Here is a 43,286-nt window from a genome sequence, read left to right on the forward strand (position 1 = left end):
GGAGGCGAGCGCGCCGACGGCGCCGGCCCCGGCGGGGATCGCCGCGGACAGGACGGGGCCCGCCCGCGGCGCCAGTCCTCGCACGGTCAGCAGCAGAGACATCGCCCCCGCCCCGGCCCCGAATCCGGCCAGCACCCAGCCCATCCCCGAGGCGCCCCAGCCGCGTTCGTCCGCGAGCAGGGTCAGCCCGACGTTCATCGGGCCCACGAAGCCCAGGTCGCTCAGCGCGATGACCAGCACGAGACGGGCGAGGACGGGGTTGCGCCGGATGTGGTCCAACCCGTCACGCAGCTCCCGCACCGCCGGCCGGGCGGGCAACTCCTGTCCGACCGGCAGCTCCTGGGGTCGCCGCCGCATCCGTACGGCCGTCAGCAGCGGCAGCGCGACCGCGAACAGCAGCGCCGCCGCGCCGAAGGCCACCGCCGCCCCGCCGAGGGCCACGCCGAGACCGCCGAGCGGGGCGCCCACGACGTTGGCGAGACGGCTCGCCATGCCGCGCATGCCGTGCACCCGGGCGAGCTGGCCGCGAGCGGTGATACGGGCAGGCAGCGCCCCGAGCGCGGGCATGAGCACGGCGTCGACCACACCGAAGACCAGGGCGAGCAGGCCGAGCAGCCACAGCCCGGGGCTGCTGACCGCCAGCAGCAGGGCGACGGCCACCACCGCCGCGCACCGCACACCGTTGCTGACGATCAGTACGCGGCGCGGGCCGAAACGGTCGGCGATCACTCCCCCGCCCAGCATGAGCAGGGCACGCGGCGCCGCGCTCACGGCCATCACGAGCCCGGCCTGTGACGGCGAACCGGACTGCACGGCCGCCCAGGACAGCGCCACGTAGTAGACGTTGTCGCCCGTCGCCGAGGCGACGTACGCGCCGAGCCAGCGCAGGACGTTGGGGTCGCGGTGGGCGGGGCGCTCCCCGGTCAGCGGTTCGGACGTCGCGGGCATGGCGGTCACGGCGATGGCCTCTCTCGGGCGCGCGGACTCGGGCCCGCGAACTCTCAGGTGCGGAACGGGAAGCCGTACACGTGCAGCGCGACGTTCTCGCGTTCCCCGGTGTCGCCGGCCGCCTCGGCGGCGCGTCCCTTCTCGTCGTACTTCCGGGCGAGGGCGAGCAACTCCTCGCTGAGTTCGGCCAGTTCGGCGGCGGTCAGCCGCAGCAGCGACTCGTTGTCCGGCGCGGCGGAGTTCCACTCGGAGCCCCAGGCGAGGCGTTCGTCGAGGTAGCGGCGGTACATGTCGGCGCGTTGCTCGTGGAAGAGCCTGGTGGCTGCCAGATGCGCAGCCGCCCTCTCGGGTGCGTCCCGGAAATCCCTGTCCCGGATGCTCACGCCCTGTGACGAGGGCTGCCACCAGCGCTCGCGGGCGTCACCGCTCTGGGGCTCGGCCGCCTCGATCAGCCCGTGCTCGGCGAGCTTGCGCAGGTGGTAACTGACCAGCGAGACCGCTTCGTCGACCTGCTCGGCGAGCTGGGACGCGGTGGCGGTGCGGGTCACGCACAGCCCTCGGTACAGCTGCATGCGCAGAGGATGGGCCAGGGCCTTCAGGGTGCCCAGGTCCTTGATGGGGAGGTTCTGGTTCTCCGTGCCGCTCATGACGCCACCGTAGGTACACAGGAAAAGTTGCGCAATATAAATTGCGCAACTTTTATTTCTCATCTGCCCGCAGCCGAACGGAACGGAACAAGCCGGAGGAACGACCTGCGGTCGGACGGCAGAGAGCCCCGGCCGTCACGCGGCCAGGGCTCTCTCCGGTACAGCTCAGCGGGACGTCACCGCACGGGGTGGCCCGTTTCTCGGAGTGTTTGTTTCACCTGGCCGATGCGCAGGTCTCCGAAGTGGAAGACCGACGCGGCCAGGACCGCGTCCGCGCCCGCGGCGACCGCCGGGGGGAAGTCGGCCAGTCGGCCGGCGCCGCCGGAGGCGATGACCGGGACCGAGACGTGCTTCCGTACGGCCTCGATCATCTCGATGTCGTAGCCGTCCTTGGTGCCGTCGGCGTCCATCGAGTTGAGCAGGATCTCACCCGCGCCCAGTTCGGCGGCCCGGTGCGCCCACTCGACGGCGTCGGTGCCGGTGCCCTTGCGGCCGCCGTGGGTGGTCACCTCGAAGGTCCCGGCGGCCGTCCTGCGCGCGTCCACCGACAGGACCAGCACCTGCCGGCCGAACCGCTCCGCGATCTCGCGGATCAGGTCGGGGCGGGCGATGGCGGCGGTGTTCACGCCGACCTTGTCCGCGCCGGCCCGCAGCAGCTTGTCGACGTCCTCGGCGGTGCGCACGCCGCCGCCCACCGTGAGCGGGATGAACACCTGCTCGGCGGTGCGGCGTACCACGTCGTAGGTGGTCTCGCGGTTGCCGGAGGACGCGGTGATGTCCAGGAAGGTCAACTCGTCGGCGCCCTCGGCGTCGTACACCTTGGCCATCTCGACGGGGTCGCCCGCGTCGCGCAGGTTCTGGAAGTTGACGCCCTTGACGACCCGGCCGTTGTCGACGTCCAGGCAGGGGATGACGCGTACGGCCAGGGTCATGAGGCGGACTCCTCCCCGGATGGTGCCTCTCGGTACGCCTCCACCTCGACCTCGACCACCAGACCGGGGTCCACGAAACCGGAGACGATGATCATTGATGCCGCGGGCCTGACCGCGTCGAACAGCTCCTTGTGGGCGCGCCCGATGTCCTCCACGTCGCGGGCGTGCGTGAGGTACATGCGGGTGCGGACGACGTGCTCGCGGGTGAGGCCCAGCTGTTCCAGGGCCGCGAACGCGACGTTGAACGCGTTGACCGCCTGCTCGTACGGGCCGCCCCCGACGATCTGGCCATCCACCACGGAGGTGCAGCCGGCGACCAGCACCGTGCCGTTCGGCAGCTCCACCGCGCGGGAGTAGCCGAAGGCCTCCTCCCAGGGCGCGCCGGTCGTGACGCGTCGTACGGCGCTCACGCGGACACCGCCGCCAGGGCCTCTTCCAGCGTGAACGCCTTGGCGTACAGGGCCTTTCCGACGATCGAGCCCTCGACGCCGAGGGGCACGAGGTCGGCGATGGCGCGGAGGTCGTCGAGCGAGGAGACGCCGCCGGAGGCGACCACGGGGCGGCTCGTCGCCTCGCAGACGTTCTTCAGGAGCTCCAGGTTCGGGCCCTGGAGGGTGCCGTCCTTGGCGATGTCCGTGACGACGTACCGCGCGCAGCCCTCCTTGTCGAGGCGTTCCAGCGTCTCGTAGAGGTCGCCGCCGTCCCGGGTCCAGCCCCGGCCCCGCAGGGTGGTGCCGCGTACGTCGAGACCGACCGCGATCTTGTCGCCATGCCGGGAGATGACCTCGGCGACCCACTCGGGGGTCTCAAGGGCCGCCGTGCCGAGGTTGACGCGGGTGCAGCCGGTGGCGAGGGCCGCGGCGAGCGTGTCGTCGTCGCGGATGCCGCCGGACAGCTCCACCTTGATGTGCAGTTCCGTCATGCGTTCGGCGACCTCGGCGATCAGCGCACGGTTGTCGCCCGTGCCGAACGCGGCGTCCAGGTCCACCAGGTGCAGCCACTCGGCACCCGACCGCTGCCAGGCGAGGGCCGCCTCCAGGGGGGAGCCGTACGAGGTCTCCGTACCGGACTCGCCGTGCACGAGCCGGACGGCCTGGCCGTCACGGACGTCGACGGCGGGGAGGAGTTCGAGCTTCGCCATGGTCTACAGGGTTCCGATCCAGTTGGTGAGCAGCTGCGCTCCGGCGTCGCCGGACTTCTCGGGGTGGAACTGGGTGGCCCACAGGGCGCCGTTCTCGACGGCCGACACGAAGGGCTTGCCGTGCGTGGACCAGGTGACGAGCGGTGCGCGCAGCGCCGGGTTCCCGGTCTCCAGGGACCAGTCGTGGACGGCGTACGAGTGCACGAAGTAATACCGCGCGTCCTCGTCCAGGCCGGCGAAGAGCTTCGTGCCGGCCGGGGCCTCGACGGTGTTCCAGCCCATGTGGGGCACGATGTCGGCCTGCAGCGGCTCGACCGATCCCGGCCACTCGTCGAGGCCCTCGGTCTCGACGCCGTGCTCGATGCCGCGCGCGAAGAGGATCTGCATGCCGACGCAGATGCCCATCACCGGACGGCCGCCGGCGAGGCGGCGGCCGACGATCCAGTCACCGCGCGCCTCCTTCAGCCCGCGCATGCAGGCGGCGAAGGCGCCGACGCCCGGCACCAGCAGCCCGTCCGCGTTCATGGCCTTGTCGAAGTCGCGGGTGATCTCGACCTCGGCTCCCGCGCGCGCGAGTGCGCGTTCGGCGGACCTGACGTTCCCGAAGCCGTAGTCAAAGACGACCACTCGTTTTGAAGAGGTTCGTTTTGAAGGCGTTCGGTTCGAGGGGGTGCTCAATTCCATACCTCCAGCCGGACGACACCTGCCACGAGGCACATCCCTGCGCCGATCGACAGCAGCACGATGAGGCTCCTGGGCATCTGCTGCTTGACGAAGGAGTAGATGCCGCCGAGCAGGAAGAGCCCGACGACGATCAGTACGGTGGAGAGGCCGCTCATGGCTTTACAGCGCACCCTTCGTGGAGGGAAGGATGCCCGCCGCGCGCGGGTCGCGCTCGGAGGCGTACCGCAGGGCCCGCGCGAGCGCCTTGAACTGGCACTCCACGATGTGGTGCGCGTTGCGCCCGTACGGCACGTGCACGTGCAGGGCGATCTGGGCCTGCGCGACGAAGGACTCCAGGATGTGCCGGGTCATCGTCGTGTCGTACTCGCCGATCATCGGCGCCATCTTCTCGGGCTCGGTGTGCACGAGATAGGGGCGCCCGGAGAGGTCGACGGTCACCTGGGCGAGCGACTCGTCCAGCGGGACGGTGCAGTTGCCGAAGCGGTAGATGCCCACCTTGTCGCCGAGCGCCTGCTTGAAGGCGCCGCCCAGCGCGAGGGCGGTGTCCTCGATGGTGTGGTGCGAGTCGATGTGCAGGTCGCCCTCGGTCTTGACGGTCAGGTCGAACAGACCGTGCCGGCCCAGCTGGTCGAGCATGTGGTCGTAGAAGCCGACGCCTGTCGACACATCGACCTTTCCGCTGCCGTCGAGATCGATCTCGACGACGACGGAGGTCTCCTTGGTGTTCCGTTCGACACGGCCTACGCGGCTCATGCGTTCTGCTCCTTCGGGGGTGCGGGGGTGGCCCTCGCGGATGTCGGCAACTCACGGGCCGCGTCGAGGAACGCGTCGTTCTCGGCCGGGGTGCCCGCGGTGACCCGCAGCCATCCCGGTACTCCGTTGTCCCGGACCAGGACGCCCCGGTCGAGGATCTGCCGCCAGGCCTCGTGCGAGCCCGACGCGCCGTCGAACCGTCCGAACTGGACGAAGTTGGCGTCCGACTCGGTCACCTCGAAGCCGAGCGCGCGCAGTTCGGCGACCAGCCGGTCCCGCTCGGTCTTCAGCTGCTCGACGTAGCCGAGCAGCGTGTCGGTGTGCTCCAGGGCGGCCAGCGCGGTCGCCTGGGTGACGGCCGACAGGTGGTACGGCAGCCGTACGAGCTGGACGGCGTCCACGACCGCCGGGTGCGCGGCGAGATAGCCGAGGCGCAGCCCGGCCGCGCCGAACGCCTTCGACATGGTGCGCGAGACGACGAGATTCGGCCGTCCTTCGAGCAGCGGCAGCAGCGAGTCGCCGTGGCTGAACTCGACGTACGCCTCGTCGACGACGACCATCGCCCCGCCGGTCGCGGCCCTGGCCGTCTGCGCCGCCTCGTACAGCGCGAGGACCGTCGCGGGCGGAACCGCGTTGCCCGTGGGGTTGTTGGGGGTGGTGATGAACACGACGTCGGGCCGGTGCTCGGCGATCGCCTTCTCGGCGGCGGCGGTGTCGATCGTGAAGTCGTCGTTGCGGGGGCCGGAGAGCCAGCCCGTCCCGGTGCCGCGCGAGATCAGGGCGTGCATCGAGTAGGAGGGCTCGAAGCCGATCGCGGTGCGGCCGGGCCCGCCGAAGGTCTGCAGCAGCTGCTGGATGACTTCGTTCGAGCCGTTGGCCGCCCAGACGTTCTCGGCGTCGACGACGTACTTGCCGGTCTTCGTCAGATACGCGGCCAGCTCGGTGCGCAGCTCCACCGCGTCACGGTCGGGGTAGCGGTTGAGGTGGCGCGCGGCGTCGCGCACCCGCTCGGTGATCCGCTCGACGAGCGCTTCGGGCAACGGGTACGGATTCTCGTTGGTGTTGAGCCGTACAGGCACGTCGAGTTGGGGCGCGCCGTACGGGGACTTCCCGCGCAGTTCGTCGCGGACGGGCAGGTCGTCGATGCCGAAGTCATCAGCGAAGGAGCTCACTTGCCGGGCACCTTCCAGCCGAACCGGGCCTTGACGGCGGCGCCGTGGGCCGGCAGGTCCTCCGCCTCCGCCAGCGTCACCACGTGGTGGGCGACCTCGGCCAGCGCGTCGCGCGTGTAGTCGACGATGTGGATGCCGCGCAGGAAGGACTGGACCGACAGACCCGAGGAGTGGCAGGCGCAGCCGCCGGTCGGCAGCACGTGGTTGGAGCCTGCCGCGTAGTCGCCGAGCGACACGGGCGACCAGGGGCCGACGAAGACCGCGCCGGCGTTCCTGACCCGTCCGGCGACCGCGGGCGCGTCGGCCGTCTGGATCTCCAGGTGCTCGGCGCCGTACGCGTTGACGACCCGCAGGCCCTCCTCCACGCCGTCGACCAGCACGATCGCGGACTGCCTGCCGCCGAGCGCCGGGACGATCCGGTCCTCGACGTGCTTGGTGGCGGCGACCTGCGGCTCCAGTTCCTTGGCGACCGCGTCGGCCAGCGTGGGCGAGTCGGTGACGAGGACGGCCGCCGCGAGCGGGTCGTGCTCGGCCTGGCTGATGAGGTCGGAGGCGACGTGCACCGGGTCGGCGGTCTCGTCCGCGAGGATCGCGATCTCGGTCGGCCCTGCCTCGGCGTCGATGCCGATCCGGCCCGCGAAGTAGCGCTTGGCGGCGGCGACCCAGATGTTGCCAGGGCCGGTGACCATGGGGGCGGACGCGCAGGACTCGGTGCCGTAGGCGAACATCGCCACGGCGGTCGCGCCGCCGGCCGCGTACACCTCGTCGATGCCGAGCAGCGCGCAGGCGGCCAGGATCGTCGGGTGCGGCAGGCCGCCGAAGTCGGACTGGGCGGGCGAGGCGAGCGCGATCGACTCGACGCCGGCCTCCTGTGCCGGAACCACGTTCATGATCACGGACGAGGGGTAGACGGACCGGCCGCCGGGTGCGTAAAGGCCGACGCGCTCGACGGGCACCCACTTCTCGGTGACCGTGCCGCCGGGGACGACCTGGGTGGTGTGCGTGGTGCGGCGCTGCGCGCGGTGGACGACGCGGGCGCGGCGGATTGACTCCTCCAGGGCCGCGCGGACGGCCGGGTCCAGCTGGTCGAGCGCGTCCGTGAGGGCCTCCGCGGGGACCCGTACGGACTCCAGGCGTACGCCGTCGAACTTCTCCGCGTAGTCGATCAGCGCCGCGTCTCCCCGATGATGCACGGCCTCGCAGATCGGACGCACCTTCTCCAGGGCGGCCGAGACGTCGAAGTCGGCTCGGGGCAGCAGGTCGCGCAGGGCGGGGCCCTCGGGGAGGGCGTCGCCGCGCAGATCGATTCGAGAGATCACATGGCCAATTCTCTCAGACGGCCGCCGGGCGCCGGACGGCCGTATCACTCGCTGATATGCGGGCCGACATCCGCGCTGATACGTGGCCGGTACGTGCCCTGCCGCGTGCGCCGTCACGTGCGCCGATCCGCGCCGAGGAGCGACGGCCTGCGCGTGGCTGGAATTCGCACCCGGCGACACTACTGTGAGTAACACTCTTCACGCTGAGTGTTCGACCGTTCGTTCGGCGGGCATCACAGGGACGGCTGACCGCTGTTCAAATCCGGCTGACCGGCTGTCCGGCTGTTCGAAACCGCGACTACGCGACTACGTGACTAGCAGAGGAGAGAGAGACCATCGTGACCGACGGGGCCGGCCTGCGCGCCGGAGATCTGCCCGATGACCTGAGCGACGCCGAGGCCGGCATGTGGGAGGCGTTCCGCGACGGCAGCGTGTACGACCTGCGGGCCGGGGACTCCGTCGTCGACGATCCGCACGGCGGCCGTCCATGGGGGCCGGAGCGCACCGTGCGGGCCCGGATCGTGTGCCGGCTGCTCCTTGACGGGCCGCCCGCGCTCGACGGACGCGTGTCCTCCCTCAAGCTGACCGGGGTGCGGATCGTCGACGCGCTCGACCTCGCGGGCGGCGGCGTCGAGCCGTACGTCGAGATGAAGGGCTGCCGTTTCGAGCAGGAGATCCTGCTGCCGGAGTCCCGGTTCACGACGCTGCGGCTGGTGGACTGCGCGATACCGCGGCTGGAGGCGGCCCGGCTGCACACCGAGGGCGATCTGCACCTGCCGCGCTGCCGCTTCCACCGCGGTGTCCGCCTCACCGACGCACAGATCGGCACGGACCTGCTGCTCAACCAGGCGGTGATCCACCGGGACCGCCGCGACATCGCCCTCAGCGGCGACGGGATGACCATAGGGCAGGACCTCCAGGCCGAGATGCTGGAGTCGCACGGCGAACTGAGCCTGCGCGGCGCCAAGGTGGGCGTCTCGCTCAGCCTGCGCGGCAGCCGGCTGGCCAATCCGTACGGGCGCCGGGCGCTGAACGCCCCGCAGCTGACCGTCGAGCGCACCCTGTACCTGACGCCCGCGGGCATCGGCGACCCCGTGCTGACCAGCGGCCGTACCCCCGCGCGCGGCACCCGCGTGCAGCGGTTCGAGTGCGAGGGCGGCATCCGCCTCGACGACGGCAGGTTCGGGGACGCGGTGGACTTCGAGCAGGCCGGCCTCACCCTGCGCGACAACCAGGAGGTCTCGCTGCGCCGCGTCCAGGTGCCCGAGCTGCGGTTCCTCGGCCGGCGGCCGCGGCGCGGACGGATCGTGCTGAACGGAGCGCGGGTGGTCACCCTCATCGACCAGGCGACCAGCTGGCCGGGCGCGGGCCAGCTGCAGATGGCCGGCTTCCAGTACGAGTACCTGGTGCCGCGCGGCCCCTTCCCACTGGCCCGGCGCCTGCAGTGGGTGGCCGCGGCCACTCCGGAGTACAACCCGGAACCGTACGAGCGGCTGGCCACGGTGCTGCGCAACAGCGGCGAGGACGAGGACGCGCGCGAGGTGCTGCTCGCCAAGCAGCGCCAGCGCCGCGAGAGCCTGCCGCTCGCGGCCAAGCTGTGGGGGTACGCACAGGACTGGACGGTCGCCTACGGGTACCGGCCGGGGCGTGCGGCCGTGTGGATGGCCGTGCTGTGGGCGGCGACCTCGATCGCGTTCGCGCACGCCGATCATCCGCCGCTCAAGCGCGGTGAACATCCGCCGTGGAACCCGTCGCTGTTCGCCCTGGACCTGCTGCTGCCGGTCATCGACCTGGGCCAGGCCGGCTTCTGGCAGCTGCGCGGCGGCTGGCAGTGGCTGTCCGCGGTGGTGATCCTGCTGGGCTGGGTGCTGGCGACGACGGTGGCGGCGGGCGCGACACGCACGCTCCGCAGGGGCTGAACTCCACTTGGGGAATACGCACCTTTTACCCGCCCTTGACCAATCGCATGCAACCAAACCAGGGTTACGAAAGTGTCACCGTGCACCCTCTGGTACCCGCCCGACCTGCGGCTTTCAATGGGCACCACCATGGCACTGCTGCGAGCGCTCCTCCGTACGGTCCGGATGGCGCGGAACACTTCGAGTCTCGCCGCCGGTCTGCCCGACGACGACGAGGTACTCCTCGACGTCCCGGACGAGCGGCTCGGTCCGGCCCTGGTCGCGGCGGGCCGCGGCGAGTACGGCACCGCGGGCAAACTGCTCGCCACCACCCGCGAGGCCGCCGAGTGGGAGAACCGGGACCGGTACACGACCCGGCTCGCCGCCTTCGCCCTCTCCCGCGGCGAGTGGTTCGACGACTGGCGCTCCGCCGCACCGCGCGACCCGGACGCGGCTCTGGTCAAGGCCGAACTCGCGGTCTGCCGGAGCTGGCGTTCACCGGCCCGCGCCGAGTTGCTGCGCCAGGTCGCACCGCTGATCTCCGCCGCCGCCGAGGGCGACCCGCGCGACCCGGTGCCGTGGCGCGTCGCGCTGGACCACGCCCGGGGCACGAACGCGTCGCACACCGAGTTCGAGCAGCTGTGGGCGCAGGCCGTGCGCCGCTCCCCGCACCACTACGGCTGCCACGTGGCCGCCCTGCAGTACCTGTCGGCCGCCTGGTACGGCTCGCACCGCGAGTGCTTCGACTTCGCCGAGCGGGCCGCGCACGACGCGCTGCCCGGTTCCCTGGTCCAGGCGCTGCCCGTACGTGCGGCCTTCGCCTATCTGACCGAGGGCGGCGGGGCCGCCGTGAGCCGCCACCGCCTCGACTCGGCGGCCGACCTGGCGATCGCCCTCTCCGCGCAGTACGCGGACGCCGACCCGTGGCCCGCGGAGGTCCGCAACCTGCTCACGTACGTACTGGTCCGGCTCGAACGCTGGGAGGACGCGCTGGAACAGCTGCGCCGGATCGGCCCGCACGCCACCTCGTTCCCCTGGGACCGCGTCTCGGACGATCCGCTCGGCCAGTTCCTCGAACTGCGGGACGGAATCCGGCTCCAGGTGGCCTCGGACAGGCCTCTGAGAGCAGGCAGGACAGCACCCGGGACAGCACGCAACAGGGACCTTCCGTATCCACAGAGTGAGCGCGGCCGACGTGCCCGCTCCGGTGACCATTAGGCTTTTGCGTCGTGACCACCGTCCGGCTCCCCCTCTTCCCGCTGAACTCGGTGCTGTTTCCCGGGCTCGTCCTGCCCCTGAACATCTTCGAGGAGCGCTATCGCGCGATGATGCGCGATCTTTTGAAGACCCCCGAGGACGAACCGCGCCGGTTCGCCGTCGTCGCCATCCGCGACGGCCACGAGGTCGCGACCACCTCGCCGGGCATGCCGGACCAGACGGCCGTACTGCGGCGCGGGCCCTCGGCCGGCTTCGGCGACGACCCGGTGAAGGCCTTCCACGAGGTGGGGTGCGTCGCCGACGCCGCGACCGTCCGGGAGCGGGCCGACGGCAGCTTCGAGGTACTGGCCACCGGGACGACCCGGGTGCGGCTGGTCTCCGTGGACACCTCCGGCGCCTATCTGACAGCCGAGCTTGAGGAACTCCCGGAGGAGCCCGGTGAGGAGGCGGGGGCGCTGGCCGAGGGGGTGCTGCGCGCCTTCCGGCAGTACCAGAAGAGGCTGGCGGGCGCGCGGGAACGGTCCCTGGCGACCGGAGCCGATCTGCCGGACGAGCCGGCCGTCGTGTCGTACCTGGTCGCGGCGGCGGTCATGCTCGACGTCCCGGCGAGGCAGCGGCTGCTCCAGGCCCCGGACACGGCGTCCCGGCTGCGCGAGGAGCTGACACTGCTGCGAGCCGAGACCGCGATCATCCGCCATCTGCCGTCGCTGCCCGCGTCGGAACTGACCCGCGGACCGACGAGCCTCAACTGACGACGGTCTCAACGAAGATCTCAACGACGGTCTCAACGGACCTGGGGGAACGCTCTCTTGGCGAAGAAGTCGAAAAACCAGCAGGCGGGCGGGACACCGGCGACCGTGACGCTCGCCGCGGCGGGCGTCGAGTTCACCGTGCACGCCTACGCCCACGACCCGGCACATCCCTCGTACGGGGAAGAGGCCGCCGAGGCGATGGGCGTGTCGCCGGACCGGGTCTTCAAGACGCTGGTCGCGGACGTCGACGGAGAGCTGACGGTCGCCGTCGTGCCCGTGGCGGGCTCCCTCGACCTGAAGGCGCTGGCGGCTGCGGTGGGCGGCAAGCGGGCCGCGATGGCCGACCCGGCCGCCGCGGAGCGCACCACGGGGTACGTCCGCGGGGGCATCTCGCCACTCGGACAGCGCAAGAAGCTCCGTACGGTGCTGGACGCGTCCGCGAGCGGCCACGCCACGATCTGTGTGTCGGCGGGGCGGCGGGGGCTTGAGGTCGAGCTGGCCCCGGACGACCTCGCGAAGCTCACGGACGCGGTGGTGGCGGCTGTCGGGCGTGCGTGAGCCCTGCCGGGCGGGTGAGCCCCGTCAAGTGTGCGTGAGCCCTCGACGGGGGCGGGGTTCTCGGTTAAGTACCGAGGACATGTCGAAGAAGACGCGCAAACGGAAGTGGCGGATCCGAAAAGGCCGGGCGAACCATGGCCGCAGGCCTTCGTGAGTGCGATGTGTTGTCTGCGGGTGCGGTGTGGCTGGGCGCGCAGTTCCTCGCGCCCCTTTCAGGGGCGCCGCCGGTTTTCAGCTCTGGGGGCCCGGTGGGGGGTAGTACGGGGGTTCGAAGGGGGGCTCGGGATCCCTCGGGCCGAAGAGGGCCGTCAGGCCCAGGTGGAACAGCAGGGCCGAGAAGGACCAGGCGAGCAGCGCACCCTTCGCGCCGAGTTCCAGAGGCGCGTCGAAGGTGACGCCCTTGCCCGCCTCCTTGGCGTGCCCGACCACGTCCTGGGTGGGTCCGAGCCAGATGCCGAGGCGCCAGGCGAGCAGGGAGCCGAGGATGCCGCCGACGGTGAGCGCGACGACGAGCGTGATGCCGCCCCGCCGCCGGACGAGGAACACGGCCAGCGCGCTGACCAGGCCGAAGGCGAGCGCCAGTAGGGTGAACGTGCCGTCCACACCGATGGCCTGCTCCCCCTCGCTGTCCTTGAGGAAGACCGTGGTGCTGTCGGAGATGAGTGGCACGTGCGGCGCCAGCCACCACCACAGGGCTCCGAGCAGCGCCCCGGGGACCGCCATGGCGACCGCGATGACCGCGGCCTCGCGCAGCTCTGTCTTCATCCCGGGACCGTCCTCCTCATGACCGAGCCCGTACCCGGCGGGCGGCGCCTGCCAGGCGTCGTGCGGCGGCTGGTGGTTCGGTGGCGGAGGCGGAGTCAGCGGTGCGGTCACACGGACATCGTGCCAGGCCCGGCCGTCGGCCGCGTCACCGGACGGCCGCCCGGCGGTAGGCCCAGGTCGCGACGGCCAGCGAGGCGACGCCGACACCCGCGCACACTCCGAGGTCGAGCAGGACGGCAGCCCAGTCCGGGTCAGGACCGAAGGTCCGCGCGAAAGCCTCGACCCCGTACGTGGAGGGCATCAGGTCACGCGCGTACTGGACGAACGTCGGCAACCGGCCAGGTGGCAGCACGCCCAGCAGCAGCGCGGCGGACATGCCCAACTGGCCGAGCAGCGTGGCCAGTTCGGGGCGGGGTGCGAGCAGTCCCAGCGCCGCTCCGAGCCCGGCGAGCGCCGCGCCCGCGAGCGGGACGACGGCGACCAGGATCCACAGGTGCGTCAGCGGCAGCTGGAAGAGCACGCTGCCCACGACGGCGGTCACGAACGTCCCGGGCACGGTGAAGGAGGCGTACGCGGCGGCCGCGCCGAGCACCACGGCAGCGGGCGGCACGGGCAGCGTCGCGTAGTGGTCGAGGCCGCCGCTGGCGCGCAGCTGGCCGAAGTACTGGGCGAGCAGGTTGAGCGCGACGAACGCGACCACGAGGACCGACGAACCGGCGACCACGGCCCGCGCCTCGCCGCCGCCGTCCACGACCCCGCGCATCAGGACCATGATCCCGACGGACTGGAAGGTCGCCACGAACAGCAGCGGAATCCGCGCCACTCTGGCCCGGGAGAGCTGCGCCCGGTAGACGGCGGCCAGCGCCGGCCACAGCCGCGCGCGCGGCCCGAGCACGGCCACGGCACGGCCGCCGTCCTCGGTGTCCGGGCCGTGATCGGCCCGGTTCCCGTCCGCGCGGGCTGCGCCGGGCAGGACCTCGGCGGGTACGACACTCACGTCGAGCGGCTCCTGTTCGCTTCGGCTGCCGTTGAACCTGTCCCTGTTCCTGCTTTCGAACCGGTTCCCGTTTTTGAACCTGGACCCGTTCCTGCTTCTGTACCTGTCCGTACGGCTGCGGGGGCCCGCGTGCTCATGTCTTGACCAACCCCCGTACGCTTCCGGCGCTGCCGCCCAGTGCCAGATACACGTCCTCCAGGCTCGGCGTCGCGAGCGTGAAGTCGTCCAGGGCCGCGAAGGCGGCGCCGCCGGTGACCGCCGCGACGGCCGCGCGGGCCTCCTCGGGGGCGAGCCGCAGCGACCAGCGCCGACCCGACTCTACGGCGCGGTCGCGCAGGGCCGCGACCTCCGGCACGTCGAGCGGGGCGCGTTCACGCCAGACCAGTTCGAGGCGCACCTCACCGGCGACCTGCTCCTTCAGCCCGGAGGGGGTGTCGCAGGCGATGACGCGGCCCCGGTCGAGCACGGCGACCCGGTCGAGGACGGTTTCCGCCTCGATGACGTTGTGGGTGACCAGGAGGACCGTCGTGGCGTGCTCGGCCCGGCGCCGGTCGACGGCGCCCCAGACGGCGCGGCGGGCGACGGGGTCCATGCCGGTGGTCGGCTCGTCGAGGACGAGGAACGGGCGCGCGCCGACGAGGGCGGTGGCGAAGCAGGCGAGCCGGCGCTGCCCGCCGGAGAGCTTCTTGAGGGGCCGCGAGGCGAGAGCGCTCAGCCCCAGCTCCTCAAGGACCGCGTCCCGCTCGGCACGGGCGCTGCGCACGTCGAGCCCGCGCAGCCGTCCGGTGGTCTCCACGGCGAGCGACACGGTCAGCTCGTCGAGCGCGGTGGACTCCTGCCCGAGGTACGCGAGGATCCGCGCCGCCCGCTCGGGGTGGCGCACGATGTCGTGCCCGAGGATCTCGACACTGCCGCGGTCGGGGCGCATCAGCCCGGTGAGCTGGCGTACGAGGGTGGTCTTGCCGGCGCCGTTCGGCCCGAGCAGCCCGAAGATCTCGCCGCGCCTGATGTCGATCCGTACCCCGTCGGTGGCCCGCACCTCGGGTGTCCCGGGTGTCCCGCGCCGTCCGCGCACCGCCGGATAGGTCTTCGTGAGATCCCGCACCGCGCACACGACATCCCCACCGTGCCCGTCCCGGACTGCCTGTGCGGTGCGCGTACTCACGAGACCCGAGAGTACGGGGTCCCACCCCCCGAACAACGCCCGGGGCGGGCATACCCCCAATATCGACCCCGCAGGGCCCCGTAAGGGCTCCCCGAAGGGGCCCGTCAGGGGCGCGGGGAACTGCGCGCCAAGCCCCCACGGCGCAGCAGCGAACAAACGGCCCTCTCCGGCGGAGGCCGCCCTCCTCAATCCCCTGCGGGAGCAGCCTCCGTACCGGTGCGCGCCTCGATCTCCCGCCAGAACCCCGCCCGGATCGCATACCGATCGTGCTCGTCGATCTGGTCGTCCTTGTGCGCGAGCAGCCCGAACCGCGCCGCGTACCGCAGCAACTCCCCGTCGATCCGGTGCGGCACCCGCGGATACATCGTGGACAGCTTGGGCAACTGCGCCTGGTCGGACAGCCGCTCCATCCACCGCCGCGCGAACACCTGCCCGACCTCGAACGGATCACCGCCCACCGTCGTGATGTCCTCCTCACGGTCGGCCCACCGCTGCTCGGCGGAGGTGAGCTGCGCGAGCGTCGGCAGCAGCGCGGCCTCCGCGTTCTCGGTGGCGGTGCTGGGGCGGTCGACCCATCCCTTGTCGGAGGACCAGCGCAGCGTCGCGTTCGGAGGGTGCGAGGGCTGGGGCGATTGAGCGCCGGGGGCGCGCAGCGCGGCCAGATCCTTCGGCGTCGGCACGCCCTTGGCGGCCGGCACCCGCACCTCCGTGCCGTTCTCGCTCGGGGCGGCGGCCTGCGCGTGCTCGGTCTCCCGCCCGGGCCGCTCGCCCGAGGAGCTCAGCGCGGACTCGGGCAGCGGCGCGGAGAGGATCGCGGCGATCTCGGGCCGTGGCACGGGCGGTGGTGCGCAGATGCCGCCGACTTCCTTGGCCCGGACGGCCTTGGTGATCCAGATCCGGTCGAGCACCCGCCGCTCGTCGGCCTCGGCGACCAGGTCCTCCGACTGGTTGTAGTCGCCGTCCGCGGCCTGTACGGCCCACAGGTGCACGGCGACCCCGTGCTCCTTGGCGGCCATCATGCCGGGCAGCAGGTCCCCGTCGCCGGTGACGAGCACGACGTCGGAGCAGGCGCGGTTGCGCGCCAGCTCGGTCAGTTCGGCGTGCATGGCGGCGTCCACGCCCTTCTGCGCCCAGCGCCCGTCGCTGCGGGTCAGCGCGCCCAGGCGCACCGTGACCCGGGGCATCACGCGCAGCCTGCGGTGCTCCGGCTGCGGTACGCGGTCGGGGGCGCCGTCGAACCAGTAGATGCGCAGCAGGGGCCGTTCCGTCTCGGACTCGGCGCGCTCGCGCAGCCCCTGGATGAGGGCGGCGTGGTCAACGGTGATCCGGGATCGCGAGGGTTCACCGGCGAGGAGACTGGCGGCGGCCCCGAGCAGGTAACCGGCGTCCACCAGGACAATGCAGCGGTCCACGCGATCCACCCTCTTTCCGGGAGGTTTGCTTCGGGCTTCCTTCGAGTCTGCCCGACCACGCGGAGGTTAACGGCCGGAACTCGATCTTCGGCGTGGCGGATCGGAGTATCACTCACCGACAGGCCTTATTACGCACGGTAATTCTCCGAAATGCGCGACTTCTCAGCCTATGTGAGTCTGGTCCCGGCCCTGGCCCCTAGATCCCCCGCAGGAGGCAGATCACCATGGCCAAGAACAAGAACCGTAAGCAGGGCGGCGAACGGGACCGCTCCACGCAGGCCGAGCGTGCGCAGGAGCAGGCACAGCGGTCCGCGGCGGAGGCGCAGCGGTCGCCGATGTCGCAGGCGCAGGGCAGCCCCGCCGATGTCGCCCGCAAGCACCAGAAGCGCTTCGGCCACAACTGAGGCAGGCGCGCGGGCCGTTGAGACCCGGGCGCTGTCACACGTCGAGGGGTGTACCCAGGTACCGGGTACACCCCTCGCGGCGATCCGCGGGACAGTCGGAATCAGGACAGTCGGAAGCCGTCAGCCCGTCGCCAGGCAGGCCGGGCCCAGCAGCACTTTCAGGTCACCGAAGAGCGCGGGGTCGGGCTTCACCCGGTGCCGGTCGAGCCGCAGCACGGTGGTCTTGCTCGGGCCCTGGAGCCTGATGCGCACCTCGCTCTCGCCCCGGTGATGGCTGAGGATCTCGCCGAGCCTGCTGACCATCGGCGGGGTGATCTTCAGGGCCGGGATGGTGAGGATCACGGGCGCGTTGGTGCCCGCGTTCGACACGTCCGGGACCTGCAGCTCCATCGCGACCAGGCGGGGGATGTCCTCGCGCTTGTCGAGGCGGCCCTTGACGAACACCACGGTGTCCTCGACGAGTTGCGTCGACACCAGCTGGTAGGTCGCGGGGAAGAACATGCACTCGATGGAGCCGGCGAGGTCCTCGACGGTGGCGATGGCCCAGGCGTTGCCCTGTTTGGTCATCTTGCGCTGGAGGCCGGAGATGATGCCGCCGATGGTGACGATCGCACCGTCCCCGTGCTCACCGCCGGTGAGTTGGGCGATGCCCGCGTCGGCCTTGTCGGACAGCACGTGCTCCAGGCCGAAGAGCGGGTGGTCGGAGACGTACAGGCCGAGCATCTCCCGTTCCTGGGCGAGCAGGTAGGCCTTGTCCCACTCGTCGTCGGTGAACTCCACGTCCAGGCCGAAGCCGGGCTCGGTGTTGTCCTCCTCGCCCATGCCGCCGAAGAGGTCGAACTGGCCCTCGGCCTCTTTGCGCTTGACCGCGACCACGTTGTCGATCATCGGCTCGAAGTGCGCGGTGAGGCCCTTGCGGGTGTGCCCCATCGTGTCGAAGGCGCCGGCCTTGATGAGTGATTCCGTGGTGCGCTTGTTGCAGGCGACCGCCTCGACCTTGTCGAGGTAGTCGGGGAACGAGCCGTACTTCCCCTTGGCCTTGCGGCTGCGGATGATCGACTCGACGACGTTCGTCCCGACGTTGCGGACGGCCGAGAGGCCGAAGAGGATCACGTCGTCGCCCTGCGCGGCGAAGTTCTGCTCGGACTCGTTGACGTTCGGCGGCAGGACCTTGATCTTCATACGCCGGCACTCGTTGAGGTAGACCGCCGACTTGTCCTTGTCGTCCTTGACCGAGGTGAGCAGCGCGGCCATGTACTCGGCCGGGTAGTTCGCCTTCAGATAGCCGGTCCAGTACGACACCAGTCCGTACGCGGCGGAGTGGGCCTTGTTGAACGCGTATCCGGCGAACGGGACCAGCACGTCCCACAGGGCCTGGATCGCCTCGTCGCTGTAGCCGTTCTTCCGGGCGCCCGCCTGGTAGAGGACGAAGTTCTTCGCCAGTTCCTCGGGCTTCTTCTTGCCCATCACGCGACGGAGGATGTCGGCCTCGCCGAGCGAGTAGCCGGCGATGATCTGGGCGGCCTTCTGGACCTGCTCCTGGTAGACGATCAGGCCGTAGGTGACCGCCAGGACCTCTTCGAGCGGCTCCTCCAGCTCCTTGTGGATCGGGGTGATCTCCTGGCGCTTGTTCTTGCGCTCCGCGTAGTTGATGTGCGAGTTCATGCCCATCGGGCCCGGCCGGTAGAGGGCCGAGACGGCGGAGATGTCCTCGAAGTTGTCGGGCTGCATCTGGCGGAGCAGGGAGCGCATCGGGCCGCCGTCGAACTGGAAGACGCCGAGGGTGTCACCGCGGCAGAGCAGTTCGAAGGTCTTGGGGTCGTCCAGCGGGAGGGCGAGCATCTCCAGGTCGATGCCCTTGTTGGCCTTCACCATCTTGATGGCGTCGTCCATGATCGTGAGGTTGCGCAGGCCCAGGAAGTCCATCTTGAGCAGGCCGAGCGACTCGCACTGCGGGTAGTCCCACTGGGTGATCGTGACGCCGTCGGTGTGGCGCGTCCAGAGCGGGGCGTGGTCGACGATGGGCTCGCTGGACATGATCACGCCGGCCGCGTGCACACCCATCTGCCGGACCAGGCCCTCGACGCCCTTGGCGGTGTCGATGACCTTCTTGACGTCCGGCTCGTTCTCGTACATCCCGCGGATCTCGCCGGCCTCGCCGTAGCGCGGGTGCTTGGGGTCGGTGATGCCGTTCAGGTCGATGCCCTTGCCGAGGACGTCGGCGGGCATGGCCTTGGTGAGCCGGTCGCCCATCGCGTACGGGTAGCCCAGCACGCGCGCGGAGTCCTTGATGGCGTTCTTCGCCTTGATCTTGCCGTAGGTGCCGATCATGGCGACCTTGTCGGCGCCGTACTTCTCCGTCACGTACCTGATCACCTCGACGCGCCTGCGCTCGTCGAAGTCGATGTCGACGTCGGGCATGGAGACACGCTCGGGGTTCAGGAACCGCTCGAAGATCAGACCGTGCGGGATCGGGTCGAGGTCGGTGATGCCCATGGCGTACGACACGATCGAACCGGCCGCGGAGCCACGGCCCGGACCGACCGCGATGCCCTGCTTCTTGGCCCACATGATGAAGTCGGCGACGACGAGGAAGTACCCCGGGAACCCCATCTGGATGATGACGTCCATCTCGTACTCGGCCTGCTTCTGGCGGTCGTCGGGGATGCCGCCGGGGAAGCGGCGCTCCATGCCGCGGCGCACCTCCTCCTGGAACCAGGTGACCTCGGTGAAGCCGTCCGGGATGTCGAACTTCGGCATGAGGTTCCTCGCCTCGAACATGCCGGAGGTGTCGATCTGTTCGGCCACCAGGAGGGTGTTCGCGCATCCCTCCTGCCAGGCGTCCGAGGAGTCGACGGCGTACATCTCGTCCGTCGACTTCAGGTAGTACCCGGTGCCGTCGAAGCGGAAGCGGTCCGGGTCGGAGAGGTTCTTGCCGGTCTGGATGCACAGCAGCGCGTCGTGGGCGGTCGCCTCGTGCGCGTACGTGTAGTGCGAGTCGTTCGTCACCAGCGGCGGGATGCCCAGCTTCTTGCCGACCCGCAGCAGGTCCTCGCGGACCCGGCTCTCGATCTCGATGCCGTGGTCCATCAGCTCCAGGAAGTACCGGTCCTTGCCGAAGATGTCCTGGTACTCCGAGGCCGCCTTCACCGCCTCGTCGAACTGGCCCAGGCGCAACCGGGTCTGCAGCTCACCGGAGGGGCACCCGGTGGAGGCGATCAGACCCTCGGACCACTGGGAGATGGTCTCCTTGTCCATGCGGGGCCACTTCTGCAGCCAGCCCTCGGCGTACGCGTCCGAGGAGAGCTTGAAGAGGTTGTGCAGCCCCGTGCTGTTCGCCGCCCAGATCGTTTTGTGCGTGTAACCACCCGAACCGGACACGTCGTCGCGCTTCTGGTGCGGCTGGCCCCACTTGATCTTGCGCTTGTTGCGCCGCGACTCGGGGGCGACGTACGCCTCGATGCCGATGATCGGCGTGACGCCCGCCTTCTTGGCCGAATGAAAGAAGTCGTACGCCCCGTGGAGGTTGCCGTGGTCGGACATCGCGATGTGGGACATGCCCATCTCGTTGCACGCGTCGAACATGTCCTTCAGCCGCGCGGCACCGTCCAGCAGCGAGTACTGGGTGTGGACGTGCAGGTGCGTGAACGGCGGCTTTGTCACGGCTTCGGCCTCCAAGAAGAACTGGCGTCGACAGAGTCCCTACGGGCTGCGGACAGTCTGGGGGACAGCGACGAAGTCTATGCCTGAGCACTGACACCCGGAGCGTCCTCCCCCGTACCTTCGTGGGTAGCTGCGCCCGTACCTTCGTCCGGGGGAAGCGGGCACTCCCGCGTTCCTTCGTCCGTTGGGTGATGACGGAGACATCCGTTCCGGCGGGCGGCACGTTCCGTCCCATTCGTCCTGCACCACCTGTACCAGGAGGCACCAAGCGATGTCGGTTCCGCAGCTCAGCGCCGAGCAGCGCGGCGAACAGATCCTCGCCGTCTTCCAGTCCGCCTTCGGCGACCTGCTGGCCGCCGATCCGGCCGCGTTCCGCGTGAAGTTCCGGAAGATGGCCGCCTCGGCGTTCGCGTTCTACCGCGGGACGGCAGGCCTCTTCTACCACGACCTGGAGCAGGAGAGCACCGGGGACGGCGGGCGGATACTGAGCGGACCGTACCTGGACGAGCGCACCTCACGGGTGTGGATCCACGGCGACCTCCACGCGGAGAACTTCGGCACGTACATGGACGCCCAGGGCCGTCTGATCTTCAACGTGAACGACTTCGACGAGGCGTACGTCGGCCCGTTCACCTGGGACCTCAAGCGTCTCGCGGCCTCCGTGGCGCTGATCGGCTACGCGAAGGCTCTGAGCGACGAGCAGATCACCGCCCTGGTCCGGACGTACGCGGCCGCCTACCGCGAGCGCATCCACGCCCTCGCGACGGGCGCCAAGAGCGACGAGGTGCCGCCGTTCACGCTGGACACCGCGCAGGGCCCGCTCATGGACGCCCTGCGTGACGCGCGCTCGCTGACCCGTTTCGGGCTGCTCGACTCGATGACCGAGATCCGTGACTTCGAGCGCCGCTTCGCGCCGGGCGGCGGCTCCATCGAGCTGGACGCGGCCACCCGCTACAAGGTGCTCGCCGCCTTCGACGGCTATCTGGAGACGCTGCCGGAGTCGTCCCTGGACCGCCCGGACTCGTACCGGGTGAAGGACGTCGTGGGCCGCCGCGGCATCGGTATCGGCTCGGCAGGCCTGCCCTCGTACAACATCCTCCTTGAGGGCGCCACCGACGCCCTGGAGAACGATGTGGTGATCTACATCAAGCAGGCCCAGACCCCGGCCGTCTCCCGGCACGTCACCGACTCCTCGATCCGCGACTACTTCCAGCACGAGGGCCACCGCACGGTGATCTCCCAGCGCGCCCTCCAGGCACACGCCGACCCGTGGCTGGGCTGGACCGAGCTGGACGGCGCGGGCCAGCTGGTCGCCGAGGTCTCGCCGTACGCGGTGGACCTGGACTGGGGCGACATCGACGACCCGGAGGAGATCGCGGCGGTCGTCGCGGACCTCGGCCGGGCCACCGCCACCATGCACGCCGCCGCGGACGACGAGAGCGGCCACTCGGAGCTGGTGCCGTTCTCCACGGAGCGGGCCATCGACGCGGCGATCGCGGGCGACGAGGACAGCTTCGGCGACCTCCTGGTGGACTTCGCGCACGAGTACGGCGCACGCGCGCGTGCCGACCACCAGATCTTCGTGGACCTGTTCCGCAACGGACGCATTCCCGGCCTGTAGCCACCCGCCCACCCACAGGAACCCTTTAGGGGTCCCCTACAGGAGTACGTGACAGACTCGTCAGCGCTATGGACATATCCGGGACCCAGCTCAGAGCCGTACGCGCGGCGCTGTTCACGGCACTGGTCGTGACGCTCAGCACCGCGTCGCACGTCCTGCTGTCCCGGGTCCCCCTGCCGCTGACCACGGTCGCCGCGCTCGCCGGTGCCGTCTTCGTCGTCGCGTACGCGCTGGCGGGCCGGGAGCGCGGTTTCGGGCGGATCGCCGCCCTGCTGATCCCGCTGGAGCTGGCCGCCGACACGCTGTTCACCGCGGGCCAGCACGCCTGTTACGGCAAGGCGGGCGGCCCGATCACCGGCCCGCTGCGCTCGGTCGGTTTCGACGTGCTCTGCGGTGGCGGCGAGGTCGGCACTCCGCTGGCCCGGGTGACGGGCGGCGAGACCCCGCCCGCCGCGGCTCTCCTCGCGCACGCCGACCCGGGCGCCGCCTGGCTGCTGCTCGGCGCGCACGTCGGCGTCGGTCTCCTCGCGGCCGCCTGGCTGCGCCGCGGCGAGCGGGCCCTGGCCCAGTTCCTGGACGCGGTGGCCGCCACCACCTTCCGTCCGCTGCTGGTCGCGGTCACCGCGGTGACCGTACCTCCCGCTCCGGTGCGCCGGCTGCCGCGGCCCACGCGCCGGGTCGCCGCCACGCGGACGCGGCTCTTCGTGCACTCCCTGGGACGGCGTGGACCGCCGTGCTCGGCCGTCTTCGCCTGAGCACACCAGTCCCCGTACACCTGCCATCCCACGGAGAATCAACCATGAGCAAGCGGAACAGCCAGGCCTCGAAGTCGGCGGCCCGTGAGCGGCTGCGCGTCGAGCGCGAGCGCCAGGCCAAGCGCGACAAGGTCAGGCGACAGCTCGTCGTCGTCGGTTCGATCGTCGCGGTCCTCGCGATAGCCGGCGGCATCGGCTACGCCGTCGTACAGAACAACGAGCCGTCGAAGTGGGACGACGCCGCCGACGCCAAGGTCGTCGCCCCCGCCAACACCACCGGCAAGAACGGCCTGACGGTCGTCGTCGGCGACTCCAAGACCGACAACACGGTCCACCTCTACGAGGACCCGCGCTGCCCGGCCTGCGCCTCCTTCGAGCAGACCGTCGGCGAGACCGTCAACAAGGGCATGGAGGACGGCGACTACAAGCTCTCCTTCACCCTCGGCACGTTCCTCGACGGCAACCTCGGCGGCGAGGGCTCGAAGAACGGGGTGAGCGCGCTCGGCGCCGCGCTGAACGTCAGCACCGACGCGTTCCTGCAGTTCAAGACCGCGCTGTACTCGACGAAGTACCACCCGGAGGAAACCACCGACGACCTCGCCAAGGACAGCTACCTGATCAAGGTGGCGAACACGGTGGACGCGCTGAAGGACAACAAGAAGTTCCAGAACGCCGTCAACAAGGGCACGTACGACGCCTGGGCGATGAAGATGAGCAAGTCGTTCGACGACTCCAAGGGTGTCGACTCGACGCCGACCATCAAGATCAACGACAAGGTGATCACGAACCCGAGCACGGTCGCCGACTGGCAGAAGGCCCTCAAGGACGCGGGCGTCACCAAGTAACGCCTTCCGCAAGGCCATCGGCCGGCTGCTGAGCGCCGGCTGCTAGAGGGTTTCGAGGAAGCCGAGTGCCACCCGCCAGGTGGCCTCGGCGGCCTCCTCGTCGTAGTCCGGCAGACCGGGATCGGTGTAGAGGTGCCCGGCGCCCGCGTACCGGTAGATCTCCACGTCGGCCCCCGCCTTGCCCATCTGCAGATACCAGGCGGTCAGCCAGTCGTCGGGCTCGAAGGCGTCCGGCTCGGCGACATGCAGCTGGACCGGCAGTTCGTCCACCGAGGCGGTCTCCGCGATGTCGGACGTGCCGTGCAGGAGCAGCAGCCCGCGGGCCTTTTCGTCGCCGAGCGCCAGGGTCTGCGCGGTCGCCGCGCCCAGTGAGAACCCCGCGTACACCAGCCCCCGGTCCGAGTACGGTGCCGCGGCCAGCACCGCGCGCTTGAGCAGCTCGACCTTGCCCAGCTCGTCCTTGTAGACCATGCCCTCCTCCACGGTCTCGAAGGTGCGCCCCTCGAAGAGGTCGGGCGTCCACACCTCGTGTCCCGCCGCACGCAGCCGGTCCGCCGCGTCCCGCACCGCGGGCCGCAGACCGTAGGTCGAATGGAAGAGCATGATGTTCATGAGGCCATGGTGCCAGCCACGACTGACAACGCCGGTGCGAGGGCACATGTTCACGACCGCACCCGGCCGGTTACGGTCGAGGGCATGGAGAACGTGCTTCGCCCGCTGATCGTGATCGGCGGCTCGCTCGTACTGACGCTGCTGGTCGTCTGGACGGCCGACCTGCTGCTGCGGCGTGCCGACCAACGCCACCAGGGGGTCCCGCTGTGGAACCTGCTGCGCCGCTGCCGTCTTCCCCTGCAGTTCGCGATGTGCGCGGCGCTGCTGAGAGCGTCGTACGACCAGGCCGATCTCACCGACGACCACTCGGCGGGTGCCGGCCAGATCCTGACGCTGGTCCTCATCGGTTCCACGGCCTGGCTCATGGTGCGTATCGCGGCGGCGGTCGTCGAGTCCTCGTACTCCCGCTACGCCAACGCCCACCACGACGCGGCCAGGGTCCGCCGGGTCCGTACGCAGGTGACGCTGATCCAGCGGGTGGTCTCCGCGATCGTCGGTGTGGTGGCGGTCGCGGCGATGCTGCTGACCTTCCCGGCGATGCAGGCGGCCGGCGCCTCGTTGCTCGCCTCGGCCGGCATCCTCGGCATCGTCGCCGGTGTCGCCGCGCAGTCGACGCTCAGCAACATGTTCGCCGGGCTGCAGATCGCCTTCGGCGACATGGTGCGGCTCGGTGACACGGTGGTGGTGAACGGCGAGTGGGGCACGGTCGACGAGATCACGCTCACCTTCCTGACGGTGCGCACCTGGGACGAGCGCCGGATAACCATGCCGGTCTCGTACTTCACGTCGCAGCCGTTCGAGAACTGGTCCCGCGGCGGCGTGCAGATGACCGGCACGGTCTTCTTCCAGCTGGACCACAGCGCTCCCGTCGAGGAGATGCGCGACAAGCTCCGTGACATCCTCCGCGAGTGCCCCGCCTGGGACGGGCGCGACTACGGCCTCGCCGTCACCGACTCCACCGCCAGCACGATGGAGGTGCGCGCGCTGGTCACCGCGAAGGACGCGGACGACGTGTGGACGGTGCGCGTCAGCGTCCGCGAGCAGATGCTCCGCTGGCTGACCAGCCACCACCCGTACGCCCTGCCCCGCGTCAACACGGCCGACGCGGTCCTGCCGCCGAGCGCCGCCCACCCGAACGGCAACGGCAACGAGGCACACCGCCCGCGCACGACACCACGCGGCCGCATGGTGGAACCCCCACGCACAGGCCGAGGCTGACCCAGCCCCGACGGCGCCCGCCCCTGAGGGGCGCGGGGAACTGCGCGCCAAGCCCCCACCGACCGGCACCCGGCACCCAACGAGAGCGGCAACTCACCTCAAACTACGCACATCCAGATGCCGCAGCACCCGGTCCACGACCTCGGGGTCCGCCCCCGCCTCACTCCGCGCCGCGAGCACCTCGTGCCGGGCCGCGGACAGCATCTCCCCCTGGATCCGCCGCACCCGTTTGATCCGCCGGGCCCGCTGCTCATGGGCCTCCCGCCGCTCGTCCTCGCCCATGTCGGGACTGATGCGGTACCCGATGTCGAACGCCCGTCGCAGCAACTGCTCGGTGAGTTCGTCGGACAGCTCCTCCTTCTCGCCGATCTCCCTCAGCCGCTGCTTCGCGGCCTTGGCCGCCCGCACGGCGAGTGTCTTCTCGAACTCCTTCTCCTGGTCGGTGTCGGCCCGCACCCCCAGCCTCCGGACCAGCCACGGCAGAGTCAGCCCCTGCACCAGGAGCGTCGCCATGATCACGCCGAACGCGATGAAGACCATCTCGTCCCGGTTGGGGAACGGCGCCCCGTTCTCCGTCTCCAGCGGAATGGCCAACGCCAGCGCGACGGACGCCACTCCGCGCATCCCGGACCACCACATGACGACGGTCTCCCGCAGGCTCGTCGGGATGTCCTCGTCGAGGTCCCGCTTCGCGTGCAACCGCTTGGTCAGCCAGGTCGCGGGCAGCAACCACGCCAGCCGTACGAACACGACGACCCCCACGACGGCGGCGGCCCAGCCGAGCAGCTCACCCCACCGCCCCGACGCCGTCCTGATCGCGTTGTGCAGCTCCAGCCCGATGAGCCCGAACGCCACCCCGGTGACCAGCGTGTCGGTGATGTCCCAGAACGTGTGCCCGGCAAGCCTCGTCAGGACGTCGTCGGCGTCATTCGCGTACTCGGCCAGGAACAGCGCCGCGGTGAGCACCGCCAGCACCCCGGACCCGTGCAGTTCCTCGGCCAGTACGTACGCGGCGTACGGCACGAGGAGGGTCAGCCCGATCTGCAGCGTCGGGTCCCCGAGGTAGTCCATCAGCCGGTTCGCGCCCCACCCGAGCCCGAGCCCCATGGCGACCGCGACGACGGCGGACAGCAGGAAGTCCAGAGCGGCGCCCGGCAGCGAGAAGGAGCCGCTGACGGCGGCGGCGATGGCCACGTGGTAGAGCACGATGGCCGTCACGTCGTTGAACAGCCCCTCGCCCTCCAGGATCGACACCAGGCGGCGCGGCAGCCCCAGTTGCCCCGCGACGGCGGTCGCCGCGACCGGATCGGGCGGCGCCACCAGCGCGCCGAGCGCCACGGCGGCGGCGATCGGCAGCCCGGGCACGATCGAGTGGGCGACCACGGCGACCACGGCCGTGGTGACGAACACCAGGGCCACCGCGAGCAGGAAGATCGGCCGCTTGTTGGCGGCGAACTGCCGCCAGGAGGTGCGCCGTACGGCGGCGTAGAGCAGTGGTGGCAGCAGCGCGGGCAAGATCAGTTCGGGCGGGATGTCCACGTTCGGTACGAAGTCGAGGACGGCCAGGACGATCCCGAACAGGGTCATCAGTACCGGCGCCGGCAGCCTGAAGCGGTCCCCCAGCGGGACACTCACGACAGCCCCGAGCAACAGCACGAACAACAGGGCCAGCTGGTCCACGGTCAGCGCTCCGAGGTGGTCTGGAGATCAAACGGTCGAACCACCAGCGTGCCACCCGGGACCGCTCGGGCGAGTGACCGCCTCCGACCGGTACCGGTCCTCTCGACGAACCGGCCGCCCCCAGATGCCGGTCGATCTAGAGAGAGCGCCGCATCGCCCGATGCGGAATCCCGGCGTCGGGAAACTCCGGCCCGTACGCCACGTACCCCAGCCGCTCGTAGAACCCCAGCGCATGCGTCTGCGCGTGCAGATCGACCGCTGTCAGCCCACGCGCGCGTGCCGCGTCCTCGATGCCCCGCACGAGCGCAACCCCGACACCGTGTCCCCGCGCGGCCCGCGTGACGGCGAGCCGCCCCAGCGATCCGACGCCGGGCTCGCCGCCCGTACCGGCGGCCGACGCCTCGCCGTACAGCAGCCGTCCCGCGCCGAGCGGCACCCCGTCCTCGCGCACGGCGAGCACATGGACGACATCGGCGTCGTAGGCGTCGTACATGTCGTACTCAAGGTCCTCGGGGACCTGCTGTTCGACGACGAAGACCTCCTTGCGCACCGCGAAGCAGGCCTCACGGTCGGCGAGGTCCGCGGCGACCCGCACCACGTAGGGCGGCGATGACGGCCGCGACGGCGATGGCGAACTCACGCGTTGCTGTCCTCCCGCACGCGGTCCAGCGCCGCCTGCAGATCCTCGGGGTAGTCGCTCGCGAACTCGACCCACTGGCCGTCCCCGGGGTGCTCGAAGCCGAGCCGCACCGCCTGCAGCCACTGCCGGGTCAGCCCGAGGCGCTTGGAGAGCGTCGGGTCGGCGCCGTACGTCAGGTCGCCGACACAGGGGTGCCGGTGGGCCGACATGTGGACGCGGATCTGGTGCGTGCGCCCGGTCTCCAGCTTGATGTCGAGCAGCGAGGCCGAGCGGAACGCCTCGATCAGGTCGTAGTGCGTCACGGAGGGCTTGCCCTCGGCGGTGACGGCCCACTTGTAGTCGTGGTTCGGGTGCCGGCCGATGGGCGCGTCGATGGTGCCGCTGGTGGGATCGGGGTGGCCCTGGACGAGCGCGTGGTAGCGCTTGTCGACCGTGCGCTCCTTGAACTGGCGCTTCAGCGACGTGTACGCGTACTCCGACTTGGCCACCACCATCAGGCCCGACGTGCCCACGTCGAGGCGGTGCACGATGCCCTGGCGCTCGGCGGCGCCCGAGGTCGAGATGCGGTATCCGGCGGCGGCGAGGCCACCGATCACGGTCGGCCCCGACCAGCCGGGGCTGGGATGCGCGGCGACACCGACCGGCTTGACGATCACGACCACGTCGTCGTCGTCGTGCACGATCTCCATGCCCTCGACGGGCTCGGCGACGATCTGCACGGGCGCGGGCGCCTGCGGCATCTCCACTTCCAGCCAGGCGCCGCCGTGCACCCGCTCGGACTTCCCGACCACCGAGCCGTCGACCGTGACCTTCCCCGCCGCGGCGAGCTCGGCGGCCTTCGTACGGGAGAAGCCGAACATGCGGGAGATGGCGGCGTCGACGCGCTCGCCCTCCAGGCCGTCGGGAACGGGCAGGTTGCGGATATCGGGAACGGTGCTCACTCGTCGAGTATGCCGGACGGGTCGGACACGGCCGTACCGCAGCCCGCGCGCCCAGGCCTTGCCCGGTCCTTGCTCAGCCCTTCCTCAGTCCTTGTGGACACTGCCGTCCGGGTCCAGGCCCCGGAAGGACAGCAGCACGATCAGGATTCCGCCGCAGACGATCGCGGAGTCGGCGAGGTTGAAGACCGCGAAGTGCTTGGGTGCGATGAAGTCGACGACCGCGCCTTCGAGGATGCCCGGCGAACGGAAGATCCGGTCGGTGAGGTTGCCGAGCGCGCCGCCGAGCAGCAGGCCCAGCGCGATCGCCCAGGGCAGGCTGTAGAGCTTGCGGGCGAGCCGGGCGATCACCACGATCACGGCCGCGGCGATCACGGTGAAAATGATCGTGAACGCCTCGCCGAAGCCGAAGGCCGCGCCCGCGTTGCGGATCGCCTCGAACCGCAGCCAGTCCCCGATGATCTCGACCGGCTCGTGGTGCTCCAGCTTCGCGACCACGATCAGCTTGCTGATCAGATCCAGCGCGTACGCCAGCACGGCGACCGTGAAGAGCACGGCCACCCGGCGCTTGCCCCTGGGCACCCCGGCCTCACCCGAAGCACCCTCGGCACCGGACTCGCCCGAGGCCTTTCCGGGTCCGGACTCGGAACCGGAAGCGAGGCCGGAGCCCGGTTCGGAGCCGGGTGCGGAGCCTGGGCCGGGGTCGGAACCGGAGTCGTCCGAGCGCTCGCCCGACGCCACGTTCCTGTCGGGCTGCTCCGGCCCGGCCCCCGCCGCGCCCGGAGTATCCGGCGTACCGATGATGCGCTCCGCCTCTGCCACGTGAGTCCCTCAACCTAGGTGCCTGACTGAGCATGAGGGTACGGCACGGTCCACCGCGGCCACGTGCCCAGGAGGCTCCCCCGGCGGGTCAGTAGCGGCGCTCCTGCTTCTGCTTGCACTCGACGCACAGGGTGGCCCGCGGGAAGGCCTGCATACGGGCCTTGCCGATGGGGTTGCCGCAGCTCTCGCAGAGCCCGTACGTGCCCGCGTCCAAGCGCTGCAGGGCGCGTTCGGTCTGCTCCGCCATCTCCCGGGCGTTGGCCGCGAGCGCCATCTCGCTCTCGCGCGTGATGTTCTTGGTGCCGGTGTCGGCCTGGTCGTCGCCCGCGCCGTCCCCGGAGTCGCGCATCAGCCCCACCAGGGACTGCTCGGACTGGGTGATCTCGGTCCTCAGCCGCAGCGCCTCGGAGAGCAGCACCGAGCGGGCCTCCGCGACCTCCTCCGGCGTCCACGGGTCCTCGCCTGGGCGTACCGCGAGTTCGCCGGGGTCCACCTCGGCCACCCTTGCCTTGGGAACCGCGGTGGGCTTGTCCGCCGCGGCGGCCGTGCCAGGAGTCTTCTTCGCAACCACCGTCGTGGCTCCCGTCGTCTCGGCGGCCTGTGCCGCTCCCTCGGCCGCGGCAGCGACCGCCTTCTTGGCCGTGCGTGTGCCCTTCCCGCCCGCCTTCCCGGCAGGCACCGTGGCGGAGCCTTCGGTCCCCTCTACGGCCCCCTCTGCGGCGCTCTTCTCGGCGGCCGTCTTCCGTGGCGCCCGTTTCACCGGCGCGGCGGTCTTCTTCGCAGAGGCGGAAGCCGCCCTCGTAGCGGCCGTTCTCGCGGAAGCCTCCTTGGCAGCAGCCTTTTTGGCAGGAGCCTTCTTGGCAGGGGCCCTCTTCGCAGAGCTCGTCCCGGCGGCCGTCTTCCTCCCGCCGGCCGTCCTGCCGGCCGCCGCGCTCTTCTTGCCACTGACGTCCTTGGCCGCCGTCCCGGAGTCACCGGCCGCCCCTGTGGATCTGCCGGACGTCGACTGCTGTACGGCGGTCTTCTTCGCCACCATGGCCGCGGCCCCTTCACATATTGTGACCTTGCACGCGAATCGTGCTGGGACGATAAATCGACTTGCGTCCTGCGGCAACGGGGCACGCCGTCCGGTTCGCCCGCCCCGCCCGTACCGCACCGCGAGTCTGCAAGCGTTGTGCCCAGCTCCCCGCCCGGTAATCCGCCGAGTCCGCGGTCCCAGGATGTGAACACCGGCGCCGCGGCATTCGGGTCAGTGCACGCCGCCCGCCCGCGCCGCCGCCCCGCTCTCCGGGGCCCCGTAAAACCGGTCTGCCGCTGTCGGTCCGGCGCCGTACACTGGGCGCAGCGAGAAGCGTGGATGGGGACGAGTAGCGGCGTACGCGGCCAAGAGCGACCCGGGGACGGTGTGAGCCCGGGGGCGAGCGCGACGTGAAGATCACCCCGGAGCCGCCGGAAGAAAGCCGCAGCGAGGCAGCAGCGGCCGGTAGACCCGGTATCGCTACCCCAATGAGGGGGCTCACCGGCGTGCGGAAAGCGGCGGCGGGCCAAGGAGGGTGGTACCGCGGGAGCGCGCCGCACACGGCGTAGGTGACAACACAGCTCTCGTCCCTCCGGACGGAAGGCAGAAGTCCGCCGGAGGAAGTTCGTTGGATACGCAGCCGAGTACACAGCCGCAGTACCGCCAGGTGCCGGCCCAGATCGACCTGCCCGCCCTTGAGCACGCCGTGCTCGACTTCTGGAGCGAGCAGAAGATCTTCGCCAAGACCCTGGAGCAGTCCGAGGGCCGCCCGGAGTGGGTGTTCTACGAAGGCCCGCCCACGGCCAACGGCATGCCGGGCGCCCACCACATCGAGGCGCGTGTCTTCAAGGACGTCTTCCCGCGCTTTCGCACCATGCGCGGCTACCACGTGGGCCGCAAGGCCGGCTGGGACTGCCACGGCCTCCCGGTGGAGCTGGCGGTCGAGAAGGAGCTCGGCTTCACGGGCAAGAAGGACATCGAGGCGTACGGCATCGCCGAGTTCAACGCCAGGTGCCGGGAGTCCGTGACCCGCCACACCGACGCCTTCGAGGAGCTCACGACCCGCATGGGTTACTGGGCCGACCTCAAGGACCCGTACCGGACCATGGACCCGGAGTACATCGACTCCGTCTGGTGGTCGCTCAAGGAGATCTTCGACAAGGGTCTGCTGGTCCAGGACCACCGCGTCGCCCCCTGGTGCCCGCGCTGCGGCACGGGCCTGTCCGACCACGAGCTGGCACAGGGCTACGAGACGGTCGTCGACCCCTCGGTGTTCGTCCGTTTCCCGCTCACCTCGGGGCCGCTCGCGGGCGAGGCCGCGCTCCTGGTGTGGACGACGACCCCGTGGACCCTGGTGTCCAACACGGCGGTCGCCGCGCACCCCGACGTGACGTACGTGGTGGCGACGGACGGTGCGGAGAAGCTGGTCGTCGCCGAGCCGCTCCTCGCGAAGGCTCTCGGCGAGGGCTGGGAGACGACGGGCCAGTCCTTCACGGGCACCGAGATGGAGCGCTGGACGTACCGACGCCCGTTCGAGCTGGTCGAGTTCCCGAAGGGCGAACCGGCCCACTACGTGGTGAACGCGCAGTACGTGACCACCGAGGACGGCACGGGTCTCGTCCACCAGTCCCCCGCCTTCGGTGAGGAGGACCTCAAGGTCTGCCGGGAGTACGGACTGCCGGTCGTCAATCCGGTGCGTCCGGACGGCACCTTCGAGGAGAACGTCCCCCTCGTGGGCGGTGTCTTCTTCAAGAAGGCCGACGAACAGCTCACGGAAGACCTCCAGAACCGCGGCCTGCTCTTCCGGCACGTCCCGTACGAGCACAGCTACCCGCACTGCTGGCGCTGCCACACCGCGCTCCTGTACTACGCGCAGCCGTCCTGGTACATCCGCACCACGGCCGTCAAGGACCGCCTGCTCCAGGAGAACGAGAAGACCAACTGGTTCCCGGACTCGGTCAAGAACGGCCGCTACGGCGACTGGCTGAACAACAACATCGACTGGGCGCTGTCCCGCAACCGCTACTGGGGCACCCCGCTGCCGATCTGGCGCTGCGAGGACGACCACCTCACCGTCGTCGGCTCCCGCGCGGAGCTCACCTCGCTGACCGGCAGCGACCAGTCGGAGCTCGACCCGCACCGCCCGTTCATCGACGACGTCACGTTCGCCTGCCCGACGTGCGAGAAGACGGCCACGCGCGTGCCGGAGGTCATCGACGCCTGGTACGACTCGGGTTCGATGCCGTTCGCGCAGTGGGGCTACCCGTACAAGAACAAGGAACTCTTCGAGAACCGCTACCCGGCGCAGTTCATCTCGGAGGCCATCGACCAGACCCGCGGCTGGTTCTACACGCTGATGGCCATCGGCACGCTGGTCTTCGACAAGTCGTCGTACGAGAACGTGGTCTGCCTCGGCCACATCCTCGCCGAGGACGGCCGCAAGATGTCCAAGCACCTGGGCAACATCCTGCAGCCGATCCCGCTGATGGACCAGCACGGCGCCGACGCGGTCCGCTGGTTCATGGCGGCCGGCGGCTCCCCCTGGGCGGCCCGCCGCGTCGGCCACGGCACCATCCAGGAGGTCGTCCGCAAGACGCTCCTCACGTACTGGAACACGGTCGCCTTCCAGGCCCTGTACGCGCGCACGGCGGGCTGGGCGCCCAGCGAGGCCGATCCGGCCCCGGCGGACCGCCCGGTCCTCGACCGCTGGCTCCTGTCCGAACTGCACGCGCTCACCGACCAGGTGACGCAGGCTCTGGAGGCGTACGACACCCAGCGCGCGGGCAAGCTGCTCTCCGCGTTCGTCGACGACCTCTCCAACTGGTATGTACGCCGCTCCCGTCGCCGCTTCTGGCAGGGCCACAAGGCGGCGCTGCGCACCCTGCACGAGGTGGTCGAGACGGTGACGCGGCTGATGGCCCCGCTGACCCCGTTCATCACCGAGCGTGTCTGGCAGGACCTCGTGGTGCCGGTGTCCGCGGACGCCCCCGAGTCCGTACACCTGTCGTCCTGGCCGGAGGCGGACCTGTCCGTCATCGACCCGGAGCTGTCGCGGCAGATGGTGCTCGTACGCCGTCTCGTGGAGCTGGGCCGTGCCACGCGCGCGGAGTCCGGGGTGAAGACACGGCAGCCGCTGTCCCGCGCGCTGGTCGCCGCGACCGGATTCGGGTCCCTCGACCGTGAACTGCACGCGCAGATCACGGAGGAGCTGAATGTGAGCTCGCTCGCGTCCCTGTCCGATGTGGGCGGTTCGCTGGTGGACACGACGGCCAAGGCCAACTTCCGGGCGCTGGGCAAGCGGTTCGGCAAGGGCGTCCAGGCGGTGGCGAAGGCCGTCGCCGAGGCCGACGCGGCCGCGCTGTCCCTGGCCCTGCGTGAGGGCACGGCGTCGGTGGAGGTCGACGGCGAGACCGTCACGCTCGCCCCGGACGAGGTGATCATCACGGAGACCCCGCGCGAGGGCTGGTCCGTCGCGTCGGACTCCGGGGCGACGGTCGCCCTCGACCTGGAACTCACGGAGGAACTGCGCCAGGCCGGCCTGGCCCGTGACGCCATCCGTCTGATCCAGGAGGCCCGCAAGAACAGCGGCCTCGACGTGGTCGACCGGATCGCCCTGCGCTGGACGTCCACCGACCCGAAGGTCATCGCGGCGCTCACCGAGCACTCCGCCCTGATCTCCGACGAGGTGCTCGCCACGGCCTTCTCCCAGGGCGAGGCGGACGACACCTACGGCGCCACGTTCACGGACGAGCCCCTGTCGCTGACGTTCCGCCTGCGCAAGGCGTAGCGCCCCTAGCTGCGGGCATGCGTGCCGCCAGGGGCGATGGGGGTCCCCCCGGTCGAGCGAAGCCGAGACTGGGGGAGGGTGGGCGCAGCGGCACCCTGCAAGCGCAGGTCGCGACGACTCCGTGACCTGCGCACCGAAAAGGCCCCGGTCCACCAGAAACCTTGGTGGACCGGGGCCTTCGTCGTCACACACCGCGGACGCAGCTGCCGAGAACGGCGGCACAAAAGGGCGGAGCCCCCGGATATCCGGGGGCTCCGCCCTGAACGCTGCCGACGCCTACGGCGTGCGGGAGGCCGTCAGTTGTCGTCCTCGTCGATCAGGAAGCCACGCATCGGCGAGGGCGCCTGCTGCATCGGCGAGGGGGCCTGCGGCCGGACCGGCGCCATCGGCTGGGTCATGGCCGGCGACATCTGCTGCTGGCCGCCGTAGGACGGAGCCCCGGGACCGGGGCCGCCCATCTGCTGACCACCGTAGGACGGCGCGCTCGCCCCGGCCGGAGCCATGGACGGGCTCGGCGACGACGGAAGCGAAGCGGTCGCGGGCGCCCTCGGCGGCGCCAGCGAGTCGTCGGCCTGCGTCTCCAGCTGCCGCAGCTGCGACTCCAGGTAGGACTTCAGGCGCGTGCGGTACTCGCGCTCGAAGCCTCGCAGGTCCTCGACTTTGCGCTCCAGCGTGGCGCGGGCAGACTCCAGGGAGCCCATCGCGACGCGGTGCTTCTCCTGCGCGTCCCGCTCCAGGGCGTCGGCCTTGGCACGGGCGTCGCGCTCCAGACCCTCGGCGCGGCTACGGGCCTCGCCGACGATCTTGTTGGCCTCGGAACGGGCCTCGGCGATCGCCTGGTCGGCGGTCTGCTGGGCCAGCGAGAGCACGCGGGCGGCGCTGTCGCCACCGGGACCCTGACCGGGCTGTCCCATCTGCGGGCCGTGCCCGCCCATCGGACCACCCATGGGACCGCCCATCGGGCCGCCCATCTGCTGGGGCATCTGCTGTTGCTGCATCTGACCCTGCATGGGGCCGGGACCCTGGCCCATGGGGCCCTGGCCCATCGGACCCTGACCCATCGGGCCTTGGCCCATGGGTCCCTGGCCCTGACCCATCGGGCCCTGGCCCATCGGACCCTGACCCATGGGGCCCTGGCCCTGCTGGCCACCCTGCTGGGCACTGGGGCCCGCGGGCAGCTGAGGAGCACCGCTCGGCAGCTGGGGCGGCCCACCCATGGGGCCACCCATCTGCTGCTGCGGCGGGCCCGATATGCCGGCGGGTACGGGACCGTTGGGACCGCGCATGCCCTGCGGCGGACCCTGCTGTTGCTGCTGTTGGTCCTGCTGTTCGGGCGGCTTGCGCATGCCCTGTTGCTGGTTCTGCGCGGCGGCGCGTGTGGCTGCTGCCAGCTTGGCGCGCAGGTCCTCGTTCTCGCGGAGCAGGCGGGTCAGTTCGGCTTCGACCTCATCGAGGAAGGCATCGACCTCGTCCTCGTCATAGCCTTCTCGGAGGCGGACGGTCGTGAACTGCTTGTTCCGCACGTCCTCGGGGGTCAACGGCATCTCTTCACCTCAACGTAGTCGTCGGCATCGTCGGCGTTCGGCAAGACCGTATCGTTCACAGCCGGCTCACGACGGAGATCAGGATGTAGACGATGATCATCAGTACGAAGAAGGACAGGTCGAGCGCCACGCCCCCGAGACGTAGCGGCGGAATGAACCGCCGCAGAAGCTTGAGCGGTGGATCAGTGACAGTGTAGGTGGCCTCAAGAACGACCACCATCGCCTTGCCGGGTTGCCATGAGCGGGCGAACTGGAAGACGTAGTCCATGACGAGCCGGAAGATCAGCACGATGAGGAAACACATCAGCGCGACGTAGAGAACCTGCACAACCACGCTCATGATCCGCGCTTCCCTCTCCCCTGTTTCCCTGCTTGTCCCGGTCCTGCGTCTCAGCTCTGGTTGAAGAACCCGCCCTCTGCGATGCGAGCCTTGTCCTCCGCCGTGACATCGACGTTAGCAGGCGACAACAGGAACACCTTCTGCGTCACCCGCTCGATGCTCCCGTGGAGACCGAACACCAAACCGGCCGCGAAGTCGACAAGTCGCTTCGCATCCGTGTCGTCCATCTCGGTCAGATTCATGATCACCGGGGTGCCCTCACGGAAGTGTTCCCCGATGGTACGGGCCTCGTTGTAGGTCCGGGGGTGCAGTGTGGTGATCCTGTACGGCTCTCGTTCCGACACGACCTTGGGCATGATCACCGGTGCGTTCTTCTCCAGGCTCTGACGTTCTTGTGTGATGGACGCCACGGGCGCGATTCGGGCCGGACGCCCAGATTCCGCGCCGAGCGAAGCGGAATGGGACACGGGGTCGCGCTGTACCGACGGCTGCACCACTCGTACCGATTCGTCCCGTTGGGACTGATGTGGCTGGTGCGACTGATGCGACGGCTCATGCCGCCGGCGGTCCCGCTCGGGCTCCGGATCCAGTTCGGGCTCGAAGTCGTCGTCGGGGTCGAAGCCCCTGCCGTCGTACCCATCGTCCTCCACGAGGCCGAGGTAGACCGCCATCTTGCGCATCGCGCCGGCCATTGCTCTGAGTCCTCCGCTCTGTGGTGGATCGGCTGACTGTTGCCAAGTGCCCGCGATCCACGAGGTCGAAATGCCCGCCAATGGCGGTAATGACCATATTTTCTGCTGTGGTCCGACTTCTTGGCGACGTTACCCGAGCCTGGGGCGGACGCCGAGTACCGCAGTGCCGACGCGTACATGTGTCGCTCCGGCCGCCACTGCTTGTTCGAGGTCTGCGCTCATGCCTGCCGAGACCATGTTCGCAGCCGGATGGGCGCGGCGCAGGTCAGTCGACAAATCCATCAGCCGCTCGAACGCCGCTTGTTCACGCCCCGCGTACGGTCCGGTGAGCGGAGCGACGGTCATCAGTCCGTCGAGCCTCAGCCCCGGAGCCTCCGCGACGAGTGCGCCCAGTTCCTCGACGCCCTCGACCCCTACACCACCACGCGCTCCCAGTCCAGCCTTTCCGGCCGCGGACTGCTCCGCGTCGAGCGCAACCTGGATGAGACATCCCACCTCGCGCCCGGTCCGTACCGCCTCCTTCGACAGGGCGGTGACGAGCCGCGCCCGGTCGACGGACTGCACGACATCCGCGTAACCGACCACGGAACGCACTTTGTTGGTCTGCAACTGGCCGACGAAATGCCAAGAAAGGGGCAGATCGGAACAGGCGGCGGCCTTGGGCGCCGCGTCCTGGTCACGGTTCTCGGCGACGTGCCGCACACCGAGTTCCGACAGGATCCGCACATCCTCGGCGGGGTAGGTCTTGGTGACCACGATCAGGGTCAGATCCTCGCGCTTGCGTCCGGCCGCCACGCACGCGGCGACGATGCGCTCTTCCACTGTCGCCAGATTCGCGGCGAGTTCGGTCCTGCGGTCCGTCATGCCGATCAGTCCAGCCACACATAGCCCGCGAGCCGGCCGGTGAGGCCCTCGCGGCGGTACGAGAAATGGTCGTCCGACTCGATCGTGCAGACCGGCGACTGCTCCCGGTCGCGCACTCCGAGCCTCTCCAGCTGCGCGTGCACCCCCGCGGTCACATCGACCGCCGGCGTACCCCAACTGGTCTCGGCGTACGCCCCCGGCTCGACGGCCGCGACCTCGGCCCGCATCGCGTCCGGCACTTCGTAGCACCGGCCGCAGACGGCGGGGCCGGTGCGGGCGACGATCCGGGCCGGTTCGGCGCCGAGCCCCACCATCGCCTCGACGGCGGCGGGTACGACCCCGGCGACCATGCCGGGCCGTCCCGCGTGGGCGGCGGCCACGACACCGGCGACCGGGTCCGCGAGCAGGACAGGGGTGCAGTCCGCGGTGAGCACGGCGAGGGCGAGGCCCCGGCGGGTGGTGACGACCGCGTCGGCCTCCGGCACCGGGCGCTCTCCCCAGGGCTCGTCGACCACGACCACGTCGGGTCCGTGGACCTGCTTCATCCAGACGACCCGCGCCGGGTCGAGACCCAGCGACGTGGCCGCCAGTTCGCGATTGGTCCGCACCGACCCGGGGTCGTCGCCGACCGCTCCGCCGAGATTGAGCTCCTCGTACGGAACGGCGCTCACCCCGCCCCACCGGTCGGTGAAGGCGAAGTGCGCGCCGCTCACAGTGCTCCTTGCCGAGCGCCGTCCTATCACTTGAGGAAGTCCGGCACGTCCAACTCCTCCGCAGCGCTGTCGGAGTAGGACCGCGACGGCGGGACCGGCGGGGAGACCGGCGGCAGTTCGTTGCCGGCGGGCTCCGGGGCGGACTCCTGCGACTCCTTCGGCGTGACGCTGCCGAGAGAGCCGAAGGACGGGCGGCTGTCGCCCGACCGCGCCGGTGTGGGCTCGTCGCGCTTGGCGGAGGACGAGCCGAGCACGGTGTCCCGCTTGGACGGGGGCTGCCCGCCGTCGAAGCCGGCCGCGATGACGGTGACCCGTACCTCGTCGCCGAGCGCGTCGTCGATGACCGCGCCGAAGATGATGTTGGCCTCGGGGTGCGCGGCCTCGCTCACCAGCTGGGCGGCTTCGTTGATCTCGAACAGGCCGAGGTCCGAACCGCCGGAGATCGAGAGCAGGACGCCCCGGGCACCGTCGATGGAGGCTTCCAGGAGCGGCGAGGAGATCGCCATCTCGGCAGCCGCCACCGCGCGGTCGTCGCCGCGGGCCGAGCCGATCCCCATGAGGGCCGAACCCGCCTCGGACATCACGGACTTGACGTCGGCGAAGTCGAGGTTGATCAGACCGGGTGTGGTGATGAGGTCGGTGATGCCCTGAACACCCGACAGTAGGACCTGGTCCGCCGACTTGAACGCGTCGAGGACGGAGACCTGGCGGTCCGAGATGGACAGCAGCCGGTCGTTCGGGATGACGATGAGGGTGTCGACCTCTTCGCGGAGTTCCGCGATGCCGTCCTCGGCCTGGTTGGCGCGGCGCCGGCCCTCGAAGGTGAACGGGCGGGTGACCACGCCGATGGTGAGTGCGCCGAGCGAGCGGGCGATGTTGGCCACCACCGGCGCGCCGCCGGTGCCGGTGCCGCCGCCCTCGCCGGCTGTCACGAAGACCATGTCGGCCCCCTTGAGGACCTCCTCGATCTCCTCGCGGTGGTCCTCCGCGGCCTTGCGGCCGACGGCCGGGTTGGCTCCGGCGCCGAGTCCGCGGGTGAGTTCGCGGCCGACGTCGAGCTTGACGTCGGCGTCGCTCATCAACAGCGCCTGGGCGTCCGTGTTGATGGCGATGAACTCGACACCCTTGAGACCGACCTCGATCATCCGGTTGATGGCATTGACACCACCGCCGCCGACACCGATGACTTTGATGACTGCGAGGTAGTTCTGCGGTGCTGCCACGTCGAAGGCCTCTCGCCTCGAGTTACGTGTCGTCGCCTCGCACGGTCGCGATCCGACGACTGATGCCGAATGGGACGGTCCGAACGCCGACCCGAACCCTAACGCTGAAGTTTAGGGTTACCAGTGTGTCTGTTCCTTGGACTCTTCCGAACAGGACACTAAGTCGACAAGTGGCGCACGTTCAACGAACACGCCGAACCTCCCGTTTTTCTTTTCACCCTATGTGATCAGCCATAGCGCTGCCCAACCAGGGTGCTGGCCTGCGCGGATGTGCGTCAACTCGTCGATGACGCGGGGGCGGTGGGGACACTGACGTCGAAGTGCCGTGCCTTCGGAGCGGCTTTCATGAGTGCAGTGAGCGTATGCGCCTTGGCGCGGCCGCTCTCACCACTTCCCCAGTCGACGGTGCGCCCACCGCTCAGCTCAAGGGTGACGGAGTCGTAGGAACGGACCTCGACGACCCGGGTGGCGCGCGCGACCGCGGCCGGCAGGGAACGGGCCACGAGCACCGCCTCGCGCACCAGTCGGGCGGTGCCGAAACGGCGCAGACCCGCCGATCCCGCGGACCCCCCGGGCTGGGAGACCGTCAATTCCAGTACGGGCACGCCCTGCGGGGCGCGGGAGACCGTGGCATATCGCACACCTTTGGCGTCCACTTCGACATACTTGCCCCCCTTGCCAGGTTTTTCGTCGATGAGGACCGGTGTGCGCTCGGTGACTTTCAGCCCGATCGCGTGGGGCCAGGAACGGGTGACGTCGACCGAGTCGATGCGCGGCAGTTTGCGGCGCAGCCTCTCCTCGACGGCGTCGGTGTCGACGGAGACCAACGGCGAGCCGACCCGGACACCGGCCGCCTCGACGACCTGTTCGGCCGTCAGGACCCGCGTGCCCGAGGCCGATACACGCTCCACGCGCGTCCACTGCGAGCCGTAGAGGACCCAGACGCCGCCCGCGGCGAGCAGGACCAGACAGACCGCCGCGGCGATGAGCGCCCGGGGCCCCGGCAGCCTCTTGAGCAGGGGCGACCGGAGCGGGCCGGAGGCCGATTCCCGCCGGCCTTGTCCGTCTTGCCGTTCGCCGCGTTCGCCGCGTTCGGCGGTGGTCGGTCCGGCCACGCTCTCCTGCCTTCTGCCACGCGCTAGCGGCGTGACGCGATCGCCTCGTACACCATCCCGACGAGCAGGTCGTCGGCGTCCCGGCGGCCGAACTCGGAGGCGGCACGGGACATCTCGAACAGCCGGTGCGGATCGGCGAGCACGGGCAGGACGTTGCCCTGGATCCACTGCGGCGTCAGTTCCGCGTCGTCGACCAGCAGTCCGCCGCCCGCCTTGACCACCGGCTGGGCGTTCAGCCGCTGTTCGCCGTTGCCGATGGGCAGCGGGACGTAGACGGCGGGGAGCCCGACGGCGGAGAGTTCGGCGACGGTCATCGCGCCCGCGCGGCAGAGCATCATGTCGGCCGCGGCGTACGCGAGGTCCATCCGGTCCACGTACGGTACCGGGATGTACGGGGGCATCCCCGGCATCTGGTGGACCTGCGGCAGTTCGTTCTTCGGGCCGACCGCGTGCAGGATCTGGATGCCGGCCTGCTGGAGGTACGGGGCGGTCTGCTGGATCACCTCGTTGAGGCGGCGGGCGCCCTGCGAGCCGCCGGAGACCAGCAGGGTCGGCAGGGAGGGGTCGAGCCCGAACGCGGCGCGGGCCTCGGGGCGGACGGCGGCCCGGTCGAGCGTGGCGATGGAGCGGCGCAGCGGGATGCCGATGTAGCGGGCGCCGCGGAGCTTGCTGTCCGGGGTGGAGACGGCCACCTGGGCCGCGTACCGCGAACCGATCTTGTTGGCCAGTCCCGGCCGGGCGTTGGCCTCGTGGACGATGATCGGGACGCCGCGCCGCTTGGCGGCGAGGTAGCCCGGCAGGGCGACGTAGCCGCCGAAGCCGACGACCGCGTCCGCCTTCGTGCGTTCCAGGATCTGCTCGGCCGCCTTGATCGTGCCGCGCAGCCGTCCGGGGACGGTGATCAGCTCCGGGGTGGGCTTGCGCGGCAGCGGTACCGCGGGGATCAGCCCCAGTTCGTAGCCACGTTCTGGTACGAGTCGGGTTTCGAGTCCGCGCTCCGTGCCCAGGGCCGTGATCCCCACAGTCGGGTCCTGCCTGCGCAGGGCGTCCGCGAGGGCGAGCGCGGGCTCGATGTGGCCGGCGGTCCCCCCACCGGCGAGTACGACATGCACCGAAATTCACCGCTCTCCGGACGAACGCGCCGAGGCACGCCGTCTCATCGTGTTCCACTTGCGAGGCCCCCGGACAGCGGAGCCTCTCACCGCAGCCCGCTTTCTGCCAAAGCGGGGTTGCCGCATCGCGAGCGCCGTCCGCGCAGCGGGGTCCTCACGCGCGAAGGCGATGAGGAGTCCGATGGCGAACATGGTCGGCAACAGGGCGGAACCCCCGTAGGAGAACAGCGGGAGCGGGACACCGGCGATCGGCAGCAGACCGAGCACCGCACCGATGTTGATCACGGCCTGAGCCGTGATCCAGGTGGTCACGCCACCCGCGGCGTACCTCACGAAGGGGTCCTCCGTGCGTCCGGCCACGCGGATACCCGCATAGCCTAGGGCCGCGAAGAGCGCGAGTACCGACAGAGTGCCCGCCAGGCCCAGTTCCTCACCTGTGATGGCGAAAATGAAGTCGGTGTGCGCCTCGGGCAGTTGGCCCCATTTCTCCATACTCGCGCCGAGGCCGGACCCGAAGAGGCCGCCGGAGGCGAGGGCGTAGATGCCGTGCACGGCCTGCCAGCAGGAGTCGTCGGGGCCCGGTTCGGTGGCGCCGAGGCAGGCGAGGCGGGCCATCCGGTTGGGGCTGGTCTTGATGAGGATCACGCCGAGGGTCACCGCTATGGCGAGCACCCCGCCGAAGAGCCGGGTCGGCGCCCCCGCGAGCCACAGGAGGCCGAACAGGATCGCGGTGAGGATGATCGCCGTGCCCATGTCGCCGCCGATCATGATCAGCCCGAGCAGCATGAACGCCACCGGCACGAGCGGCACCAGCATGTGCTTCCACTGGCCCAGCAGCCGCTTGTCCTGTTTGCGGGCGAGCAGGTCGGCTCCCCACAGCACGAGGGCGAGCTTGCCGAACTCGCTGGGCTGGAGCTGGAAGGGGCCGCCGACCGAGATCCAGTTCTGATTGCCGTTGACCGCGACTCCTATCCCCGGCACCTGGACGAGGATCATCAGGAAGACCGAGCCCAGGAGTATCGGGTAGGCCAGCGCCCGGTGCAGTTTGGACGGCATCCGTGAGGCGGCCAGCAGCAGCAGGCTGCCGAGCACGGCCGCGAGGAACTGCTTGCGGAAGAAGTAGGACCCGGGCAGCGACAGCTGGAGCGCGGTGATCTGCGACGCGGAGTACACCATCACCAGGCCGAGCGCGGTGATCAGCAGACTGCCGCCGAGGATCAGGTAGTACGCGGTCAGGGGCCGGTCCCAGGCACGGCGTGCGCGGGTGTAGAGGCGGCGTACGGGGTTGTCGCGCGGCAGGCGGGGCCCGGGGGGCCGCC

Annotated in this window: 40 protein-coding genes; 10 read left to right on the top strand and 30 right to left on the bottom strand. The window is 70.4% G+C overall.

Going from position 1 to position 43,286, the window contains the following annotated elements:
- The 10 genes from AOK01_RS33975 to hisD all read right to left on the bottom strand — a co-directional run.
- A partial coding sequence (locus AOK01_RS33975) for an MFS transporter (RefSeq protein ID WP_055518571.1) occupies positions 1–948 on the bottom strand: 948 nt, incomplete at its 3' end.
- A 53-nt stretch (positions 949–1,001) separates the two neighbouring features.
- A complete protein-coding gene (locus AOK01_RS33980) occupies positions 1,002–1,595 on the bottom strand; it encodes an ArsR/SmtB family transcription factor (protein ID WP_055518502.1) in 594 nt (197 codons plus the stop codon).
- A 176-nt stretch (positions 1,596–1,771) separates the two neighbouring features.
- Positions 1,772–2,527: an imidazole glycerol phosphate synthase subunit HisF gene (gene hisF, locus AOK01_RS33985; protein WP_055518504.1), complete on the bottom strand. Its 756-nt coding sequence runs from the start codon at positions 2,525–2,527 to the stop codon at positions 1,772–1,774.
- The gene (locus tag AOK01_RS33990; RefSeq protein WP_055518506.1) at positions 2,524–2,937 is read right to left on the bottom strand and encodes a RidA family protein; all 414 of its coding nucleotides are present in this window, start codon (positions 2,935–2,937) and stop codon (positions 2,524–2,526) included. The genes hisF and AOK01_RS33990 overlap by 4 nt, the downstream gene beginning before the upstream one ends.
- Positions 2,934–3,668, bottom strand: coding sequence for a bifunctional 1-(5-phosphoribosyl)-5-((5-phosphoribosylamino)methylideneamino)imidazole-4-carboxamide isomerase/phosphoribosylanthranilate isomerase PriA (gene priA / locus AOK01_RS33995; RefSeq protein WP_055518508.1), 735 nt, complete (start codon positions 3,666–3,668; stop codon positions 2,934–2,936). Before priA ends, AOK01_RS33990 begins: the two co-directional genes overlap by 4 nt.
- 3 nt (positions 3,669–3,671) lie before the next feature.
- Positions 3,672–4,352 (bottom strand): imidazole glycerol phosphate synthase subunit HisH, encoded by a 681-nt coding sequence (gene hisH, locus AOK01_RS34000; protein WP_055518509.1) that lies wholly within the window; start codon positions 4,350–4,352, stop codon positions 3,672–3,674.
- Complete coding sequence (locus AOK01_RS44215; RefSeq protein WP_055518511.1) at positions 4,343–4,507, bottom strand: hypothetical protein; 165 nt, start codon at positions 4,505–4,507, stop codon at positions 4,343–4,345. Before AOK01_RS44215 ends, hisH begins: the two co-directional genes overlap by 10 nt.
- Before the next feature lie 4 nt (positions 4,508–4,511).
- Positions 4,512–5,105 carry an imidazoleglycerol-phosphate dehydratase HisB gene (gene hisB, locus AOK01_RS34010; RefSeq protein WP_055518513.1) on the bottom strand — a complete coding sequence of 198 codons (594 nt, stop codon included), beginning with the start codon at positions 5,103–5,105 and terminating at the stop codon, positions 4,512–4,514.
- Positions 5,102–6,277 carry a histidinol-phosphate transaminase gene (locus AOK01_RS34015; protein ID WP_055518514.1) on the bottom strand — a complete coding sequence of 392 codons (1,176 nt, stop codon included), beginning with the start codon at positions 6,275–6,277 and terminating at the stop codon, positions 5,102–5,104. The genes hisB and AOK01_RS34015 overlap by 4 nt, the downstream gene beginning before the upstream one ends.
- Positions 6,274–7,596 (bottom strand): histidinol dehydrogenase, encoded by a 1,323-nt coding sequence (gene hisD, locus AOK01_RS34020; RefSeq protein WP_055518516.1) that lies wholly within the window; start codon positions 7,594–7,596, stop codon positions 6,274–6,276. The genes AOK01_RS34015 and hisD overlap by 4 nt, the downstream gene beginning before the upstream one ends.
- A gap of 338 nt (positions 7,597–7,934) precedes the next feature.
- On the opposite strand from hisD, the gene AOK01_RS34025 reads away from it, so the two are divergent.
- The 4 genes from AOK01_RS34025 (at position 7,935) to ybaK (ending at position 12,022) form a co-directional block, all read left to right on the top strand.
- A complete protein-coding gene (locus AOK01_RS34025) occupies positions 7,935–9,515 on the top strand; it encodes a hypothetical protein (protein ID WP_055518517.1) in 1,581 nt (526 codons plus the stop codon).
- Between the two features lie 117 nt (positions 9,516–9,632).
- Positions 9,633–10,712 (top strand): hypothetical protein, encoded by a 1,080-nt coding sequence (locus AOK01_RS34030; RefSeq protein WP_055518519.1) that lies wholly within the window; start codon positions 9,633–9,635, stop codon positions 10,710–10,712.
- Between the two features lie 11 nt (positions 10,713–10,723).
- Positions 10,724–11,464 carry an LON peptidase substrate-binding domain-containing protein gene (locus tag AOK01_RS34035; RefSeq protein ID WP_055518521.1) on the top strand — a complete coding sequence of 247 codons (741 nt, stop codon included), beginning with the start codon at positions 10,724–10,726 and terminating at the stop codon, positions 11,462–11,464.
- Between the two features lie 57 nt (positions 11,465–11,521).
- Positions 11,522–12,022: a Cys-tRNA(Pro) deacylase gene (gene ybaK / locus AOK01_RS34040; protein WP_055518523.1), complete on the top strand. Its 501-nt coding sequence runs from the start codon at positions 11,522–11,524 to the stop codon at positions 12,020–12,022.
- Between the two features lie 231 nt (positions 12,023–12,253).
- Here ybaK and AOK01_RS34045 read toward each other — a convergent pair whose 3' ends face one another.
- The 4 genes from AOK01_RS34045 to AOK01_RS34060 form a co-directional block, all read right to left on the bottom strand.
- Positions 12,254–12,898, bottom strand: coding sequence for an AAA family ATPase (locus tag AOK01_RS34045; protein ID WP_079103988.1), 645 nt, complete (start codon positions 12,896–12,898; stop codon positions 12,254–12,256).
- 34 nt (positions 12,899–12,932) lie between these two features.
- The gene (locus AOK01_RS34050) at positions 12,933–13,784 is read right to left on the bottom strand and encodes an ABC transporter permease (RefSeq protein WP_055518528.1); all 852 of its coding nucleotides are present in this window, start codon (positions 13,782–13,784) and stop codon (positions 12,933–12,935) included.
- A gap of 133 nt (positions 13,785–13,917) precedes the next feature.
- On the bottom strand, positions 13,918–14,949 hold the full coding sequence (locus tag AOK01_RS34055) for an ABC transporter ATP-binding protein (RefSeq protein WP_213862193.1): 1,032 nt from the start codon (positions 14,947–14,949) through the stop codon (positions 13,918–13,920).
- Between the two features lie 185 nt (positions 14,950–15,134).
- Positions 15,135–16,361 (bottom strand): NYN domain-containing protein, encoded by a 1,227-nt coding sequence (locus AOK01_RS34060; RefSeq protein WP_055518573.1) that lies wholly within the window; start codon positions 16,359–16,361, stop codon positions 15,135–15,137.
- 224 nt (positions 16,362–16,585) lie between these two features.
- On the opposite strand from AOK01_RS34060, the gene AOK01_RS34065 reads away from it, so the two are divergent.
- A complete protein-coding gene (locus tag AOK01_RS34065; RefSeq protein WP_055518533.1) occupies positions 16,586–16,765 on the top strand; it encodes a hypothetical protein in 180 nt (59 codons plus the stop codon).
- 120 nt (positions 16,766–16,885) lie between these two features.
- Here the strand turns inward: AOK01_RS34065 and dnaE are convergent, their stop codons facing one another.
- A complete protein-coding gene (gene dnaE / locus AOK01_RS34070) occupies positions 16,886–20,428 on the bottom strand; it encodes a DNA polymerase III subunit alpha (RefSeq protein WP_055518577.1) in 3,543 nt (1,180 codons plus the stop codon).
- Between the two features lie 271 nt (positions 20,429–20,699).
- Between dnaE and AOK01_RS34075 the strand changes: the two genes are divergently transcribed.
- The 3 genes from AOK01_RS34075 (at position 20,700) to AOK01_RS34085 (ending at position 23,649) form a co-directional block, all read left to right on the top strand.
- Positions 20,700–22,049 carry a DUF2252 domain-containing protein gene (locus tag AOK01_RS34075; protein ID WP_055518535.1) on the top strand — a complete coding sequence of 450 codons (1,350 nt, stop codon included), beginning with the start codon at positions 20,700–20,702 and terminating at the stop codon, positions 22,047–22,049.
- A 68-nt stretch (positions 22,050–22,117) separates the two neighbouring features.
- On the top strand, positions 22,118–22,804 hold the full coding sequence (locus tag AOK01_RS34080) for a hypothetical protein (protein WP_055518537.1): 687 nt from the start codon (positions 22,118–22,120) through the stop codon (positions 22,802–22,804).
- 44 nt (positions 22,805–22,848) lie between these two features.
- The gene (locus tag AOK01_RS34085; RefSeq protein WP_055518540.1) at positions 22,849–23,649 is read left to right on the top strand and encodes a DsbA family protein; all 801 of its coding nucleotides are present in this window, start codon (positions 22,849–22,851) and stop codon (positions 23,647–23,649) included.
- A gap of 42 nt (positions 23,650–23,691) precedes the next feature.
- Here the strand turns inward: AOK01_RS34085 and AOK01_RS34090 are convergent, their stop codons facing one another.
- Positions 23,692–24,261, bottom strand: coding sequence for a dienelactone hydrolase family protein (locus AOK01_RS34090; protein ID WP_055518542.1), 570 nt, complete (start codon positions 24,259–24,261; stop codon positions 23,692–23,694).
- Between the two features lie 84 nt (positions 24,262–24,345).
- On the opposite strand from AOK01_RS34090, the gene AOK01_RS34095 reads away from it, so the two are divergent.
- Positions 24,346–25,479 (top strand): mechanosensitive ion channel family protein, encoded by a 1,134-nt coding sequence (locus tag AOK01_RS34095; RefSeq protein ID WP_055518544.1) that lies wholly within the window; start codon positions 24,346–24,348, stop codon positions 25,477–25,479.
- Between the two features lie 93 nt (positions 25,480–25,572).
- On the opposite strand, the gene AOK01_RS34100 is transcribed toward AOK01_RS34095, so the two are convergent.
- The 5 genes from AOK01_RS34100 to AOK01_RS34120 form a co-directional block, all read right to left on the bottom strand.
- Entirely contained in the window at positions 25,573–27,159 is a 1,587-nt protein-coding gene (locus tag AOK01_RS34100; RefSeq protein ID WP_055518546.1) for a Na+/H+ antiporter, read from the bottom strand.
- A gap of 136 nt (positions 27,160–27,295) precedes the next feature.
- Positions 27,296–27,799, bottom strand: a complete 504-nt coding sequence (locus AOK01_RS34105) for a GNAT family N-acetyltransferase (protein ID WP_055518548.1) — start codon at positions 27,797–27,799, stop codon at positions 27,296–27,298.
- Positions 27,796–28,740, bottom strand: a complete 945-nt coding sequence (locus tag AOK01_RS34110; protein WP_055518550.1) for an RluA family pseudouridine synthase — start codon at positions 28,738–28,740, stop codon at positions 27,796–27,798. Before AOK01_RS34110 ends, AOK01_RS34105 begins: the two co-directional genes overlap by 4 nt.
- 84 nt (positions 28,741–28,824) lie before the next feature.
- Positions 28,825–29,559 (bottom strand): signal peptidase II, encoded by a 735-nt coding sequence (lspA, locus tag AOK01_RS34115; protein ID WP_055518551.1) that lies wholly within the window; start codon positions 29,557–29,559, stop codon positions 28,825–28,827.
- Between the two features lie 88 nt (positions 29,560–29,647).
- Positions 29,648–30,595: a TraR/DksA family transcriptional regulator gene (locus tag AOK01_RS34120; RefSeq protein WP_055518552.1), complete on the bottom strand. Its 948-nt coding sequence runs from the start codon at positions 30,593–30,595 to the stop codon at positions 29,648–29,650.
- Between the two features lie 610 nt (positions 30,596–31,205).
- On the opposite strand from AOK01_RS34120, the gene ileS reads away from it, so the two are divergent.
- On the top strand, positions 31,206–34,364 hold the full coding sequence (ileS, locus tag AOK01_RS34125; protein WP_107099991.1) for an isoleucine--tRNA ligase: 3,159 nt from the start codon (positions 31,206–31,208) through the stop codon (positions 34,362–34,364).
- A 296-nt stretch (positions 34,365–34,660) separates the two neighbouring features.
- Here the strand turns inward: ileS and AOK01_RS42055 are convergent, their stop codons facing one another.
- The 9 genes from AOK01_RS42055 to ftsW all read right to left on the bottom strand — a co-directional run bounded on the left by AOK01_RS42055 (position 34,661) and on the right by ftsW (position 43,266).
- Positions 34,661–35,908 (bottom strand): DivIVA domain-containing protein, encoded by a 1,248-nt coding sequence (locus AOK01_RS42055; RefSeq protein ID WP_079103989.1) that lies wholly within the window; start codon positions 35,906–35,908, stop codon positions 34,661–34,663.
- A 55-nt stretch (positions 35,909–35,963) separates the two neighbouring features.
- Positions 35,964–36,248, bottom strand: a complete 285-nt coding sequence (locus tag AOK01_RS34140) for a YggT family protein (protein ID WP_055518553.1) — start codon at positions 36,246–36,248, stop codon at positions 35,964–35,966.
- A gap of 50 nt (positions 36,249–36,298) precedes the next feature.
- A complete protein-coding gene (locus AOK01_RS34145) occupies positions 36,299–36,940 on the bottom strand; it encodes a cell division protein SepF (RefSeq protein ID WP_055518555.1) in 642 nt (213 codons plus the stop codon).
- Between the two features lie 129 nt (positions 36,941–37,069).
- A complete protein-coding gene (locus tag AOK01_RS34150) occupies positions 37,070–37,804 on the bottom strand; it encodes a YggS family pyridoxal phosphate-dependent enzyme (protein WP_055518557.1) in 735 nt (244 codons plus the stop codon).
- Positions 37,805–37,809: 5 nt separating this feature from the next.
- Positions 37,810–38,517 carry a peptidoglycan editing factor PgeF gene (pgeF, locus tag AOK01_RS34155; protein ID WP_055518562.1) on the bottom strand — a complete coding sequence of 236 codons (708 nt, stop codon included), beginning with the start codon at positions 38,515–38,517 and terminating at the stop codon, positions 37,810–37,812.
- A 26-nt stretch (positions 38,518–38,543) separates the two neighbouring features.
- Positions 38,544–39,740 (bottom strand): cell division protein FtsZ, encoded by a 1,197-nt coding sequence (ftsZ, locus tag AOK01_RS34160; protein ID WP_055518564.1) that lies wholly within the window; start codon positions 39,738–39,740, stop codon positions 38,544–38,546.
- A 275-nt stretch (positions 39,741–40,015) separates the two neighbouring features.
- Complete coding sequence (locus AOK01_RS34165; RefSeq protein ID WP_055518566.1) at positions 40,016–40,855, bottom strand: cell division protein FtsQ/DivIB; 840 nt, start codon at positions 40,853–40,855, stop codon at positions 40,016–40,018.
- Between the two features lie 23 nt (positions 40,856–40,878).
- A complete protein-coding gene (gene murG, locus AOK01_RS34170) occupies positions 40,879–41,967 on the bottom strand; it encodes an undecaprenyldiphospho-muramoylpentapeptide beta-N-acetylglucosaminyltransferase (RefSeq protein WP_055518568.1) in 1,089 nt (362 codons plus the stop codon).
- 6 nt (positions 41,968–41,973) lie between these two features.
- The gene (gene ftsW, locus AOK01_RS34175; protein WP_063792911.1) at positions 41,974–43,266 is read right to left on the bottom strand and encodes a putative lipid II flippase FtsW; all 1,293 of its coding nucleotides are present in this window, start codon (positions 43,264–43,266) and stop codon (positions 41,974–41,976) included.
- Positions 43,267–43,286: the final 20 nt, after the last annotated feature.

The organism is Streptomyces aurantiacus (assembly GCF_001418335.1).
Lineage (GTDB): Bacteria > Actinomycetota > Actinomycetes > Streptomycetales > Streptomycetaceae > Streptomyces > Streptomyces aurantiacus.

Bases quoted from the DNA above. Each gene is read 5' to 3' on its own strand.
- AOK01_RS33980 (WP_055518502.1), bottom strand. From the start codon at position 1,595: ATGAGCGGCACGGAGAACCAGAACCTCCCCATCAAGGACCTGGGCACC.
- hisF (WP_055518504.1), bottom strand. From the start codon at position 2,527: ATGACCCTGGCCGTACGCGTCATCCCCTGCCTGGACGTCGACAACGGC.
- priA (WP_055518508.1), bottom strand. From the start codon at position 3,668: ATGGCGAAGCTCGAACTCCTCCCCGCCGTCGACGTCCGTGACGGCCAG.
- hisH (WP_055518509.1), bottom strand. From the start codon at position 4,352: ATGGAATTGAGCACCCCCTCGAACCGAACGCCTTCAAAACGAACCTCT.
- AOK01_RS44215 (WP_055518511.1), bottom strand. From the start codon at position 4,507: ATGAGCGGCCTCTCCACCGTACTGATCGTCGTCGGGCTCTTCCTGCTC.
- hisB (WP_055518513.1), bottom strand. From the start codon at position 5,105: ATGAGCCGCGTAGGCCGTGTCGAACGGAACACCAAGGAGACCTCCGTC.
- AOK01_RS34030 (WP_055518519.1), top strand. From the start codon at position 9,633: ATGGGCACCACCATGGCACTGCTGCGAGCGCTCCTCCGTACGGTCCGG.
- AOK01_RS34065 (WP_055518533.1), top strand. From the start codon at position 16,586: ATGGCCAAGAACAAGAACCGTAAGCAGGGCGGCGAACGGGACCGCTCC.
- AOK01_RS34075 (WP_055518535.1), top strand. From the start codon at position 20,700: ATGTCGGTTCCGCAGCTCAGCGCCGAGCAGCGCGGCGAACAGATCCTC.
- AOK01_RS34080 (WP_055518537.1), top strand. From the start codon at position 22,118: ATGGACATATCCGGGACCCAGCTCAGAGCCGTACGCGCGGCGCTGTTC.
- AOK01_RS34085 (WP_055518540.1), top strand. From the start codon at position 22,849: ATGAGCAAGCGGAACAGCCAGGCCTCGAAGTCGGCGGCCCGTGAGCGG.
- AOK01_RS34090 (WP_055518542.1), bottom strand. From the start codon at position 24,261: ATGAACATCATGCTCTTCCATTCGACCTACGGTCTGCGGCCCGCGGTG.
- AOK01_RS34095 (WP_055518544.1), top strand. From the start codon at position 24,346: ATGGAGAACGTGCTTCGCCCGCTGATCGTGATCGGCGGCTCGCTCGTA.
- AOK01_RS34120 (WP_055518552.1), bottom strand. From the start codon at position 30,595: ATGGTGGCGAAGAAGACCGCCGTACAGCAGTCGACGTCCGGCAGATCC.
- AOK01_RS42055 (WP_079103989.1), bottom strand. From the start codon at position 35,908: ATGCCGTTGACCCCCGAGGACGTGCGGAACAAGCAGTTCACGACCGTC.
- AOK01_RS34140 (WP_055518553.1), bottom strand. From the start codon at position 36,248: ATGAGCGTGGTTGTGCAGGTTCTCTACGTCGCGCTGATGTGTTTCCTC.
- AOK01_RS34145 (WP_055518555.1), bottom strand. From the start codon at position 36,940: ATGGCCGGCGCGATGCGCAAGATGGCGGTCTACCTCGGCCTCGTGGAG.
- AOK01_RS34150 (WP_055518557.1), bottom strand. From the start codon at position 37,804: ATGACGGACCGCAGGACCGAACTCGCCGCGAATCTGGCGACAGTGGAA.